The 57,671-nt window shown below is 71.2% G+C and carries 48 protein-coding genes, 1 tRNA gene and 1 pseudogene; 31 read left to right on the forward strand and 19 right to left on the reverse strand.

Annotation, left to right across the window (positions count from 1 at the left end; all coding sequences use genetic code 11):
* Positions 1-171: 171 nt before the first annotated feature.
* A complete protein-coding gene (locus tag IE153_RS29150) occupies positions 172-834 on the forward strand; it encodes a DegT/DnrJ/EryC1/StrS family aminotransferase (RefSeq protein WP_189592908.1) in 663 nt (220 codons plus the stop codon).
* Between the two features lie 74 nt (positions 835-908).
* Positions 909-981 (forward strand) — tRNA-Thr (locus IE153_RS29155).
* 48 nt (positions 982-1,029) lie between these two features.
* Here the strand turns inward: IE153_RS29155 and IE153_RS29160 are convergent.
* Positions 1,030-3,783 (reverse strand): SpoIIE family protein phosphatase, encoded by a 2,754-nt coding sequence (locus IE153_RS29160; protein ID WP_189592780.1) that lies wholly within the window; start codon positions 3,781-3,783, stop codon positions 1,030-1,032.
* A gap of 378 nt (positions 3,784-4,161) precedes the next feature.
* On the opposite strand from IE153_RS29160, the gene IE153_RS29165 reads away from it, so the two are divergent.
* The 10 genes from IE153_RS29165 (at position 4,162) to IE153_RS41925 (ending at position 19,226) form a co-directional block, all read left to right on the forward strand.
* Positions 4,162-9,633 (forward strand): HAMP domain-containing protein, encoded by a 5,472-nt coding sequence (locus tag IE153_RS29165; RefSeq protein ID WP_189592781.1) that lies wholly within the window; start codon positions 4,162-4,164, stop codon positions 9,631-9,633.
* A 307-nt stretch (positions 9,634-9,940) separates the two neighbouring features.
* Positions 9,941-10,621, forward strand: coding sequence for a response regulator (locus IE153_RS29170; RefSeq protein WP_097221262.1), 681 nt, complete (start codon positions 9,941-9,943; stop codon positions 10,619-10,621).
* A gap of 127 nt (positions 10,622-10,748) precedes the next feature.
* The gene (locus tag IE153_RS29175) at positions 10,749-13,517 is read left to right on the forward strand and encodes a DNA translocase FtsK (RefSeq protein WP_189592782.1); all 2,769 of its coding nucleotides are present in this window, start codon (positions 10,749-10,751) and stop codon (positions 13,515-13,517) included.
* Between the two features lie 263 nt (positions 13,518-13,780).
* Positions 13,781-14,626 carry a helix-turn-helix domain-containing protein gene (locus tag IE153_RS29180; protein ID WP_189592783.1) on the forward strand — a complete coding sequence of 282 codons (846 nt, stop codon included), beginning with the start codon at positions 13,781-13,783 and terminating at the stop codon, positions 14,624-14,626.
* Positions 14,627-14,719: 93 nt separating this feature from the next.
* Complete coding sequence (rimO, locus tag IE153_RS29185; RefSeq protein ID WP_189592784.1) at positions 14,720-16,219, forward strand: 30S ribosomal protein S12 methylthiotransferase RimO; 1,500 nt, start codon at positions 14,720-14,722, stop codon at positions 16,217-16,219.
* Positions 16,216-17,103 (forward strand): CDP-diacylglycerol--glycerol-3-phosphate 3-phosphatidyltransferase, encoded by an 888-nt coding sequence (gene pgsA, locus IE153_RS29190; protein ID WP_189592785.1) that lies wholly within the window; start codon positions 16,216-16,218, stop codon positions 17,101-17,103. The genes rimO and pgsA overlap by 4 nt, the downstream gene beginning before the upstream one ends.
* Positions 17,100-17,645 carry a CinA family protein gene (locus tag IE153_RS29195; RefSeq protein ID WP_189592786.1) on the forward strand — a complete coding sequence of 182 codons (546 nt, stop codon included), beginning with the start codon at positions 17,100-17,102 and terminating at the stop codon, positions 17,643-17,645. Before pgsA ends, IE153_RS29195 begins: the two co-directional genes overlap by 4 nt.
* A gap of 109 nt (positions 17,646-17,754) precedes the next feature.
* A complete protein-coding gene (locus IE153_RS29200) occupies positions 17,755-18,135 on the forward strand; it encodes a helix-turn-helix domain-containing protein (protein WP_030853394.1) in 381 nt (126 codons plus the stop codon).
* Positions 18,136-18,349: 214 nt separating this feature from the next.
* Positions 18,350-18,820 carry a Dps family protein gene (locus IE153_RS29205; protein WP_189592787.1) on the forward strand — a complete coding sequence of 157 codons (471 nt, stop codon included), beginning with the start codon at positions 18,350-18,352 and terminating at the stop codon, positions 18,818-18,820.
* A gap of 124 nt (positions 18,821-18,944) precedes the next feature.
* Positions 18,945-19,226 carry a hypothetical protein gene (locus IE153_RS41925; protein ID WP_229829244.1) on the forward strand — a complete coding sequence of 94 codons (282 nt, stop codon included), beginning with the start codon at positions 18,945-18,947 and terminating at the stop codon, positions 19,224-19,226.
* Here the strand turns inward: IE153_RS41925 and IE153_RS29210 are convergent.
* Genes IE153_RS29210 through IE153_RS29220 form a run of 3 tightly spaced genes read right to left on the reverse strand, consistent with a single transcriptional unit; the run spans position 19,189 to position 25,780 of the window.
* Positions 19,189-19,953 (reverse strand): SDR family NAD(P)-dependent oxidoreductase, encoded by a 765-nt coding sequence (locus IE153_RS29210; RefSeq protein ID WP_189592788.1) that lies wholly within the window; start codon positions 19,951-19,953, stop codon positions 19,189-19,191. The genes IE153_RS41925 and IE153_RS29210 overlap by 38 nt on opposite strands.
* Positions 19,954-19,985: 32 nt before the next feature.
* A complete protein-coding gene (locus IE153_RS29215) occupies positions 19,986-20,807 on the reverse strand; it encodes an Fpg/Nei family DNA glycosylase (protein ID WP_189592789.1) in 822 nt (273 codons plus the stop codon).
* 59 nt (positions 20,808-20,866) lie between these two features.
* Positions 20,867-25,780 (reverse strand): ATP-dependent helicase, encoded by a 4,914-nt coding sequence (locus tag IE153_RS29220; RefSeq protein WP_189592790.1) that lies wholly within the window; start codon positions 25,778-25,780, stop codon positions 20,867-20,869.
* A gap of 225 nt (positions 25,781-26,005) precedes the next feature.
* Between IE153_RS29220 and IE153_RS29225 the strand changes: the two are divergent.
* From IE153_RS29225 to IE153_RS29235, 3 genes and pseudogenes are all read left to right on the forward strand, one after another.
* Positions 26,006-26,935, forward strand: a pseudogene (locus IE153_RS29225) (AraC family transcriptional regulator).
* Positions 26,860-27,585, forward strand: coding sequence for an AzlC family ABC transporter permease (locus IE153_RS29230; RefSeq protein ID WP_189592792.1), 726 nt, complete (start codon positions 26,860-26,862; stop codon positions 27,583-27,585). Before IE153_RS29225 ends, IE153_RS29230 begins: the two are co-directional and overlap by 76 nt.
* Positions 27,582-27,893 (forward strand): AzlD domain-containing protein, encoded by a 312-nt coding sequence (locus tag IE153_RS29235; protein WP_031103517.1) that lies wholly within the window; start codon positions 27,582-27,584, stop codon positions 27,891-27,893. Before IE153_RS29230 ends, IE153_RS29235 begins: the two co-directional genes overlap by 4 nt.
* A 33-nt stretch (positions 27,894-27,926) precedes the next feature.
* On the opposite strand, the gene IE153_RS29240 is transcribed toward IE153_RS29235, so the two are convergent.
* Positions 27,927-28,871 (reverse strand): hypothetical protein, encoded by a 945-nt coding sequence (locus IE153_RS29240; RefSeq protein ID WP_189592793.1) that lies wholly within the window; start codon positions 28,869-28,871, stop codon positions 27,927-27,929.
* Positions 28,872-28,951: 80 nt separating this feature from the next.
* Between IE153_RS29240 and IE153_RS29245 the strand changes: the two genes are divergently transcribed.
* Both IE153_RS29245 and IE153_RS29250 read left to right on the forward strand, forming a co-directional pair.
* Positions 28,952-29,146, forward strand: a complete 195-nt coding sequence (locus IE153_RS29245) for a DUF3046 domain-containing protein (protein ID WP_189592794.1) — start codon at positions 28,952-28,954, stop codon at positions 29,144-29,146.
* A gap of 294 nt (positions 29,147-29,440) precedes the next feature.
* The gene (locus IE153_RS29250) at positions 29,441-30,712 is read left to right on the forward strand and encodes an AI-2E family transporter (protein ID WP_189592795.1); all 1,272 of its coding nucleotides are present in this window, start codon (positions 29,441-29,443) and stop codon (positions 30,710-30,712) included.
* A 34-nt stretch (positions 30,713-30,746) separates the two neighbouring features.
* Here IE153_RS29250 and IE153_RS29255 read toward each other — a convergent pair whose 3' ends face one another.
* Positions 30,747-31,301: a hypothetical protein gene (locus tag IE153_RS29255; protein ID WP_189592796.1), complete on the reverse strand. Its 555-nt coding sequence runs from the start codon at positions 31,299-31,301 to the stop codon at positions 30,747-30,749.
* Positions 31,302-31,552: 251 nt separating this feature from the next.
* Between IE153_RS29255 and recA the strand changes: the two genes are divergently transcribed.
* Positions 31,553-32,677: a recombinase RecA gene (recA, locus tag IE153_RS29260; RefSeq protein WP_031103513.1), complete on the forward strand. Its 1,125-nt coding sequence runs from the start codon at positions 31,553-31,555 to the stop codon at positions 32,675-32,677.
* 3 nt (positions 32,678-32,680) lie between these two features.
* Positions 32,681-33,499, forward strand: coding sequence for a recombination regulator RecX (gene recX / locus IE153_RS29265; protein ID WP_189592797.1), 819 nt, complete (start codon positions 32,681-32,683; stop codon positions 33,497-33,499).
* 22 nt (positions 33,500-33,521) lie between these two features.
* Here recX and IE153_RS29270 read toward each other — a convergent pair whose 3' ends face one another.
* From IE153_RS29270 to IE153_RS29300, 8 genes are all read right to left on the reverse strand, one after another.
* A complete protein-coding gene (locus IE153_RS29270; RefSeq protein WP_229829245.1) occupies positions 33,522-33,941 on the reverse strand; it encodes a rhodanese-like domain-containing protein in 420 nt (139 codons plus the stop codon).
* Entirely contained in the window at positions 33,938-34,474 is a 537-nt protein-coding gene (locus IE153_RS29275; protein WP_189592798.1) for a cupin domain-containing protein, read from the reverse strand. Before IE153_RS29275 ends, IE153_RS29270 begins: the two co-directional genes overlap by 4 nt.
* A gap of 97 nt (positions 34,475-34,571) precedes the next feature.
* Positions 34,572-34,619, reverse strand: a complete 48-nt coding sequence (locus IE153_RS42920; protein WP_309506048.1) for a hypothetical protein — start codon at positions 34,617-34,619, stop codon at positions 34,572-34,574.
* Between the two features lie 132 nt (positions 34,620-34,751).
* The gene (locus IE153_RS29280) at positions 34,752-36,359 is read right to left on the reverse strand and encodes an FAD-dependent monooxygenase (protein ID WP_189592799.1); all 1,608 of its coding nucleotides are present in this window, start codon (positions 36,357-36,359) and stop codon (positions 34,752-34,754) included.
* Positions 36,360-36,535: 176 nt separating this feature from the next.
* On the reverse strand, positions 36,536-37,429 hold the full coding sequence (locus IE153_RS29285; protein WP_189592800.1) for an amino acid ABC transporter permease: 894 nt from the start codon (positions 37,427-37,429) through the stop codon (positions 36,536-36,538).
* Positions 37,426-38,091: an amino acid ABC transporter permease gene (locus IE153_RS29290; RefSeq protein WP_189592801.1), complete on the reverse strand. Its 666-nt coding sequence runs from the start codon at positions 38,089-38,091 to the stop codon at positions 37,426-37,428. Before IE153_RS29290 ends, IE153_RS29285 begins: the two co-directional genes overlap by 4 nt.
* A gap of 84 nt (positions 38,092-38,175) precedes the next feature.
* Entirely contained in the window at positions 38,176-39,018 is an 843-nt protein-coding gene (locus IE153_RS29295) for a glutamate ABC transporter substrate-binding protein (RefSeq protein ID WP_189592802.1), read from the reverse strand.
* A gap of 79 nt (positions 39,019-39,097) precedes the next feature.
* Positions 39,098-39,874, reverse strand: a complete 777-nt coding sequence (locus IE153_RS29300; protein ID WP_097221293.1) for an amino acid ABC transporter ATP-binding protein — start codon at positions 39,872-39,874, stop codon at positions 39,098-39,100.
* 288 nt (positions 39,875-40,162) lie between these two features.
* On the opposite strand from IE153_RS29300, the gene IE153_RS29305 reads away from it, so the two are divergent.
* Positions 40,163-40,849: a response regulator transcription factor gene (locus IE153_RS29305; protein ID WP_031103505.1), complete on the forward strand. Its 687-nt coding sequence runs from the start codon at positions 40,163-40,165 to the stop codon at positions 40,847-40,849.
* A 9-nt stretch (positions 40,850-40,858) separates the two neighbouring features.
* On the forward strand, positions 40,859-42,265 hold the full coding sequence (locus IE153_RS29310; protein WP_189592803.1) for a sensor histidine kinase: 1,407 nt from the start codon (positions 40,859-40,861) through the stop codon (positions 42,263-42,265).
* 29 nt (positions 42,266-42,294) lie between these two features.
* Here IE153_RS29310 and IE153_RS29315 read toward each other — a convergent pair whose 3' ends face one another.
* Positions 42,295-43,296, reverse strand: coding sequence for a TAXI family TRAP transporter solute-binding subunit (locus IE153_RS29315; protein ID WP_189592804.1), 1,002 nt, complete (start codon positions 43,294-43,296; stop codon positions 42,295-42,297).
* A gap of 96 nt (positions 43,297-43,392) precedes the next feature.
* On the opposite strand from IE153_RS29315, the gene IE153_RS29320 reads away from it, so the two are divergent.
* Positions 43,393-43,800: a pyrophosphohydrolase domain-containing protein gene (locus tag IE153_RS29320; RefSeq protein WP_189592805.1), complete on the forward strand. Its 408-nt coding sequence runs from the start codon at positions 43,393-43,395 to the stop codon at positions 43,798-43,800.
* A 76-nt stretch (positions 43,801-43,876) separates the two neighbouring features.
* On the opposite strand, the gene IE153_RS29325 is transcribed toward IE153_RS29320, so the two are convergent.
* Positions 43,877-45,094, reverse strand: a complete 1,218-nt coding sequence (locus tag IE153_RS29325; RefSeq protein ID WP_189592806.1) for a cation:proton antiporter — start codon at positions 45,092-45,094, stop codon at positions 43,877-43,879.
* A 4-nt stretch (positions 45,095-45,098) separates the two neighbouring features.
* Entirely contained in the window at positions 45,099-45,584 is a 486-nt protein-coding gene (locus tag IE153_RS29330) for a cation:proton antiporter regulatory subunit (protein WP_031103500.1), read from the reverse strand.
* 223 nt (positions 45,585-45,807) lie between these two features.
* Here IE153_RS29330 and IE153_RS29335 point away from each other — a divergent pair, with 223 nt between their 5' ends.
* The 4 genes from IE153_RS29335 (at position 45,808) to IE153_RS29350 (ending at position 49,783) form a co-directional block, all read left to right on the forward strand.
* Entirely contained in the window at positions 45,808-46,773 is a 966-nt protein-coding gene (locus tag IE153_RS29335) for a sensor histidine kinase (protein ID WP_189592910.1), read from the forward strand.
* Complete coding sequence (locus IE153_RS29340) at positions 46,773-47,426, forward strand: response regulator (RefSeq protein WP_097221299.1); 654 nt, start codon at positions 46,773-46,775, stop codon at positions 47,424-47,426. Before IE153_RS29335 ends, IE153_RS29340 begins: the two co-directional genes overlap by 1 nt.
* Positions 47,427-47,490: 64 nt before the next feature.
* Entirely contained in the window at positions 47,491-49,005 is a 1,515-nt protein-coding gene (gene miaB / locus IE153_RS29345) for a tRNA (N6-isopentenyl adenosine(37)-C2)-methylthiotransferase MiaB (RefSeq protein ID WP_189592807.1), read from the forward strand.
* A 64-nt stretch (positions 49,006-49,069) separates the two neighbouring features.
* Complete coding sequence (locus IE153_RS29350) at positions 49,070-49,783, forward strand: class III extradiol dioxygenase subunit B-like domain-containing protein (RefSeq protein ID WP_189592808.1); 714 nt, start codon at positions 49,070-49,072, stop codon at positions 49,781-49,783.
* Between the two features lie 142 nt (positions 49,784-49,925).
* Here the strand turns inward: IE153_RS29350 and IE153_RS29355 are convergent, their stop codons facing one another.
* Both IE153_RS29355 and IE153_RS29360 read right to left on the reverse strand, forming a co-directional pair.
* Positions 49,926-50,276 carry an antitoxin gene (locus IE153_RS29355; protein WP_189592809.1) on the reverse strand — a complete coding sequence of 117 codons (351 nt, stop codon included), beginning with the start codon at positions 50,274-50,276 and terminating at the stop codon, positions 49,926-49,928.
* A 26-nt stretch (positions 50,277-50,302) separates the two neighbouring features.
* The gene (locus IE153_RS29360) at positions 50,303-50,581 is read right to left on the reverse strand and encodes a hypothetical protein (protein ID WP_189592810.1); all 279 of its coding nucleotides are present in this window, start codon (positions 50,579-50,581) and stop codon (positions 50,303-50,305) included.
* Between the two features lie 182 nt (positions 50,582-50,763).
* Here IE153_RS29360 and miaA point away from each other — a divergent pair, with 182 nt between their 5' ends.
* The 5 genes from miaA to IE153_RS29385 all read left to right on the forward strand — a co-directional run bounded on the left by miaA (position 50,764) and on the right by IE153_RS29385 (position 57,551).
* Complete coding sequence (miaA, locus tag IE153_RS29365) at positions 50,764-51,702, forward strand: tRNA (adenosine(37)-N6)-dimethylallyltransferase MiaA (protein WP_189592811.1); 939 nt, start codon at positions 50,764-50,766, stop codon at positions 51,700-51,702.
* 108 nt (positions 51,703-51,810) lie between these two features.
* Positions 51,811-52,323: a hypothetical protein gene (locus IE153_RS29370; RefSeq protein WP_189592911.1), complete on the forward strand. Its 513-nt coding sequence runs from the start codon at positions 51,811-51,813 to the stop codon at positions 52,321-52,323.
* Between the two features lie 28 nt (positions 52,324-52,351).
* Positions 52,352-53,224: a diaminopimelate epimerase gene (dapF, locus tag IE153_RS29375; RefSeq protein ID WP_189592812.1), complete on the forward strand. Its 873-nt coding sequence runs from the start codon at positions 52,352-52,354 to the stop codon at positions 53,222-53,224.
* A 297-nt stretch (positions 53,225-53,521) separates the two neighbouring features.
* Positions 53,522-55,699: a RelA/SpoT family protein gene (locus IE153_RS29380; RefSeq protein WP_189592813.1), complete on the forward strand. Its 2,178-nt coding sequence runs from the start codon at positions 53,522-53,524 to the stop codon at positions 55,697-55,699.
* A gap of 235 nt (positions 55,700-55,934) precedes the next feature.
* The gene (locus IE153_RS29385) at positions 55,935-57,551 is read left to right on the forward strand and encodes a M1 family metallopeptidase (RefSeq protein ID WP_229829246.1); all 1,617 of its coding nucleotides are present in this window, start codon (positions 55,935-55,937) and stop codon (positions 57,549-57,551) included.
* Positions 57,552-57,671 lie beyond the last annotated feature (120 nt).

Genomic DNA, 57,671 nt, shown 5'->3' on the forward strand with positions numbered 1-57,671 from the left:
TACAGCGCCGATGGTACTGCAGGGGGGACCCTGTGGGAGAGTAGGACGCCGCCGAACAATCATTGAAAGGGTTGGACCCGAAACTTCGGTTTCGGGTCCAACCCTTTTTTGTTGTGCGTCACTTGAAGTTCACGTTGCGCAACGAGCATCGACAGCATGGGTACTGCTGCAATGCTCAGGGCCGCCGGTGTCGGACTCGGTGACGAGGTCGTCGTGCCGGCCTTCGGGAACGTCGAGGTCGCGGAGGCCGTGGCCATGGCCGGGGCTCTGCCGGTGTTCGCCGACATAGACCCCGCCACCTACTGCCTCGACGCCGCTGCCGTGGAAGCGGCGGTCACCTCGCGGACCGCGGCCGTGGTGGTCGTACACCGCTTCGGCCGGCTCGCCGACATCGCGCGGCTGCACGCCGTGGGTCAGCGGCACGGACTGCTGGTGCTGGAACAGGGAGAGTCCGAGGCGCCGTACGACGAGATAGCCCAGCGCCGGGAGCGCGCGGCCTATCTTGATATGAAACTGAGGGGTGTGCGGACGCCGGACGACGGTGACGGACACACCTATCAGCAGTACGTCGTGCGGGTTCCGGGCAATGGGCGACCCGATCGGGATGCCTTCGCGCGGGCCGTGCGTGCCAAGGGGGTTGGGTGTCGGGTGCCGGTGAAGACGCCTGTGCACCGGCTGCCCGAATTCCGGCGGTGTGTTTCGCTTCCGGAGACCGAGCGGGCTTCGGACGAGACGCTCGCGCTGCCCGTGGACGCGTCCCTGACCAAGCGGGACATGCAGCGGATCGTGTCCGCCTGTAACGCCCTCGGAGGGCTTCTCCAGCCCGCCTTCTGACGTGGTTGGGAGCACGGGTCTGTTCGGGGTATGATCTATTCCGTTGCCGCGGGGGAGACCTCGCAAAGCAACAGGCCCCTATAGCTCAGTCGGTAGAGCGTCTCCATGGTAAGGAGAAGGTCAGCGGTTCGATTCCGCTTGGGGGCTCAAACCGAAAAGGCCCCACCCTCACGGGTGGGGCCTTTTCGCGTTCTCCTAGTCCTTGTGGAGACCCGGGACGCGCATCGCCAGGATGGCCATGTCGTCCGAAGGGGCGTCCGACGCGAAGCGTTCCACCGCGCGCATGATGCGGGCCGCGACCGCCCCGGCCGTGAGGCCCGTGCAGGACGTGAGGACGTCGGCGAGGCCGTCGTCACCGAGCATGCGGGCGCCCTCCCGGCGTTCGGTGACGCCGTCCGTGACGCACAGCAGGACATCGCCGGGGTCGAGGGTGACGGTCTGCTCGTAGAGCTCCAGGTCCTCGATGACGCCGAGGAGCGGCTGAGGCTCCGCGGCCGGTTCGACCGAGCCGTCCTGGCGCAGGCGCAGCGGGAGCGGGTGGCCGGCGCAGACCACCTTCAGTTCGGCGCTGCCGTCCTCCTGAGGGCGCAGTTCGCCGTAGAGGAGGGTGAGGAAGCGGCTGCGGGCTCCCTCGTCGAGGATCGCGGAGTTCAGGCGCTCCAGGACGGCCGGCCCGCTGAGGCCCTCGCGGGCCAGGAGGCGCAGGGCGTGGCGGGCCAGGCCGGTGACCGCTGCCGCGTTCGGGCCCGTGCCGCAGACGTCGCCGATGGCGAAGCCGTACGCGCCGTCGCGGATCGGGAAGACGTCGTAGAAGTCGCCGCCGACCTCGTTGCCCTCGCCGGCCGCGCGGTAGATGACGTCGACCTCCACGCCGTCGATCTCGGGGAGCCCCGGAGGCAGGAGGCTGCGCTGGAGGGACTGGCTGATGGCCGTGCGCTCCGAGTAGAGGCGGGCGTTGTCCAGGGCCAGGGCCGCTCGGCGGGAGAGGTCCTCGGCGAGTTCCAGAATCTCCTGGCGGAAGTGCTCGTCGGTGGGCTTGCCGAGGGTGAGCATGCCGATGACACGGTTGCGGGCGACCAGGGGGAGGACGACCGTCTCGCCCCCGACGGCGGAAGCGGTGGCGAGGGTGGGGCCGATGCCGGGGGTGACCTGGCGGGTCGGGCTGCCGCTGAGGCCGAGGCTGCGCATGGAGCTGCGCAGGGCCGCCTGGTGGGCCACCTCGCCGGGGGCCGTCCAGACGCGGGCGCCGGGGGTGGGGACCGGGTCGGGCGGGGGGACCTTCGACAGGAGGGACTTGATGCCGTCGATGAGTTCCTCGTCCTCGTGCAGGACGTAGGAGAGGTAAGGCTCGGAGGCCTGGTCGGCGATCGTGTAGACGGCGCACCAGGTGGCGAGGGTCGGGACCGTCATCTGGGCCATCAGGGCCAGGGTCTGGTCGCGGTCCAGGGTGCCGGCCAGCAGGTCGGAGGCTTCGACGAGGAAGCTGAGGGAGCCGCGGCGCAGGCGTTCCAGTTCGCCCAGGCGGGCCGATTCGACGGCGAGGGCGATGCGGTCGGCGGCGAACTGCAGGCGCAGGGCCTCTTCGTTGGAGTATCTGGCGGGGGCTTCGGCGGCGACGCCGAGGGAGCCGGTGAGGCGGCCTTCGACCTTCAGGGGGACCGTGACGACCGAGCGCATGCCCGTGCCGTTGAGGAGCGGGACCGCGCCGGGGACCGCGGTGAGGTCGTCGTGGACGGCGGGCATGCGGGCCGAGCCGTAGCGGCCGGGGCCGGCCTCGACGGGGACGCGGGCGAAGCGTTGGCGGGCGGAGGGGAGGCCGGTCGAGGCGCGGACCTCCAGTTCCGTCTCGTCGTCGGTGGCCAGCAGGAGGAACGCGGAGTCGCCGTCGAGCATGTCGCGTGCGCGTTCGACGGTGCGCTGCAGGAGGCCGTCCAGGTCGTCCGGGGCGGGGGAGCCGATGAAGACCTCGAAGGGGTCGGTGCTCTGGCCCTCGGAGCCGGTCGAGGTGTCGGAGGCGGGGACGCGCAGGGGTGTCTGCAGAACGGCCCGTTCGTGGTCCCGTACGAGGAGGCAGACGGTTGACGGTTCGCCGCCGGTGTCGCGGACGCGCAGGTGGGAGGCGTAGACAGGGGTGACTCGGCCGGTGGCGGTGCGGATGCCGTAGCTGCCCTCCCAGCGGGAGAGGCGGAGGGCCTCGGCGATGCCGGTGCTGGTGCCGGGGGTGTGCGGCCAGGCGGCGAGGTCGGTGAGGGGCTTGCCGGTGACCTGCTCGGCCGGGTAGCCGAAGAGCTCCTCGGCGTCCTCGTTCCAGGCGGTGATGTGGCCGGTGCGGTCGATCTGGATGACGGCCACGCGGACCCGGCCGTCGGCGAGGGGGAGAAGCTCGGAGGGGAGGGCCGGTCCGGCCGCGCGGGTGCCCACCGCGCGTGCGGGCAGGTCCAGTTGGAACCAGACGGTCTTGTGGGTGGGGGTGTACTCGACGCCCCAGCGGCCGGCGAGGGCCGCGCACAGCTGGAGGCCTCGGCCGCCCTCGCGGTCGGGGCTGCCCATGTTGATGGAGGTGGCCTGGAGGGGGATCTCGCGTTCGGGGTAGCGGTCGGCCACCTCGATGCGCGCGCCCTCGTCGCTGCGCAGGCACAGCACGTCGGCGGAGGTGCCGGCGTGGACGACGGCGTTGGTCACGAGTTCGCTGGTGAGAACGACGGCGTCGTCGACGATGTCGGCGAAGCCCCATCCCTGGAGGGTGTCTCGAACGAAGGAGCGGGCGCTCGCGACCGATCGGCCGACGGGCTCGAAACTGGCGGCCGCGCGCGCGGTGATCACAGAACTCCTCGACCGGTTCTCGACGTGCTGGGCTGCGTGGCCGACCGGCTCGCGCCGCTGTTGCGGCAGGGCGCCCGTCGGCCGGGGGTCCGGGGGCTGTCCCCCCGGGATCAGTCCGGTGGTCATGTGTGCGGCCGCCCCTCCGATGCCCGCTCGTCTTCGTGCCACCGCCCAGGCCGGACGGACCGGCGCGGCTGGACAGCCGGATGCAAGGTTACTTACCTTCGCGGGCCGTGCGGATGCCGGTCTGCAGTGTTTCCGTCCGGAGGGTGTGCGGACGATGTGCGAAGCTGCCGAACTGTTATGGCCTGGTTCGGCCAGGGTGAAACACTGGGCAAGCTTCCTGTGAAGGTCCGGGCAGGCTGTGTGCCCGACGCCGACCTTGGGCAGCAGCCCCCTGGAGACGGCCTGGTATGCAGGGCAGAGAATACGCAGTAGTAACTGGTACGCCGAGCGTGGTACCGGAGCACAGCAGTGACGGTCGACCCCTGCGGGAGGGACACAGTGGAGTCTGGCGCAGCGACGCGTGGCAAGAAGGCGCGCGCGAAAGGCGGACAGTCCCCGATCAACCAGGGCAAGGTGCGTAGTGGCACGACCGAGGTGGACACGGCGGCCCTGAACCGGCTGATGGCGGCCCTGGTGTCGATGCGGGACGGAAACTTCCGCAAGCGGCTCACGGTGTCCGGTGACGGCGTGATGGCCGAGATCGCGGCGGTCTTCAACGAGGTGGCCGACCGCAATCTGCATCTGACGGGTGAGCTGTCGCGGGTGCGGCGGATGGTGGGCCGCGAGGGCAAGCTCACCGAGCGGCTGGAGACAGGTGCCTGTGAGGGCTCCTGGGCGACGGCGATCGACAACTCGAACGCACTGGTGGACGACCTGGTACGGCCGGTTTCCGAGGTCGGCCGGGTGCTGTCCGCGGTGGCGGAGGGTGATCTGTCGCCGCGGATGGAGCTGCGGACGCAGGTGCCGGACGGCAACAGCCAGCCGCTGCGGGGCGAGTTCCTGAAGGTCGGGCGGACCGTCAACAACCTGGTCGACCAGCTGTCGACGTTCACCGACGAGGTCACGCGTGTGGCCAGTGAGGTGGGCACCGAGGGCAAGCTGGGCGGGCAGGCCCGTGTGCGGGGCATGTCGGGTTCGTGGCGGGACCTGACGGACTCCGTCAACACGATGGCATACCGGCTGACCGCCCAGGTGAGGGATATCGCGCTGGTGACGACGGCCGTCGCCAAGGGTGATCTGTCCCGGAAGGTCACCGTTCAGGTGGCCGGCGAGATGCTGGAGCTGAAGAACACCGTCAACACGATGGTGGACCAGCTGTCGGCGTTCTCCTCCGAGGTGACCCGGGTGGCCCGTGAGGTGGGCACCGAGGGCGCGCTGGGCGGCCAGGCGCAGGTGCCCGGGGTCGACGGTGTGTGGAAAGAACTCACCGATTCGGTGAACACCATGGCCGGGAACCTCACGGCCCAGGTGCGCGGGATCGCGGAGGTGACGACCGCGGTCGCCAACGGTGATCTGTCGCGGAAGGTGACCGTGCCGGCGCGGGGCGAGGTCGCCCAGCTCGCCGAGACGATCAACCAGATGACCGAGACGCTGCGGATCTTCGCGGACGAGGTCACGCGGGTGGCCAACGAGGTCGGGGCCGAGGGACGTCTCGGCGGTCAGGCGAACGTGCCGGGCGCCGCGGGGACGTGGAAAGATCTCACCGATTCGGTGAACACGGTTTTCCGGAATCTGACCACTCAGGTGCGCGACATCGCCGCGGTGACGACGGCGGTGGCCAACGGCGACCTCTCGCAGAAGGTCACGGTCGACGTGGCCGGCGAGATGCTGGAGCTGAAGAACACCGTCAACACGATGGTGGACCAGCTGTCCGCTTTCGGTGCCGAAGTGACGCGTGTGGCGCGGGAGATCGGTGTCGAGGGTGAGCTGGGCGGCCAGGCGCAGGTGCCCGGCGCGGCGGGCACGTGGAAGGACCTGACGGACTCCGTCAACACGGCGTTCCGGAACCTCACCGGTCAGGTGAGGAACATCGCCCAGGTGACGACGGCGGTGGCCAACGGCGACCTCTCGCAGAAGGTCACGGTCGACGTGTCCGGCGAGATGCTCAAGCTGAAGAACACCGTGAACACGATGGTGGATCAGCTGTCGAGCTTCGCCGACCAGGTGACGCGGATGGCCCGGGACGTGGGCACGGAGGGCCGCCTGGGCGGGCAGGCCCGGGTGGACGGTGTCTCGGGCACCTGGAAGGAGCTCACCGACTCCGTCAACTCGATGGCCGGGAACCTCACTTCCCAGGTGCGCAACATCGCGCAGGTGACGACGGCCGTGGCCCGGGGTGACCTGTCGCAGAAGATCGACGTCGACGCGCGCGGCGAGATCCTGGAGCTGAAGAACACCATCAACACGATGGTCGACCAGCTCTCGGCCTTCGCCGACCAGGTGACCCGGGTCGCGCGCGAGGTGGGTACGGACGGCCGGCTGGGCGGTCAGGCGCAGGTGCCGGGTGTGGCCGGTGTGTGGCGTGACCTGACGGACTCCGTGAACGGCATGGCGTCCAACCTGACCGGTCAGGTGCGCAACATCGCCCAGGTGGCGACGGCGGTGGCCCGGGGTGACCTGTCCCAGAAGATCACCGTGGACGCGCGCGGGGAGATCCTGGAGCTGAAGAACACCCTGAACACGATGGTGGACCAGCTGTCGTCGTTCGCGGAAGAGGTCACGCGTGTGGCCCGTGAGGTGGGTACGGAAGGCATCCTGGGCGGTCAGGCCGAGGTGCAGGGTGTCTCCGGCACCTGGAAGGACCTCACCCAGTCGGTGAACGGCATGGCGAACAACCTGACCATTCAGGTGCGCAACATCGCCGAGGTCACGACCGCGGTGGCCCGGGGCGATCTGTCGAAGAAGATCACCGTCGACGCCAAGGGCGAGATCCTCGAGCTGGTCACGACGGTCAACACGATGGTGGATCAGCTGTCCTCCTTCGCCGAGCAGGTGACCCGGGTGGCCCGTGAGGTGGGTACCGAGGGCATCCTGGGCGGCCAGGCGCACGTGCCCGGTGTCACGGGCATCTGGAAGGACCTGAGCGACAACGTCAACCTGATGGCGAAGAACCTCACCACTCAGGTGCGGAACATCTCCCAGGTCTCGGCGGCGGTCGCCAACGGTGACCTGACGCGGCAGGTCACCATCGAGGCGCGCGGCGAGGTCGCGCAGCTCGCCGACACCATCAACACGATGGTGAAGACGCTGAGTTCGTTCGCCGAGCAGGTCACCAAGGTGGCCCGTGAGGTGGGCACGGACGGCATCCTCGGCGGTCAGGCGCACGTGCCCGGTGTGGCCGGCACGTGGAAGGACCTCACCGAGTCCGTGAACCAGATGGCGTCCAACCTGACCGGTCAGGTGCGCAACATCGCCATGGTGACCACGGCCATCGCCAAGGGTGACCTGACGAAGAAGATCGACATCGATGCGCGCGGCGAGATCCTGGAGCTGAAGACGACCATCAACACGATGGTCGACCAGCTGTCGTCCTTCGCGGAGGAGGTCACCCGGGTCGCCCGCGAGGTGGGCACGGAGGGGCAGCTCGGCGGCCAGGCACGCGTGCGTGACGTGGACGGCACCTGGCGGGACCTGACCGAGTCGGTGAACGAGATGGCCGGGAACCTGACCCGGCAGGTGCGTGCCATCGCGCGCGTGGCGACCGCGGTGACCCGTGGCGATCTGAACCTGAAGATCGACGTGGACGCGTCCGGGGAGATCCAGGAACTCCAGGACTACATCAACAAGATGATCGCCAACCTGCGCGACACCACCATCGCCAACAAGGAGCAGGACTGGCTCAAGGGCAACCTGGCCCGGATCTCGGCGCTGATGCAGGGCCGCCGCGACCTGGAGGACGTGGCCTCGTTGATCATGAGCGAGCTGACGCCGGTGGTCTCCGCGCAGCACGGCGCGTTCTTCCTGGCGATGCCGCTCGTCGACGGCGAGGACATGAACGCCTCGGACGACGACCAGTACGAGCTGCGGATGCTCGGCAGCTACGGCTACTCGATGGGCTCCATGCCGACGTCGTTCCAGCCGGGTGAGGCGCTGGTCGGGACGGCTGCCGAGGAGAAGCGCACGATCCTGGTGGAGAACGCGCCGAGCGGCTACCTGAGGATCTCCTCGGGGCTCGGTGAGGCGCCGCCCGCGCAGGTGATCGTGCTGCCGGTGCTGTTCGAGGGCAGCGTGCTCGGCGTCATCGAGCTGGCGTCCTTCACGCCGTTCACGCAGATCCAGAAGGACTTCCTCAACCAGATCGCCGAGATGATCGCGACGAGCGTCAACACCATCTCCGTCAACACCAAGACCGAGCTGCTGCTGGCGCAGTCGCAGGAGCTGACCGAGCAACTGCGGGAGCGCTCGGCCGAGTTGGAGCAGCGGCAGAAGGCCCTCCAGGCGTCCAACGCCGAACTGGAGGAGAAGGCCGAGCTGCTGGCCCAGCAGAACCGCGACATCGAGGTGAAGAACACCGAGATCGAGGAGGCGCGGCAGGTCCTGGAGGAGCGCGCCGAGCAGCTCGCGGTGTCGATGCGCTACAAGAGCGAGTTCCTCGCGAACATGTCGCACGAGCTGCGTACGCCGCTCAACTCGCTGCTGATCCTGGCCAAGCTGCTCGCCGACAACGCCGAGGGGAACCTCTCCCCGAAGCAGGTCGAATTCGCCGAGACGATCCACGGGGCCGGGTCGGACCTGCTCCAGCTCATCAACGACATCCTCGACCTCTCGAAGGTCGAGGCGGGCAAGATGGACGTCTCCCCGACGCGGATCGCGCTCGTCCAGCTCGTGGACTACGTGGAGGCCACCTTCCGGCCGCTGACCGCGGAGAAGGGCCTGGACCTGTCGGTGCGGGTCTCGCCGGAGCTGCCCGCGACGCTGCACACCGACGAGCAGCGGCTGCTGCAGGTGCTGCGCAACCTGCTGTCGAACGCGGTGAAGTTCACCGACTCGGGGTCGGTGGAGCTGGTCATCAGGCCGGCGCGGGACGACGTGCCGCAGAAGATCCGGGAGCAGTTGCTGGAGACCGGGTCGCTGACCGATCCGGACGCCGAGCTGATCGCGTTCTCCGTGACCGACACCGGGATCGGCATCGCGTCCAGCAAGATGCGCGTGATCTTCGAGGCGTTCAAGCAGGCCGACGGCACCACCAGCCGCAAGTACGGCGGTACGGGCCTCGGGCTGTCCATCTCGCGGGAGATCGCGCAGCTCCTCGGCGGTGAGATCTTCGCGCAGAGCGAGCCCAGCCGTGGCTCGACGTTCACGCTGTACCTGCCGCTGCACCCGAGCGAACTGCCGCCGCAGGGCTACCAGCAGCAGCTGCCCAGCCTGGAGGCCGGCGACCTGGTCGCGTCGACGTCCGACCCGGCCGCGCTGCCGGACGCGGAGGTCGAGACGCCGGCCGAGGTGACGTCGTACCGTGAGACGCAGAACGGGCCCGCCGCCCTGTTCCGGCGGCGCCGCAGGATGCCCGAGCTGCCGCCGCGCCCCGCGCAGCTGGAGCAGTGGACCCCGACCGAGCAGCAGCCGGCGCCGCGGCCGACCCGCGGCATCCGGTTCGGCGGCCAGAAGGTCCTGATCGTGGACGACGACATCCGCAACGTCTTCGCCCTGACCAGCGTCCTGGAGCAGCACGGCTTGTCCGTGCTGTACGCCGAGAACGGCCGTGAGGGGATCGAGGTCCTGGAGCAGCACGACGACGTGGCGGTCGTGCTGATGGACATCATGATGCCCGAGATGGACGGGTACGCGACGACCACGGCGATTCGCAGGATGCCGCAGTTCGCCGGCCTGCCGATCATCGCGCTGACCGCGAAGGCGATGAAGGGCGACCGTGAGAAGGCGATCGAATCGGGTGCTTCCGATTACGTGACCAAGCCGGTCGACCCCGATCACCTGCTGGCGGTGATGGATCAGTGGATGCGAGGGGAATGAGGGGAACGTCGGTCAGTTGCGCGACCATGACGGGAAGGTTCGGTGTTCACGCGGAGTTGCCGACTCGGTGTGCGCATAGTCGTGTAGAAGTACAAGATCTGGGGAACCTTCTGGTCTCCTGCTGCGTTTCTGCTACGTGCACCGTGACATCGCGGTGACAGGGTGTGGCGACGGGCGGGGTGCGGCTACGATGACCGGCACAAGGACGGGCGACGCAAGGGAGTCGTCCCCTGGGGCGGCACCCACCGGTGCTTCCCCAGGTCCTGCGGACAGGGGAGGCCCCACGCCGGGGCGAGGAGGGCGGGCCATGGTGCAGAAGGCCAAGATCCTCCTGGTCGATGACCGGCCGGAGAATCTGCTGGCGCTGGAGGCGATCCTCTCTGCGCTCGATCAGACGCTGGTGCGGGCATCGTCCGGGGAGGAAGCGCTCAAAGCGCTGCTCACGGACGACTTCGCGGTCATCCTGCTGGACGTTCAGATGCCAGGCATGGACGGCTTCGAGACGGCCGCGCACATCAAGCGCCGCGAGCGGACCCGGGACATCCCGATCATCTTCCTCACGGCGATCAACCACGGCCCGCACCACACCTTCCGGGGTTACGCGGCGGGCGCGGTGGACTACATCTCCAAGCCGTTCGACCCGTGGGTGCTGCGCGCGAAGGTCTCCGTCTTCGTCGAGCTGTACATGAAGAACTGCCAGCTCCGGGAGCAGGCGTCGCTGCTGCGGCTCCAGTTGGAGGGCAACGGCAAGGACGCGGGCGGCGAGGCCAAGGAGTCGGCCGGGCTGCTCGCCGAGCTCTCCGCGCGGCTCGCGGCCGTCGAGGAGCAGGCCGAAGCGCTGACCAAGCAGCTCAACGACGAGTCGACGGACGCCGCCGCGGTGGCCACGGCGGCTCATCTGGAGCGCAAGCTCACGGGGTTGCGGCGGGCGCTGGACGCGCTGGAGCCGGGCACCGGGAGCGCGTCCTCGGTGTCCTCGCAGAACTGACCCACGCACAGGCGGGATTGCCCGTCCGTGAGCGCGCGTCAGTTTCGTGCCTCTCCCGAAGCGACACGAACGGGTGAAGCCGTGGACACGCGTGTCCCCTGTCGTCTCCACCGGTAACCTCACACTCATGGCCTCACGTCCCTCCGCAGCCAAGAAGCCGCCGCCCCCCAAGAAGGCGGCCGTGAAGGCTCCGGCGAAGAAGGCCGCCGCCAAGAAGGCTCCCGCGAAGAAGGCGCCCGCCAGGAAGGCCGCGGCCAAGAAGGTCGCGCCCAGACCGGCACCCAGCCCCACCGGTGGCATCTACCGGCTGGTGCGCGCGGTGTGGCTCGGCGTGGCGCACGCGGTCGGCGCCGTGTTCCGCGGCATAGGGCAGGGCGCCAAGAATCTCGACCCGGCCCACCGCAAGGACGGTGTCGCCCTGCTGCTGCTCGGCATCGGACTGATCGTCGCCGCGGGCACCTGGGCCGACCTCAAGGGCCCCGTGGGCGACCTCGTCGAGATCCTGGTGACCGGTGCCTTCGGCCGGCTCGACCTGCTCGTGCCGATACTGCTCGCCGTCATCGCCGTGCGGTTCATCCGCCACCCGGAGAAGCCCGAGGCCAACGGACGCATCGTCATCGGCCTGTCCGCGCTCGTCATCGGCGTGCTCGGCCAGGTCCACATCGCGTGCGGCTCACCCGCGCGTGGCGACGGCATGCAGGCCATAAGGGACGCCGGCGGCCTCATCGGCTGGGGCATGGCGACGCCGCTGTCGTACGCCATGGGCGACGTGCTCGCCGTGCCGCTGCTGGTGCTGCTGACGGTCTTCGGGCTGCTCGTCGTCACGGCCACGCCGGTCAACGCCATCCCGCAGCGGCTGCGGCTGCTCGGGGTGCGTCTCGGGATCCTGCGCGACCCGGCCGAGGACGAGTTCGATTTCGCCGAGGACGACGAGCGCTACGAGGAGCAGTGGCGCGAGGCGCTGCCCGCGCGCCCGCGCGGCAGGCGTGCGCCGGCGCCCGAGGCGTACGACCCGGACAGTGCCGAGGAGGAGGCCCTCACCCGGCGCCGTGGCCGCCCTCGCCGCTCGGCGGTGCCGCAGCCCGACATGGACCGGCGCAGGGACGCCGTGGACGTCGCGGCGGCGGCAGCGGCGGCCCTCGACGGTGCCGTGCTGCACGGCATGCCGCCCTCCCCGATCGTCGCCGACCTCACCCAGGGCGTACGGGTGGGGGACCAGGAGGCGACCACACCCACGCCCGTCCCGTCCGCCCGCCCGCAGCAGGAGAAGCTCAAGCAGGACAAGCTCAAGCAGGACAGGCCCGAGCAGGACGCGCCCGAATCGCCCAAGCCGAAGCCGGGTGTCCGCGACCTCACCAAGTCCCCGCCCGCCGAGCCCCGCGACCTGCCCCCGCGCGCGGAGCAGCTCCAGCTGTCCGGCGACATCACGTACTCCCTTCCGTCGCTCGACCTGCTGGAGCGCGGCGGCCCGGGCAAGTCCCGCAGCGCCGCCAACGACCTCATCGTCGAGTCGCTGACGACGGTCTTCACCGAGTTCAAGGTGGACGCCAGTGTCACCGGCTTCACCCGCGGGCCGACGGTCACGCGCTACGAGGTCGAGCTCGGCCCCGCCGTGAAGGTCGAGCGGATCACCGCGCTGACCAAGAACATCGCCTACGCGGTCGCCAGCCCGGACGTGCGGATCATCAGCCCGATCCCGGGCAAGTCCGCGGTCGGCATCGAGATCCCCAACACCGACCGGGAGATGGTCAACCTCGGCGACGTCCTGCGTCTCGCGGAGTCCGCCGAGGACGACGACCCGATGCTGGTCGCCTTCGGCAAGGACGTCGAGGGCGGCTACGTCATGCACTCGCTGGCGAAGATGCCGCACATGCTGGTCGCCGGCGCCACCGGCTCCGGCAAGTCGTCCTGCATCAACTGCCTGATCACCTCGGTCATGATGCGGGCGACCCCCGAGGACGTGCGGATGATCCTGGTCGACCCCAAGCGGGTCGAGCTGACCGCGTACGAGGGCATTCCGCACCTGATCACGCCGATCATCACCAACCCCAAGCGGGCCGCCGAGGCACTCCAGTGGGTCGTCCGCGAGATGGACCTGCGCTACGACGACCTGGCGGCCTACGGCTACCGGCACATCGACGACTTCAACCGGGCCGTGCGCGAGGGCAAGGTCAAGCCGCCCGAGGGCAGCGAGCGCGAGCTCCAGCCGTACCCCTACCTGCTGGTCATCGTCGACGAGCTCGCCGACCTGATGATGGTCGCGCCGCGGGACGTCGAGGACGCGATCGTGCGCATCACGCAGCTCGCGCGCGCGGCCGGCATCCACCTGGTGCTCGCCACGCAGCGGCCGTCGGTGGACGTCGTCACCGGTCTGATCAAGGCGAACGTCCCGTCGCGGCTGGCGTTCGCCACGTCCTCGCTGGCCGACTCGCGGGTCATCCTCGACCAGCCGGGCGCCGAGAAGCTCATCGGCAAGGGCGACGGGCTGTTCCTGCCCATGGGCGCCAACAAGCCCACCCGTATGCAGGGCGCCTTCGTCACCGAGGAGGAGATCGCGGGCGTCGTCCGGCACTGCAAGGACCAGATGACGCCGGTCTTCCGGGAGGACGTCGTCGTGGGCACCAAGCAGAAGAAGGAGATCGACGAGGACATCGGCGACGACCTCGACCTGCTGTGCCAGGCGGCCGAGCTGGTCGTCTCCACGCAGTTCGGGTCGACGTCCATGCTCCAGCGCAAGCTGCGCGTCGGCTTCGCCAAGGCCGGCCGGCTGATGGACCTGATGGAGTCCCGGAACATCGTCGGACCGAGCGAGGGTTCGAAGGCTCGTGACGTTCTTGTGAAGCCTGATGAGCTGGATGGCGTGCTCGCCGTGATCCGGGGGGAGTCTGAAGGGTAGGGAAGCGGGACACGGTGATCGTCTCGCGGCGCGTTACGGCAATCGGGTGTCCGGATCGTGACTCACCCGTAAGGGATCATCGAGCAACCGTTTCCCTTCGGCGTACGTCAAGTTGAGGGAAGCAACAACCAGCGACCCCACCATCGGAATGTCGGGCCATTCCGATGGCGTACAAAGTGACACCGCCCGGTTGCCCCACCCTTTTGGTACCCCCCTAGACTGAACTTCCAGCACAGGCGGCTACACGCTCGAAAGGCGCCCCCGTGTCCATCGGCAACTCCCCTGAAGACGAGCGTCCGTTCGAAAACGAGCACGTCGAAGCAGACCGCGAGGAAGCCCGCCCCTCCATCGGCCGTGCCCTGCAGCAGGCTCGTATCGCCGCCGGGCTGACCGTCGACGACGTCAGTAGCGCCACCCGGGTCCGCATGAACATCGTGCACGCCATCGAGGCGGACGACTTCTCCGCCTGCGGCGGGGACGTCTACGCCCGCGGGCACATCCGGACCCTGGCCAAGGCCGTCCACCTCGACCCCGAGCCGCTGCTCGCCCAGTACGGCGACGAGCACGGCGGGCGTCCGGCACCGACCCCGGCAGCTCCCCTCTTCGAGGCGGAACGCATCCGTCCGGAGCGGCGCGGCCCCAACTGGACCGCGGCCATGGTCGCCGCGATCGTCGCCGTGATCGGTTTCGTCGGCTTCACGATGTTCCAGGGCGACGACAGCGGCAACGAGGCGAACGTGGCGGAGGGCTCCACGCCCAGTAACTCCGCCTCCCCGACCACCAAGACCAAGAAGCCCGCCGACCCCAAGCCCGAGCCGTCCGACAGTGCCATCGCGGCCGCGCCGCAGGACAAGGTGACGGTCCGGGTGGCCGCCGCCGACGGCCGCAGCTGGATCGCCGCCAAGGACCACAACGGCCGGATGATCTTCGACGGTGTCCTCAAGCAGGGCGACACCAAGACCTTCCAGGACAGCTCGAAGGTCCACCTCGTCCTCGGCGACGCCGGCGCGATCGACCTCTTCGTCAACGGCAAGAAGATCGAGGAGAACTTCCAGCCGGGGGCCGTCGAACGCCTGACGTACACGAAGGGCGATCCCGAGGCCGGGTGATCAGCCCGAAACGTCCAGTTGATACGGGGTTGGCCGGGAAACGGCCAACCCCGTCGACGTGGGGTGTCAGCGGGACGAAGTAGTCTTGAGCCCATGCCTGAACGCCGTACCGTCGCACTCGTCACCCTTGGCTGCGCCCGTAACGAGGTGGACTCGGAGGAGCTCGCAGGCCGTTTGGAGGCGGACGGCTGGCAGCTCGTGGAGGACGCCGAGAACGCGGACGTCGCCGTCGTGAACACCTGCGGCTTCGTCGAAGCCGCCAAGAAGGACTCCGTCGACGCCCTCCTCGAAGCCAACGACCTCAAGGGGCATGGCAGAACCCAGGCCGTCGTGGCGGTGGGCTGCATGGCCGAGCGGTACGGCAAGGACCTCGCCGAGGCCCTCCCCGAGGCCGACGGTGTGCTCGGCTTCGACGACTACTCGGACATCTCGGACCGCCTCCAGACCATCCTCAACGGCGGTATCCACGCCTCGCACACCCCGCGCGACCGGCGCAAGCTGCTGCCCATCAGCCCGGCGGAGCGCCAGGGGTCGGCGGCCGAGGTCGCGCTGCCCGGACACGGCCCGGCCGAGCCCGCCGTCGCGCCGACGGACCTTCCGGAGGGCCTCGCTCCGGCCTCCGGCCCGCGGGCACCCCTGCGCCGCCGCCTCGACGGCTCCCCGGTCGCCTCCGTGAAGCTCGCCTCCGGCTGCGACCGCCGCTGCTCCTTCTGCGCCATCCCCTCCTTCCGCGGCTCCTTCATCTCCCGCCGCCCGAGCGACGTGCTGAACGAGACGCGCTGGCTGGCCGAGCAGGGCGTGAAGGAGATCATGCTGGTCTCCGAGAACAACACCTCCTACGGCAAGGACCTCGGCGACATCCGCCTGCTGGAGTCGCTGCTGCCCGAGCTCGCCGAGGTCGACGGCATCGAGCGTGTGCGCGTCAGCTACCTCCAGCCGGCCGAGATGCGGCCCGGCCTCATCGACGTGCTCACCTCGACCCCGAAGATCGCGCCCTACTTCGACCTGTCCTTCCAGCACTCCGCGCCCGGCGTGCTGCGCGCCATGCGTCGCTTCGGCGACACCGACCGGTTCCTGGAGCTGCTCGACACCATCCGCAGCAAGGCACCCGAGGCCGGTGTGCGCTCCAACTTCATCGTCGGCTTCCCCGGCGAGAGCGAGGCCGACCTCGCCGAGCTGGAGCGGTTCCTGAACGGCGCGCGGCTGGACGCCATCGGCGTCTTCGGCTACTCCGACGAGGAGGGCACCGAGGCGGCGACCTACGACGACAAGCTCGACGAGGACGTCGTCGCCGAGCGGCTGGCACACATCTCGCGGCTGGCCGAGGAACTCGTCTCGCAGCGGGCCGAGGACCGCGTCGGCCAGAGTGTGCGGGTCCTCGTCGAGTCCGTCGACGAGGAGGGCGTGTACGGCCGTGCCGAGCACCAGGCGCCCGAGACGGACGGCCAGGTGCTGCTCACGAGCGGCGCGGGCCTGCGGGTCGGCCGTATGGTCGAGGCGAAGGTGGTCGGCACGGAAGGTGTCGACCTCGTGGCCGAGCCGCTGCAGGGCTCGCTCGCGTCGCCTGCGTGGAGTGAGGAGGCGGGCAGATGACCGGTGTCCCGGCATCCGCGGCGGGAGGCGCCTCCGGCGCGAGGAGGGCGGCGGCGGGTGCGGCCGCTGCCGCGTCCCCCGCGGCTCCAGGCAAGGTTGCGGGAACGGCGGCCGCGCGGTCGGCCGACGGCGGAGCGCCCGGAGCGGAACCCGGCGCCTCGTCCGGCGGGCGGCATGCCGGGACTACCGGGGCGGCTGCCGCCGATGAGACCGTCCCCGGCGAGGACGCCGGACTGGACGCGCAGGACGACGGGAAGACCCCGCGGGGCGCGAAGATCGCTGCCGCCGCCGTCAACCAGGCCAGTGTCTGGAACATCGCCAACCTCCTGACCATGCTCCGGCTGGTCCTCGTACCGGCCTTCGTCGCACTGATGCTCGCCGACGGCGGCTATGACCCGGCATGGCGCTCCCTGGCCTGGGCGGCCTTCGCCATCGCCATGATCACCGACCTGTTCGACGGTCACCTGGCGCGCACGTACAACCTGGTCACGGACTTCGGGAAGATCGCCGACCCCATCGCCGACAAGGCGATCATGGGGGCGGCGCTGATCTGTCTGTCCGCGCTCGGCGATCTGCCCTGGTGGGTGACCGGCATCATCCTCGGCCGGGAACTCGGCGTCACCCTGCTGCGTTTCTGGGTCATCCGGTACGGCGTCATCCCCGCCAGCCGGGGAGGCAAGCTGAAGACCCTCACCCAGGGCGTGGCCGTGGGCATGTACGTGCTGGCGCTGACGGGGTGGCTGGCCACCCTGAGGTGGTGGGTGATGGCCGCGGCGGTCGTGCTGACCGTGGTGACCGGTCTCGACTATGTGAAACAGGCCATTGTGCTGCGCAGGCAGGGAATCGCCGAGCGCAAGGCCGCGTTGGAGGAGAAGGAAGCGTGAGTTTCACGGCCACCGACGTGGTGCGACTACTCACGGTGAAGGGCGAGACGCTCGCCGTCGCGGAGTCGCTGACCGGTGGCCTCGTTGCGGCGGAGATCACATCCGTCCCCGGGGCGTCCAAGGTCTTCCGGGGCTCCGTGACCGCCTACGCCACCGATCTGAAGCACGACCTGCTCGGTGTCGACGCCACTCTGCTGGCGGCGCGCGGAGCGGTGGATCCGCAGGTCGCGGCCGAGATGGCCGTGGGCGTACGCAAGGCGCTCGGCACCGACTGGGGCATCGCGACCACCGGTGTCGCCGGCCCCGATCCGCAGGACGGACAGGCCGTCGGCACGGTCTTCGTCGCCGTGGACGGGCCCGTCGGAGCCGATTCCGGTTCTGCCGGCGGCGGAAAAGTGGAGGCTCTGCGGTTGAACGGCGACCGCGCGGAAATTCGTAGAGAGAGTGTACGGAGCGTACTCGCACTCCTCCTGAAGGAGCTTGCGGGCGAACAGACCGGGAATGAGCGGGCACAGGATACGGAACGGAACGGGGGGTTTTGATGTTTGCAGCCCTGAGTGAACACGACATCGCTCCCCGCACGGCCGCGGCGCAAGGCGGTACGGTGGGGCGTAATGGATGCGGCTACGCGGTCCGAGGAGGGAGCCACCGATGATTCTGCTCCGTCGCCTGCTGGGTGACGTGCTGCGTCGGCAGCGCCAGCGCCAGGGCCGTACTCTGCGCGAAGTCTCCTCGTCCGCCCGAGTCTCACTCGGCTATCTCTCCGAGGTGGAGCGGGGGCAGAAGGAGGCTTCCTCCGAGCTGCTCTCCGCCATCTGCGACGCGTTGGACGTACGGATGTCCGAGCTCATGCGGGAAGTGAGCGACGAGCTCGCCCTCGCCGAGCTGGCCCAGTCTGCTGCGGCCACCCCCAGCGAGCCTGTACCCACGGCGGTTCGCCCGATGCTGGGCTCCGTCTCGGTGACCGGCGTGCCACCGGAACGGGTGACCATCAAGGCGCCTGCCGAAGCAGTGGACGTCGTCGCCGCGTGAGGCTCTGCGCTCACACGGCATGACAGAGGCCCCGGCCGGGCCTTTCCGGGAGATCCGGAGGGGTGCCGCCCGGGGTTTTCGCTTGTTCGAGGGCCGGCTGGTGCCGTCCTGTCTCCCCGCTTGCTCGTGCGGTGTCTGATTTCTGTGCGTTTGCCGGTGTGGCGTGCGGCGGTCATCGTTGAGGGGATGGCGGGGGCAGTCCTCGGAGGTGCGGATGTACGTCGTGAAGAGCCCGTTGTCGGACGCGAACCTGAAGACCGTGTCCGAGGCGCTGCAAGGTGCCCTCGTCGATCTGGTGGATCTCGCCCTCGTGGCAAAGCAGATCCACTGGAACGTGGTGGGGCCGCGCTTCCGTTCCGTGCATCTTCAGCTCGACGAGGTCGTCGACACCGCGCGGAAGTACTCCGACACCGTGGCCGAGCGCTCCGCGGCTCTCGGGATCTCCCCTGACGGGCGGGCCGCCACCGTGGCCGTCGGCAGCGGGATCGGGGTGACCCCCGAAGGGTGGGTCGACGACACCACCGCCGTGGGCACGCTCGTCGAAGCACTCGGTGCGGTGATCGCACGGATGCGGGAGCGGGTCGAGTCGACCGGTGAGCCGGATCCGGTGAGCCAGGACATCTTCATCGGGATCACAGCGGACCTGGAGAAGCACCACTGGATGTTCCAGGCCGAGAACGGGTGACGGAAGAGGGCGCCGGCCCTTTCCCGGTCCAGGACCCCGGAGCGTGTGACGGGCCGGGCGGAGATATACCCGCCGCTCGGCGCGCACGGCTGCGCCGCGTGGGCGTCGGCTGGAGGAGGCGGTCATGGCGGGGATAGCGCGCTGGGGGGTGCGTGGGGCCGCGCTCGGGATGGGAGCGCTGTGGTGGTGGGCCGCGCTGCGGCTCGTGACCGTACCCGGGGCGGGGGCCCTGGAGGCCGCGGTCGCGGCCGGGGGCTGGGGGTTGAGCGTGCTACCCGTGCACTGCGTGCCCAAGGGGCAGGCGCGGGGAGTCGTGAGGGCGGGGCGGTGGCGGCGGATCTGGGCGGCCGGGGTACGGAGGGGCGGTGTCACCACGGCATCGCCACGCCCCCGTTCGGGCGGATGATCTGGCCCGTGGTGAAGGCCGAGGCGTCGGATGCCAGGTGGAGCACGGCGTGCGCGATGTCCTCGGGCTCGCCCACACGGCCCAGGGGCGACATGCGGGCCATGACGGACTCCGTGTGCGCCTGGGCCTCACTGTCGTGCCGGTCGGTCATGGGCGTGCGGATCCAGCCCGGGGCTACCGCGTTGACGCGGATGCCGTACCGGCCGACCTCCGTCGCGAGGGTTTTCGTCAGCTGGACCACGGCCGCCTTGGCCGCGCCGTAGCAGAGCAGCCCGGGGCCGCCCGTGTCGACGGCGCCCGAGGCCATGGTGACGATGCTGCCCCGGGTGCCGCGGGCGATCATCAGGCGGGCCGCCTCCTGGCAGGCGTACAGGACTCCCTTGAAATTGACGTTCAGCACCCGGTCGAGGTCCTCGTCCCGGGTCTCCAGCACAGGGCTGCTGTGCATGATCCCGGCGACCGCGGCCAGGGCGTCCAGATGCGCGCACGAGCCGAGGGCCTGCCTCAGCCCGGCCCGGTCGGTGACGTCGAGGGTGTGGGTGCGGGCGGTGCCGCCACCGTCCTTGATCAGGGTCTCCGTCTCGTGCAGGCCCTCGGCGTCACGGTCCGCGCAGTGCACGGTCGCGCCCGCCTCGGCGAGCAGAAGCGCCGAGGCGCGGCCGATGCCGCTCGCGGCGCCGGTGACGAACGCGGTGCGGCCGCTGAGGTCGTACGCCGTGACGGGCATACAAGGACCGTACGAGCGTTTCTGACGGGTCGTCAATTGGTGTGCCCGCGCCGGGTCGGGGCGGGGGCGGGGCCGGGCTGGCAGGTGGGGCACCAGTAGGTCGGACGTTCGCGGGAGCCGTCGCCCTGGTCGGCGACGCGGATCGAGGTGCGGCAGCGCAGACAGGGGCGCGGGGCGCGGCCGTAGACGAAGAGGTCCTGGCCGCGGCGGCCCGTGGTGCTGCGGATGGGGCGGTCGCGGTTGGCCTCCAGCAGCTTCTTGGCGAGCGCCGGCAGCTTCGCGGCCCGGTCGGGGGGCAGGTCGCCGGCCGGGAGCCAGGGGGTGACGCCGAGCAGGAAGCAGATCTCGCTCTTGTAGACATTGCCGACGCCGGCGAGGTTGCGCTGGTCGAGCAGGGCCTCGCCGAGTTCGCGGGCGGGGTCCTGGAGGACGTTGGCGAGGGCGCGGCCGGGGTCCCAGTCCGGGCCGAGGAGGTCGGGGCCCAGGTGGCCGACCGCGCGGTGCTCGTCGCTCGTGCGCAGGAGTTCCAGGACGGGGAGGCGGTAGCCGACGGCCGTGCGGTCGGGGTTGCCGAGGATCGCGCGGATCTGGTGGCCGGGGCCGCCGCTCCAGCGCTGGCCGTTTCCGTACACCTTCCAGGAGCCGTCCATCCGCAGGTGGGAGTGGAGGGTCAGACCGCCCTCGATGCGGGTGAGGAGGTGCTTGCCGCGCGGGGTGACGTCCAGGACCGTGCGTCCCGTGAGATCGGCCGTGGCGAAGCGGGGCACCCTGAGGTCGCTGTGGGTCAGGACCTTGCCCGCGAGGGCGTCGTGCAACCGCCTCGCGGCCTGCCAGACCGTGTCACCTTCGGGCATGGGTCAAGGGTGGCACGGTCGACGCGCGCTCGGTCGGGGTGGCCGTGGGTGGGTGGTCGTCATGCGCGCAGGCGGAGTCCTCGGGGCGTCGCGATGAAGCCCGCTCCTTCCAGAAGGGTGCCGATGGGGGAGGTCAGGGCTTGTGCGCCGTTGACGCGCTCCACCGTGACCGTGCCGAGCGAGCCCGCACGGGCGGACGCGGCGAGGGCTTCGGCGGCGCTGCCCAGGCGGGGGTCGGCGGACGGGTCGCCGTCCGGGTCGGCGGGCCAGGCCAGCAGGGTCTTGCCACCCCGCTCCATGTAGAGCGTCAGCTCACCGTCGACGAGCACCACCAGGGAGCCCGCTTTGCGGCCCGGCTTGTGCCCGGCGCCGGTCGGCGGCTCGGGCCAGGCCAGGGCGGCGCCGTAGGCGTTCGCCGGGTCGGCTGCGGCGAGCACCACGGCCCGGGAGGCGCCGTCGGGGCGGGTACGGCGGCCTAGGGACCCCTGGTCGTACCCTGCGCGCCCCCCGTTCTGCCAGGGCGGGGCGGCCTGGGGGTAGTCGCGGGGCGAGACCCACTCGCCCGGGGACGGGTCGGGGGTGGCGAAGGAGGCGTCCAGGTCGGGGAAGCCGTCGGGGCCGGGGTCGCCGGTGTGGTCGTGGGAGGGGGCGGAGTCGTCCGGTCCGGCGAAGTCATGGGCCGGGAACGGGTCGGGTTCGATGCCGGGCGGCGGGCCGGGCAGGTCCTGGCCGCGGTCGCGGGCGTTGGACACCGCGCGCAGACGGTCCACCGCGCCGTCCATCGCGAACTGCGCGGCGCCGAGCCCCTCCACCACATAGCCGCGGCGGGCCTGACCGCTCTCCTCGAAGACCGACAGGACGCGGTACGTCGCCGAGAAGCCGCCCTCGACACCCTCCGCCGAGACCGCGCCCCTGGTGACGACGCCGTGCCGGTCGAGCAGGGTGCGGGCGAGAGCGTGGGCCCTGACGGTGGGATCCGGTTCGTGGGCCGGGAGCAGGGACCAGCGGCCCGCGACCGTCGGAGGGCCGGAGCGGGACGCCGTGCGGGCTGCGGCCGTCAGGGAGCCGTAGCGGCCGCGCGGCATCGAGCGCTTGGCACGGTGGGCCGTGGAGCCCGCGGTGCGGCCCGAGCCGAGCAGGGAGCGCATGGGGGTGAGCGTGTCGTTCGTCAGGCGGCCGGACCAGGCCAGGTCCCAGAGGGCGTCGGCCAGTTGGGGATCGCCGGCCTCGGGGTGGGTGGTGGCGCGGACCTGGTCGGCGATCTGCCGGAAGAACAGGCCGTAGCCGCCGGAGAGGGTGTCCAGGACGGACTGGTGCAGGGCGGTCAGCTCCAGCGGATGCGGGGGTGGCAGGAGCAGGGGTGCCGCGTCCGCCAGGTAGAGGGAGACCCAGCCGTCCTTGCCGGGGAGCGAGCCCGCCCCGGCCCAGACCACCTCTCCGGCGGCGGTGAGCTCGTCCAGCATCGCCGGGGTGTAGTTCGCGACCCGGGAGGGCAGCACCAGCTTCTCCAGGGCGGACGCCGGCACGGACGCGCCCTGCACCTGCTCGATGGCGCGGACCAGACCGTCGATGCCGCGCAGGGAGTGCCCCTTGCCGATGTGCTGCCACTGGGGGAGGAACTGGGCGAGCGCGGCCGGGGGGACCGGCTCCAGTTCGTGGCGCAGGGCTGCCAGGGAGCGGCGGCGCAGCCGGCGCAGTACAGCGGCGTCGCACCACTCCTGGCCGATCCCGGCCGGGTGGAACTCGCCCTGGACGACCCGGCCCGCCGCCGAGAGCCGCTGGAGGGCGCCCTCGGTGACGGCCACGCCCAGACCGAAACGGGCCGCTGCCGTGGCCGAGGTGAACGGGCCGTGGGTGCGGGCATAGCGCGCGAGGAGGTCACCGAGCGGGTCCTTGACGGGTTCCGTGAAGGCTTCCGGGACTCCGACCGGCAGGGCGGTGCCCAGGGCGTCGCGCAGGCGGCCCGCGTCCTCGATCGCCGCCCAGTGGTCCCTGCCCGCGATCCGGACCCGGATGGCCCGGCGGGTGCCCGCCAGGTCCTGGGCCCACTGCGGTTCGGCGCCCCGCTCGGCCAGTTCCGCGTCCGTGAGCGGGCCGAGGAGGCGGAGGAGGTCCGCGACCCCCTCGGCGTCCTTGACGCGGCGGTCCTCGGTGCGCCACTGGAGCTCCTGCTCCAGCTCGGTCAGCACCTCCGTGTCGAGCAGCTCGCGCAGCTCCGCCTGGCCCAGCAGCTCGGCCAGCAGCCGCGAGTCCAGCGACAGGGCGGCGGCGCGGCGCTCGGCCAGCGGGGAGTCGCCCTCGTACAGGAACTGGGCGACGTAGCCGAAGAGGAGGGAGCGCGCGAAGGGGGAGGGCTCGGGAGTGGTGACCTCGACGAGGCGGACCTTGCGGGACTCCAGGTCGCCCATCAGCTCGACGAGCCCCGGCACGTCGAAGACGTCCTGAAGGCACTCGCGGACCGCCTCCAGGACGATGGGGAACGAGCCGAACTCACTGGCCACCTGCAGCAGCTGCGAGGCGCGCTGCCGCTGCTGCCACAGGGGGGTGCGCCGGCCAGGATTGCGGCGCGGCAGCAGCAGCGCGCGGGCGGCGCACTCGCGGAACCGGGAGGCGAACAGGGCGGAACCGCCCACCTGGTCGGTGACGACCTGATCGACCTCGCCCTTGTCGAAGACGACGTCCGCCGCGCCCACGGGCGCCTGTTCGGCGTCGTACTCCCGGCCCATCTTCACCGGCTCCTGGTCCAGCAGGTCCAGGCTCATGAGATCGGCGTCCGGCAGGCGCAGCACGATGCCGTCGTCGGCATGCATGACCTGCGCGTCCATGCCGTACCGCTCGGAGAGCTTGGCGCCGAGCGCGAGCGCCCAGGGGGCGTGCACCTGGGCGCCGAAGGGGGAGTGCACCACCACGCGCCAGTCGCCGAGCTCGTCGCGGAAGCGCTCCACGACGATCGTCCGGTCGTCCGGGATGTGGCCGCAGGCCTCGCGCTGCTCGTCCAGGTAGGAGAGCACGTTGTCCGCGGCCCACGCGTCCAGGCCGGCGGCGAGGAGCCGGAGGCGGGCGTCGTCCTTGGGCAGCGAGCCGACCTCGCGCAGGAACGCGCCCACCGCCCGGCCCAGTTCCAGCGGGCGGCCCAGCTGGTCGCCCTTCCAGAAGGGCAGCCGGCCCGGCACGCCGGGGGCCGGGGAGACCAGGACGCGGTCGCGGGTGATGTCCTCGATGCGCCAGGAGCTGGTGCCGAGCGTGAAGACGTCGCCGACGCGGGACTCGTAGACCATCTCCTCGTCGAGCTCGCCGACCCGGCCGCCACCCTTCTTGGGGTCGGCGCCCGCGAGGAAGACGCCGAAGAGACCGCGGTCGGGGATCGTGCCGCCGGAGGTGACGGCGAGGCGCTGCGCGCCGGGGCGGCCGGTGATCTCGCCGGTGACCCGGTCCCACACCACGCGCGGGCGCAGCTCCGCGAACGCGTCGGACGGGTAGCGGCCGGCCAGCATGTCGAGGACCGCCGTGAAGGCCGACTCGGGCAGCGAGGCGAAGGGGGCCGCCCGGCGGACGGCGGCGAGGAGGTCGTCGAACTGCCACGAGTCCAGGGCCGTCATGGCGACCACCTGCTGGGCCAGGACGTCCAGCGGGTTCGCGGGGACCCTGAGCGACTCGATGGAACCGGTGCGCATGCGCTCGGTGACCACCGCCGCCTGCACCAGGTCGCCGCGGTACTTCGGGAAGACCACACCGGTGGAGACCGCGCCCACCTGGTGCCCCGCCCGGCCCACCCGCTGCAGGCCGGAGGCGACGGAGGGCGGCGACTCGACCTGGACCACCAGATCCACCGCGCCCATGTCGATGCCCAGTTCGAGGCTGGACGTGGCCACGACCGCGGGCAGGCGCCCCGCCTTGAGGTCCTCCTCGACCAGGGCCCGCTGCTCCTTGGACACCGACCCGTGGTGGGCACGGGCGATGACCTGGGGGGCGCCCTGGGCCGCTCCCGAGCCGCCCATGAGCTCGGCGGGGGAGTGGTGCTCGTCGAGGGGCTCGCCCGTGGCCCGTTCGTACGCGATCTCGTTCAGGCGGTTGCAGAGGCGCTCCGCGAGGCGGCGGGAGTTCGCGAAGACGATCGTGGAGCGGTGAGACTGGACGAGGTCGGCGATCCGCTCCTCCACGTGCGGCCAGATGGACGGACGCTCCGCGCCCTCCTGGCCGTCCGCCACCGGGGAGCCGCCCAGCTCGCCCAGGTCCTCGACCGGGACGACCACGGACAGGTCGAACTCCTTGCCCGACTCCGGCTGGACGATCTCCACCTTGCGGCGCGGCGAGAGGAACCGGGCCACCTCGTCCACCGGGCGGACCGTCGCGGAGAGGCCGATGCGGCGGGCCGGCTTCGGCAGAAGGTCGTCCAGCCGCTCCAGGGAGAGCGCGAGATGGGCGCCGCGCTTGGTGCCGGCGACCGCGTGCACCTCGTCGAGGATCACCGTGTCGATGCCGGTCAGGGCGTCGCGGGTGGCCGAGGTCAGCATCAGGAACAGCGACTCGGGCGTCGTGATCAGGATGTCCGGCGGGCGGGTGGACAGCGCGCGGCGCTCGGCGGCCGGGGTGTCGCCGGAGCGGATGCCCACCTTGACCTCGGGCTCGGGCAGGCCGAGCCGTACGGACTCCTGGCGGATGCCGGTCAGCGGGCTGCGCAGGTTGCGCTCGACGTCCACCGCCAGGGCTTTCAGCGGGGAGACGTACAGGACGCGGCAGCGCTTCTTGGGGTCGGCCGGGGGAGGTGTGGAGGCAAGCTGGTCCAGGGCGGCCAGGAAGGCCGCCAGGGTCTTTCCGGAGCCGGTGGGGGCGACGACCAGCACGTCCGAACCCTCGTGGATGGCCTGCCACGCACCGGCCTGGGCCGAGGTGGGCGCGGAGAAGGCACCCGTGAACCAGGCGCGGGTCGCGGGTGAGAAGCCGTCCAGGGCTCGGTGCGCATTGCTGGGCATGCGTCCATCGTGCACCTCGGCACTGACAACGGGGCTTCGCCGCCTTGTCCCCCCGGGGGTGCGCGCCGGGATGGGGCGGGGGTGGGCCTGGCCTTCGGGGACGCGCGCCGGGGATGAGGCGGGGGTCGCTCCGGCCCTCGGGGGTGTGCGCGAGGGACGAGGCCGGGGCGGCCCCCGGCCCATGGGGGTGTGCTCCGTCGTCCGCCGACCGCGGACAATGGTCGTATGAACGAGCTCGCACGGCACTGGCAGTACGACGAGCTGCCCGGGGTCGATCTGCTGCGGGCCCGGTACGTGCGCAAGACGTTCGTGCGGCACACGCACGAGAACTTCGTGATCGCCGCCATCGCCGACGGGGTGGAGGTCTTCCACCACGGAGGGGGCGACCAGTACGCGGGGGCAGGGGCCCTCGCACTGGTGAATCCCGATACGCCGCACACCGGGCGGGCCGGGGTGCCCGAAGGGTGGCGGTACGGAGCCGTATACCCGCCGGTCGACGTGGTGGCGGAGATCGCGGCCGAGACGACGACGCTGCGCGGGACGCCGGGGTTCGTCAGCCCGGTGATGGACGATCCGTACGCCGTGGGGCTCGTACACCAGGTGCTGCGGGCAGCGGACGAGGGCAACGCGCTGGCCGCGGACACCCTGCTGCGGGTGGCGGTGACCAGGCTGCTGCGGCTGAACGGCGGACCCATGCCTCGGCGGGAGGTGCGCACCGCGGGAGCCCGGATCGCGGCACGCGCGCGTGGCGTGCTGGAGGAGCGCATGGCACGGCCGCCGACCCTGGACCGGCTGGCGACCGATCTCGGAACCAGCCCGTTCGCCCTGCTGCGGGCCTTCCGGGACACCTATGGCATGCCACCGCACGCCTGGCTCACGGACGCGCGCGTACGCCGGGCGCGGCGGCTGCTGGACACCGGGACGAGCCCCTCCGAAGCCGCCGTGACCGTCGGATTCACCGACCAGCCCCACCTCAACCGGCACTTCAGCCGGATGGTCGGTGTGCCTCCGGGGGCGTACCAGCGGGAGCGCAAGAACGTACAAGACCTGGGGTAGCCGGGGTCCGTAGCGTGCGGGGTGTGGCAGATCGGACAGCTCTCGAAGACGCAGACATCGGTGCGAAGACGGACCGGGCCGTCGTACGCGACGCCCTAGGAGTCGGGGTGGCCGTCGGGCTGTCCGGGTTCGCCTTCGGGGTGACCTCGGCCGGCGGCGGACTCACGCTGCTGCAGACGTGCGCGCTCAGTCTCCTGGTGTTCACCGGCGCCTCCCAGTTCGCCCTCGTGGGGGCCCTCGCCGCCGGGGGCAGCCCGTTCACCGCCGCCGCCGGGGCCTTCTTCCTGGGCGTGCGGAACGCCTTTTACGGCTTGCGACTGTCGCAGCTGCTCGCACTCCCGCGCGCGGTGCGGCCGTTCGCCGCACAGTGGGTGATCGACGAGACCGCAGCCGTCGCGCTCGCCCAGCCCACGCGCCGCACCGCACGCCTCGGGTTCGTCGTGACCGGCCTGAGCCTGTACCTCTTGTGGAACCTCACCACGCTGCTCGGCGCCCTGGGCGCCGAGGCCATCGGGGACACGGACGCATGGGGCCTGGACGCCGCCGGGCCCGCGGTGTTTCTGGCGCTGCTCGCGCCGATGCTGAAGACCGGCACCGAGCGGGCCGTCGCCGGGCTCGCCGTGCTGCTGGGGCTCGGGCTGCTGCCCGTGCTGCCCGCCGGGGTGCCGGTGCTGCTGGCCGCCCTGGCGGCGCCGGCCGTGCTGTGGGCGGACGGCCGGCGCCGCGGGGGACAGGGGGACGCGCGGTGAACGTCTGGATCGCGATCGGGGCGACCGTCCTCGGCTGCTACGCCGTCAAGCTGGCCGGGCTCCTGGTGCCCGCCGGGGCCCTGGAGCGGCCCGTCGTCAAGCGCCTCGCCGCGCTGCTGCCCGTCGCGCTGCTCGCGGCCCTCACGGCCCAGCAGACCTTCGCCGACGGCCAGACGCTGGTGCTGGACGCGCGGGCCGCCGGGCTGGCCGCCGCGGCCGTGGCGCTGCTGCTGCGCGCCCCGTTCCTGCTCGTCGTCGCCGCGGCCGTCGTGGTGACCGCGGGGGTGCGGGCCATGGGGGCGGGATGATCAGTCGACGGCGGGCGGGATCGGACGGGATGATCAGTCGACCGCGCGGCCGTACGCGCTGAGCACGCGCAGGGCCTCGATCGTCACGAGCGGACGCGCCTCCAGGGCGGGGGCCGGGGCCCAGTGGCGCCACCCGACGGGCCAGCCGCCGTCCTCCTGCTGCTGGGCCGCGAGGTGGTCCAGGGAGCGGGCCATCTCGTCGTCCGTGAACCACGCGCGCGCGAGTGAGCGCGGCGTCCGCGCGTAGTCGTACGGGAAGTGGTGCTCCCCCGGGGCGTAGCCGGGGGACACCGGATACGCGTCGAGGCCGTCGGGGTCCAGGGCCGCGAGGCGGTGTTCGCGGACCAGGCGGCCGAGACGGTCGGCGGCCGCCTCCGCGCGCGGGCGATCGGGGGCGGAGTCCAGGAAGGTCACGGCGGCCTCGATCTCGTACGGATGCGACGTCTCCAAGGACTCGACCGCCCGCCAGCAGAAGTCCGTGGCCCGGAAGAGCCACGCGTGCCACACCTCGTTGCGGTGCAGCAGCCCCACCACCGGCCCGGTGGCCAGGAGGTCGCTGGGCGGATCGTCCACCACCGGCACGAAGGGGGCCGTGGGGTAGTCGCGCTGGCTGGGGTGGATCGCCGGGAGGGCGCCGTCCGCGGTGGAGACGGACGTCAGGTAGCGGCAGATGCGTTCCACGCGCTGGCCGGCGCAGCGTCCGACCGCGTCCAGGACGCGCAACGCGTGCGCGGTGTGCAACGGCTGGCTGACCGGACCGCGCAGATCCGGCTCCAGCGCGTGGCCGTACCCGCCGTCCTCGTTGCGGTAGGCGTCCAGGGCGGTCTCCACCGGGTCGGCGGCGGCGCCCCGGAAGTGGTGGGCGAAGCGGCGCTGCTCGAGCACGCGCGCGGTGAGCCAGACGAAACGCTCCGCGCGCGAGACGGGGCTGTGCGGCGGGGGCGTCGGGGGGAATTCGGTAGCTCCTGTTTCGGCCATGGGTCAGACCGTAGGGCGCGAAGCGGCGCCGGCAGGCGGTCCCGGCCCAGGCCCACCCCCAGGGGCGGGATACTGGGGTCATGCGGTTGACGGTCTTCTGGCAGCGGATGGCGGAGCACTTCGGTGCTGGTTACGCCGAAATGTTCGCGCGCGACCACGTGATGTCCGAGCTGGGTGGGCGCACGGTGCACGAGGCCCTGGCGGCCGGCTGGGACGCCAAGGAGGTCTGGCAGGTGGTCTGCTCGGTGATGGACGTGCCCCGGGAGAGGCGCTGACCGGCTGTCGGTCGCCGATGAGCCGCGGTGACCGCCGGGCGGTGGGGCGGGCTGCGTGGGCGACGGTCGGGCGATGGGGCGGGCGGCTTCGGCGGCCACCGGCCGTTGGCGCGGACGGCTTGGGTGGCCTTGGCCTGATCGGCCGACGGCAGCCCTGGTGACCGGTGACTGACCGGGCCGTATGGCCTTGGGCACCACCGGCCTGACCAGCCGACCGGCCTCGGACATCGCCGCCCGGTCACGAAGATCGCAGCCGGGCAGACGCCTGTCGGTGGCGTGGGCGAGACTTGGACCGTGGCACCCACTGACGAGACCGGGCAGGCAGCCCAGCAGTCCTCCGCTTCCGGCACGACGCCGCCCGTCCGGCCCCCGGTCGGCGCGGTCGGGACGAACGGCCGCATGCCGCGCTGGCTGCCGCGCGCCATGGTGCTCGCGCTCGCTCTCGTCGCCGCGTTCCAGCTGGGCAGCTGGGCCTTCCACCAGCTCACCGGCCTGCTGATCAACATCCTCATCGCGTTCTTCCTGGCACTCGCCATAGAACCCGCGGTGAGCTGGATGGCCTCACGCGGCATGCGCAGGGGGCTGGCCGCGTTCATCGTCTTCATCGGCGTGATGGTCGTGTCGGCCGGCTTCGTCACCCTGCTCGGTTCCGTCCTCGCGGACCAGATCATCAAGCTGATCGAGGGTTTCCCCGAGTACCTCGACTCCGTCATCAACTGGATCAACACGCACTTCAAGACCGACCTGAAACGCGTCGACATCCAGGAGGGCCTGCTCCGCTCCGATTGGCTGCGCAACTACGTCCAGAACAGCGCCACCGGCGTCCTGGACGTGTCAGCCCAGGTCATCGGGGGCCTCTTCCAACTGCTCACGATCGCCCTGTTCTCGTTCTACTTCGCCGCGGACGGCCCCCGACTGCGCCGCGCGATCTGCTCGGTCCTGCCGCCCGCCCGCCAGGCCGAGGTGCTGCGCGCGTGGGAGATCGCCGTGAACAAGACCGGCGGCTACATCTACTCCCGCGGCCTGATGGCACTGATCTCCGGTGTGGCGCACTTCGTCCTGTTGCAGGCCCTGGACGTGCCCTACGCGCCCGTGCTCGCCGTGTGGGTGGGCCTGGTGTCGCAGTTCATCCCCACCATCGGCACGTATCTCGCGGGCGCCCTGCCCATGCTGATCGCGTTCACGGTCGATCCCTGGTACGCACTGTGGGTCCTGATCTTCGTCGTGATCTACCAGCAGTTCGAGAACTACGTGCTGCAGCCCAAGCTGACCTCCAAGACCGTCGACATCCACCCCGCCGTCGCCTTCGGCTCGGTCATCGCCGGCACCGCCCTCCTCGGCGCCGTCGGCGCGCTGATCGCCATCCCCGCCATCGCCACGCTCCAGGCGTTCCTGGGGGCGTACGTGAAGCGCTACGACGTCACGGACGACCCCCGGGTGCACGGCCACCGCCGACGAGGAGAGGGACCGGGCCTGCTCACGCGTGCGAGGACCTTGTGGGCGCGGCGACCGGGGGCGGAACGACCCGGGGACGGGGGCTCCGGGTCCGGGGAGAACTCCTCCTGAGAGGTGCGAGCTGAGAGGGCGAGCCATCGGGCTCCTACGGCGTCGCCACCGTCAGAAGACTCCGCCGCTCGTCGGGCGGGATGAGCCCGTCCGGCAGCGTCCGGTCGTCGAGCAGACCGCGCACCAGGTCGGCGTGCTCGGCGAAGACGGCCCGGCAGAGTGCGCGTTCCGGGTGGTCGCGGTCGCTGCCCAGGAACCGGATCGCCTGCTCACTGCCTCCGTCGACGGGATGCGAGAGCTCAGCGACGACCAGCAGGACCTCGACCAGCTCGGCCCGCACCGGCACGGCCGGATCGGCGGCGAGACGGAGCAGGAACGGCAGGGCCGCCGGCATGGCCGGCCCCATGCTGAAGGGGCTGTCCATCAGGACGACGCAGAGCACCCGCTCGGCCTCCCGAGCCGCGACCGGATCGAGCAGGCCGCGCAGGAGGGCCGGGACCCCGGCGGGGCACTCGGGGAAGTCGGCCCAGGCGATGTCGTCGCAGCCGCGCAGCTCGGGGTGATCCGATTCCGCCCGCGATGCCGACGGAAACTCCTGGAGGAACCGTGCGACGGCGGCTTCCTTGCCCGCCGCGGTGATCCGACACATCCGTCTCTCCCCCTGAGTGCGCGGCGTCGCGATCAGGGTAGGCGGTGCCGCGTGGTGCGCTTGACACTAAAATCGAACATCCATTCTCATGGAGGCACCGGCGAAGCTCAACGAAGGGCATTTCGACGTACTTTGGGTAGAGAAATGCCCGAGTTATCCACAGGCCGGACGTGCGTCGGGGCGCATTGTCAGTGGCAGGCGTTAGCGTCTTTGACGTGAAGCGATCGACTCAAGCAAATCGGGTGGAACCCATGGCAGGAACCGACCGCGAGAAGGCCCTGGATGCCGCGCTCGCACAGATTGAACGGCAATTCGGCAAGGGCGCGGTCATGCGCATGGGCGACCGGGTCAACGAGCCCATCGAGGTCATCCCGACCGGGTCCACCGCCCTCGACGTGGCCCTCGGCGTGGGCGGCCTGCCGCGCGGCCGCGTCGTCGAGGTCTACGGACCGGAGTCCTCCGGTAAGACCACCCTGACCCTGCACGCGGTGGCGAACGCGCAGAAGGCCGGAGGCCAGGTCGCCTTCGTCGACGCGGAGCACGCCCTCGACCCCGAGTACGCGAAGAAGCTCGGCGTCGACATCGACAACCTCATCCTCTCCCAGCCGGACAACGGCGAGCAGGCCCTGGAGATCGTGGACATGCTGGTCCGCTCCGGTGCCCTCGACCTCATCGTCATCGACTCCGTCGCCGCGCTCGTCCCGCGTGCGGAGATCGAGGGCGAGATGGGTGACAGCCACGTCGGTCTGCAGGCCCGTCTGATGAGCCAGGCCCTGCGGAAGATCACCAGCGCGCTCAACCAGTCCAAGACCACCGCGATCTTCATCAACCAGCTCCGCGAGAAGATCGGCGTGATGTTCGGCTCCCCGGAGACCACGACCGGTGGCCGGGCGCTGAAGTTCTACGCCTCGGTGCGCATCGACATCCGCCGCATCGAGACCCTGAAGGACGGCACGGAGGCGGTCGGTAACCGCACCCGCTGCAAGGTCGTCAAGAACAAGGTCGCGCCGCCCTTCAAGCAGGCCGAGTTCGACATCCTCTACGGCCAGGGCATCAGCCGCGAGGGCGGCCTGATCGACATGGGTGTGGAGCACGGCTTCGTCCGCAAGGCCGGCGCCTGGTACACGTACGAGGGCGACCAGCTCGGTCAGGGCAAGGAGAACGCGCGCAACTTCCTGAAGGACAACCCCGACCTGGCCAACGAGATCGAGAAGAAGATCAAGGAGAAGCTCGGCGTCGGTGTGCGTCCCGAGGAGCCGGCCGCCGAGCCGGGCACGGACGCCGCGGTCTCCGCCCCGGCCGACGCGGCCCCGGCCGTCCCCGCCCCGGCAGCGGCCAAGACCGCCAAGTCCAAGGCCGCCGCAGCCAAGAGCTGATCCGTGACACGGCGAACCGACTGGGCGGAGTACGAGTACGTCGCCTCCGGTGCCCCACGGGGAAGGGGCACCGGAGGCGACACGGGCTCAGCCGTGGACGGGGTGGAAGGCCCAGGGGGCATGGCAAACGAGGGCGACGGACTGTACGAGGACGGCGACCATCGCGGGCCGCACGGGGGCGGCCCATCCAGAGGCGGCTCGCGTGACGGCGGGCCGCGTGGCAGGCGCGGTCGTCGTCGGCGTGGCTTCGGCGAGGCGGCGGCTGACACCGAGGACGGAGGTGCCCCCTCCTCGTCGAGGGCCGAGCAGGAGGCACCTCCAGGGGACCCGGTCGAGCAGGCTCGGGCGATCTGCCTGCGCCTGCTCACCGGGACCCCGCGGACCCGCAAGCAACTCGCCGACGCCCTGCGCAAGCGGCAGATCCCGGACGACGCCGCCGAGGAGGTGCTGTCGCGGTTCGAAGAGGTCGGCCTCATCAACGACGGTGCTTTCGCGGACGCCTGGGTGGAATCCCGCCACCACGGCAGAGGACTGGCCCGGCGCGCGCTCGCCCGGGAGCTGCGCACCAAGGGCGTCGACTCCACGCTGATCGACGAGGCCGTCTCCCAGCTCGACTCCGAGCAGGAAGAGGAGACCGCGCGTGAGCTCGTCGCACGCAAGCTCCGCTCCACCCGCGGACTGGACCGCGACAAACGCCTCCGGCGCCTCGCGGGCATGCTCGCCCGCAAGGGCTACCCCGAGGGCATGGCCCTGAGGGTGGTGCGGCAAGCGCTGGAGGAGGAAGGGGAGGACACGGAGTTTCTCGGGGAGGAGGGGTTCTGAAGGGTGCGTAGGCACCCGGAGCTCACTCCACCGGCAATCCCGCGCCGCGCCAAGCCTGGAATCCCCCGATCAGGTCCGTGGCCCGGTGCAGGCCCAGCTGGTGCAGGGACTGGGCCGCCAGGCTGGACGCGTAGCCCTCGTTGCAGATCACGACGATACGCAGGGCGTGGCTCGTGGCCTCGGGGAGGCGGTGGCTGCCCTTCGGGTCGAGGCGCCATTCCAGTTCGTTGCGCTCGACGACGTGGGCGCCGGGGATGAGGCCGTCCCGTTCACGCAGGGCGGCGTAGCGGATGTCGACCAGGAGCGCGTCGCCGGCCTGGGCAGCCTCGTACGCCTCCCGCGCTTCGATCCGCTCATAGCCCGCCCGGACGCGCTCCAACAACTCGTCGATGCCGACGGGGGGTTGAGGGGCGCTGCCTGCCGGTCCGGATGTGGTGCTCACTGCCAGTCCTCCGGTCGTTCGACCTGCTCGAGCCGCAGGATCGGACCGCTGCGGCTGTAGCGGCGGATCCGCGGCAGGGGTGGGTAGTAGGCGTGGACGGAGATCGCGTGCCGGTCGGGCGACTCGTTGAGCACCTCGTGGACGTGGTGCCGGCCGAAGGCGCGGCCCTGGCCGACCCGGAGCCGGCGCTCCCGGTCCACATCCCCGGCGAGTTCCAGGGTCTTCCAGCCGTCGGTGGGCAGCCGCGCGGCGAGGGAGTTCTCCTTGAGCTCGCCCGACGCGGTCAGGAAGGCGCCGACCGAGTCGGCGTGGTCGTGCCAGCCGGTGCCCGTGCCGGGCGGCCAGCCGATCAGCCAGGCCTCGCTGCCGCCGGGCCCGTCCAGCCGCACCCACGTGCGGCCCTCCGGGTCGAGTGGCAGGGAGTCGATCAGCTCGGTGTCGGCGGCGGTGCGCCGGACGAAGTCGTAGAGGTCGGCCTGGGTGGGAGCCGGACCGGCCGAGACCGAAGGGGTCGCAGAAGGGGATACAGACACGGGTGCCGTCCTGAAGGTCCTGGTGAGGGTTCGCGAGCAAGGCGCGGCAGCCGGCAGACAGAGCGCGGCGCGCGCAGAGGGCGAGGGGAATGCGAAGTCAGCAGGACGGGCGACACACGCAGCCCGCATAGCGGACGAGGTCCATATGGACCCTCCGCCACAGGCGCACACAGGTGTCGGTCACGCACCGGAGTACACCATGGCCGCCCGGGCGGGTCAACTCACTGTCACCATGCGGACGCACCGTGACAGTGAGCACATCGTTGCGGCGCCGGCCTCAGCGTGAACCGGCCGACGCACCGGCCTCCGCCTGCGCTTTCACCGGCCCGCCGACCGTGGCCTCCGCCGCCGCGTACAGATCGGCCGGGCGCACCCCGCTCAGCGCGGTCACGAGGTGCCCGTCGGGGCGCACCAGAAGCACCGTGTGCGCGGCCGCCCCCGGGTACCTTTCGGCGACGAGCAACTCGGCCGGGTGCGGAAGCGCCGTGACCGCCGCCGCGAGCTGCGGCATGATGCCCGCGCTGACCCAGTGCTTGCGCTCCCAGACACCCGTGCCCGGCGCGATCAGCACCACGAGCAGCGCTCCGCGGCCGAGCCGGTCCCGCAGCCGTACGAAGGTGCCGTCCTCCGCGGTGACCCGTACATCGGTGACCGGTGCGCCGAGCGGCGTGTCGACCGGCACCTCCCCCTCGAGGCGTTGTGGCGCGAGCGGCGAGTCGGCGTACGCCCCCGGCGCGCCGAGCTGGCCCTGCCCCAAGTGACCCTCCGTGAGGAGAGTGTCGTGGCCCCGGGACGAGCCGGGGACGACGGAACGCAGCCCTCCGCCGCCGCGCAGCAGCGGCAGCGCCTGGTCGGCCGCACGGAGCCGGGCGGCGACGACCGCACGCCGTTCCGTCTGGTAACTGTCGAGGAGAGCCTCGTGCGGCCCGTGGTGCCAGGCCGCGGCCAGTTTCCAGGCGAGGTTGTCGGCGTCCCGCAGGCCCTCGTCCAGACCGTGCGTGCCCAGCGCGCCGAGCAGATGGGCCGCGTCCCCGGCGAGGAACACGCGGTCGGCTCGCCAGCGGCGCGCCAGCCGGTGGTGGACGGTGTGGACACCGGTGTCCAGCAGCTCGTACGGCGGGACCGTGCCGCCCGCCCAGCCGGCCAGGGTCTCCCGGATGCGGGTGAGCAGCAGCTCGGGGGTGACCAGATCCTTGCCGGGCGGCAGCAGCCAGTCCAGGCGCCAGACGCCGTCCGGCAGCGGGCGCGCGGTGACCTCGCCGGCCGAGGGTCCGGACATGCGCCAGGGCGGCAGGCGGTGCAGCAACGCCTCGTCGTGCCAGGGCAGTTCCGTACGGAGCGCGGCGACGGCGTGACGTTCCACCGCCGTACGGCCCGGGAAGCGGATGTCCTGGATCTTGCGCACGGTCGAGCGGGGGCCGTCGCAGCCCACCAGGTAACTGCCTCGCCACCACGTGCCCTTGGGGCCGCGGGTGTGGGCCGTGACGCCGGAGGACTCCTGTTCGAGGCCGTCGAGACGGCTCTCCACCGCGACCTTGACGAGCCGCTCGTCCGCGAGGGCCGCGCGCAGGGCGCCGGTCAGCACGTGCTGGGCGATGTGCACAGGGGCGGGTTCGGTGCCGTCGAAGACGATCTCGCGCATCACCTGCTTGCGCCGCATCGACCGCCATCCGGCCCAGTGCGCACCGGCCCGGGCGAGGGGCATGCCGGTCAGCCGTTCTACCAGGGCGGCGGTGTCCTCGCGCAGGACGACGGTGCGCGCCGCGCGGGGTTCGTCCTTGCCCGGGCCCTCGTCGAGGACGACGCACGGCACCTCCTGACGCGCCAGCGCCAGGGCGAGCGTGAGCCCGACGGGCCCCGCTCCGACGATGATCACCGGGTCCACGGCGAGGCGCCCCCTGCCCGCGGTGGTGTCCTGAGAGACGTAGGTGAACAGGAAGTTGGAGCAGGGTGCACGATCACAGAACGTATGCAACCCATTGCCGGTGCTTGCGTCAAGTGACCAGGGGCAGTGGCGATCATGCCACTGCCCCTGAGTGTGTCATGCGGGTTGACCGAGGGTCAGATGGTGCCTCCGCCGCCGGTCCCGGTCGTACCGGCGATCTGCGCGTCGTTCGCGGCCACGACCGCACCCGTCGACTTCTTCGCCCGCCGCAGCCGGCGCTCCAGCCAGCTCGCGAACGAGGTGAGGGCGAAGTTGAGCGCGATGAAGATGAGGGCCACGACCGTGAAGCTGGCGATGACGTTGGCGCCGTAGTAGCCGCTCATGGTGTTCGCCGCGGAGAGCAGCTCGGAGTAGGTGAGGACGGCGCCGCCGAGCGCGGTGTCCTTCACGATCACGACGAGCTGGCTGACGATGGCCGGGAGCATCGCGGTGACGGCCTGGGGGAGCAGGATCAGGCGCATCAGCTGGCCCTTGCGCAGGCCGATCGCCATCGCCGCTTCGGACTGGCCCTTGGGCAGGGCCAGGATGCCCGCCCGGACGATCTCGGCGAGGACGGAGGCGTTGTAGAGCACCAGGCCGGTCACGACCGCGTACAGCGGACGGTCGTCGGAGCTGACGTTGGTGTATTCGGCGAACAGCGCGAGGCCGAAGATCATCAGCACCAGCACGGGGATGGAGCGGAAGAACTCCACCACGACCGCGGCCGGCACTCTGACCCATGCGTGGTCCGACAGACGGGCGATGCCGAGAACCGCGCCCAGCGGCATCGCGATGATCACCGCCAGGGCGGCGGCCTTCAAGGTGTTCTGCAGACCCGGCCAGATGTACGTGGACCAGGCCTCGGTGTGGAAGAACGGCTCCCACAGAGCCCACTCCAACTGGCCCTTGTCCTTGAGGGTCCCGAACACCCACCACAGCAGAGCGGCGACGGCGACCAGGAAGACCACCGTGAGGACGACGTTGCGGCGCTTGGCGCGAGGCCCCTGCGCGTCGTACAGAACGGAGCTCATCGCTTCACCGCCACCTTCTTGCCCACCCAGCCGAGGAACAGGCCGGTCGGCAGCGTCAGGATCACGAAACCGAACGCGATGATCGCCGAGATCAGCAGCAGCTGCGCCTCGTTCTCGATCATCTCCTTCATCAGTACCGCCGCTTCGGCGACACCGATGGCGGCGGCCACCGTGGTGTTCTTGATGAGGGCGATCAGCACGTTCGCCAGCGGCACGACGGACGACCGGAACGCCTGTGGCAGCACGACCAGGCCCAGCACCTGGTTGAAGTTGAGCCCGATCGCGCGGGCCGCCTCCGCCTGCCCGACCGGCACCGTATTGATGCCGGAGCGCAGCGCCTCGCACACGAAGGACGAGGTGTAGAGAATCAGGCCCAGCACAGCGAGCCGGAAGTTGATCGTCTCGACGTCGTTCGCGCCGAGGGAAACCCCCAACGTCTGGTTCAGGCCCAGCGACGTGAACAGGATGATGACGGTCAACGGGATGTTGCGCACGATGTTCACGTACGCGGTCCCGAAGCCGCGCATCAGCGGCACCGGGCCGACGCGCATGGCGGCCAGCAAAGTGCCCCAGATCAGGGAGCCGACGGCGGAGAGCACAGCGAGCTGCACTGTCGTCCAGAAGGCTCCCAGCAGGTCGTAATCCTCAAGAAAGTCGAACACGATCTCCCGTGCTTCCGCGTGTAGGGATGCCCACGCCGGTGCGCCGCCCCTTCCGGTGGGCGGCGCACCCTGTCAGGCGCTGCTTCAGCTCTTGATCTCGCCGATCTTCGGCGCCGGCTCGTTCTTGTAGTTGGCCGGGCCGAGGTTCTTGTCCACGGCCTTCTGCCACGCCTTGTCGGCGACCATGGCCTCAAGGGCCTTGTTGATCTTGGCCTTGAGCTCGCTGCCCTTCTTGACGCCAATGCCGTAGTTCTCGTTGGTCAGCTTGAAGCCACCGAGCTTGAACTTGCCCTTGAACTGCGACTGGGCGGCGTAACCGGCGAGGATCGAGTCGTCGGTGGTCAGCGCGTCGACAGCACCGTTCTGCAGACCGGGCAGGCAGGCGGAGTACGTCGGGTACGGCTGCAGCTGCGCCTTGGGGGCCAGCTTGTCCTTGACGTTCTGCGCCGAGGTGGAGCCGGTGACCGAGCACAGCTTGGCGTTGTTCAGGTCCTTCGGCGACTTGATCTTGTTGTCGTCCGCACGAACCAGAACATCCTGGTGGGCCAGCAGGTAAGGACCGGCGAAGTCGACCTTCTCCTGGCGCTCGGGGGTGATCGAGTAGGTCGCAGCGATGAAGTCGACGTCACCACGCTGGAGCATGGTCTCGCGGTCGGCGCTCTTCGCTTCCTTCCACTCGATCTGGTCCGCGTTGTAACCGAGCTTCTTCGCGACGTACGTGGCGACGTCGACGTCGAAGCCGGCGTAACCCTGCGGCGTCTTCTGACCGAGACCGGGCTGGTCGAACTTGATGCCGACCGTGATCGTCTTGCCGCCGCCGTCGGAGCCGGAGTCGCCGCCCGAGCTGTTGTCGCCGCCGCACGCGGTGGCGGTGAGGGCGAGAGCGAAGACGGTGGCCGAGGCGGCGGTGACCTTGCGGAGCTTCATGATGAACATCCTTTGGCTGGTGAAGAGATGCGGGCCCTCAAGGGGGCGACACAGGGCGCGTCGGGCGCGACCCGCGCCGTCAGTGGTGCAGGATCTTCGACAGGAAGTCCTTGGCGCGGTCGCTGCGCGGATTGCTGAAGAACTGGTCGGGCGCAGCCTCCTCGACGATTCGGCCGTCTGCCATGAACACCACGCGGTTTGCGGCCGATCGTGCGAAACCCATCTCATGGGTGACGACGATCATGGTCATGCCGTCGCGGGCGAGCTGCTGCATGACCTCCAGCACCTCGTTGATCATCTCGGGGTCGAGCGCGGAGGTCGGCTCGTCGAAGAGCATCACCTTCGGCTCCATGGCCAGCGCCCGGGCGATCGCGACACGCTGCTGCTGGCCGCCGGAGAGCTGCGCCGGGTACTTCTCGGCCTGCGCGCCCACACCGACCCGGTCGAGCAGGGCGCGGGCCCGCTCCTCGGCCGCCTTCTTGTCCTTCTTGCGGACCTTGATCTGGCCGAGCATCACGTTCTCGAGCACGGTCTTGTGCGCGAAGAGGTTGAAGGACTGGAAGACCATGCCGACATCGGCGCGGAGCTTGGCCAGCTCCTTGCCCTCGGCGGGCAGGGGCTTGCCGTCGATCGTGATCGTGCCGGAGTCGGTCGTCTCCAGGCGGTTGATGGTGCGGCACAGGGTGGACTTGCCGGACCCGGAGGGCCCGATGACCACGACGACTTCACCGCGGGCGATCGTCAGGTCGATGTCCTGGAGTACGTGCAACGCGCCGAAGTGCTTGTTGACGCTCTTCAGGACGACCAGTTCTCCGGTCGCGGCCACATCTTCCTTGGCCACCGATACTTCGGTCATCGCTCTCAGGCTCCGTCCTCCTCGGTTTCGGAGGACAGTAGTAACCCTCTACGACCTGCGTCATTACATCTGAGGGGAATCTGAGCATCACGATCCGATAGCAATCGGACACGTGTCGTAGCACTTATGAGCAGCGCTCATATCGGCCGGGTAACGGAAGCGCTCCGCAACCGGAACCCTCTTGACGCCGTCCTCATCCATCAGCGTGACTGCACAAGGTGCACGCGCGCGCGTGCACGCTTTTGTACACACCTAGATCGTACGGCCAGTGAACCGAGGGGAGCCCGGGTGAGACTGCTGCTCGTCGAGGACGACAACCACGTCGCCGCCGCCCTGTCGGCGGTTCTGGCGCGGCACGGGTTCGACGTCACGCACGCGCGCAGCGGTGAGGAGGCCCTCCAGGCCCTCGTTCCCGAGAGCGACTGCTTCGGCGTCGTCCTCCTTGACCTGGGCCTGCCCGACCAGGACGGATACGAGGTCTGCGGCAAGATCCGCAAGCGGACCAGCACCCCGGTGATCATGGTGACCGCCCGCTCCGACGTGCGCTCCCGCATCCACGGACTCAACCTCGGCGCCGACGACTACGTGGTGAAGCCCTACGACACCGGGGAGCTGCTCGCCCGTATCCACGCCGTGAGCCGGCGCACCTCCCACGAGGACACCTCCAGCGGCATCGAGACCGAGCTGCGGCTCGGCCCGGTGCACATCGAGCTGCCCAACCGCCGGGTCAGCGTGGACGGGTCGGTGATCCAGCTGACCCGCAAGGAGTTCGACCTGCTGGCCCTGCTCGCGCAGCGGCCCGGGGTGGTCTTCCGCCGGGAGCAGATCATCAGTGAGGTGTGGCAGACCAGCTGGGAGGGGACCGGGCGGACCCTTGAGGTGCATGTGGCGTCCCTGCGCGCCAAGCTGCGCATGCCGGCCCTCATCGAGACCGTACGCGGAGTCGGATACCGGCTCGTCGCGCCTGCCGGGTAGCGGGGCCGGGTGCGCACTCGTCTGCTCCCGCTGCTCATCATCCTGATGGCGGCCGTGCTGCTCGCGCTCGGCGTCCCGCTCGCCGTGAGCCTCGCCGGGGCGCAGCAGCAGAAGGTCGTCGTCGACCGGATCGACGACACGGCGCGCTTCGCCGCCCTCGCCCAGTTCGTCACCGACTCGCCCGACGGGACCGAGGGCGCGTTCGAGAACGAGCGCCTCGCCACCCTCAGCAGTGAGCTGACCAGCTACTACGACGTCTACGGCATCCGGTCCGGGGTCTTCTACCGCAACGGCAGTGCCATGGCCCACGCCCCGGCCAAGTGGTCGCTGCCGAAGGAGGGCGAGGTACGGGACGCGTTCGACGAGGCGCTGCTCAGCCGCCGCAGCCACGACCCGCAGCAGGTGTGGCCCTGGCAGCGCCGCAACCTCGTGGTCGCCTCGCCGGTCATCCGGGACGGGGACGTCGTCGCGGTCGTCGTCACCGACTCGCCCACCGGGCAGCTGCGCTCCCGCACCCTGCACGGCTGGCTGGTCATCGGCGCGGGTGAGTTCGCCGCGATGCTGCTGGCCGTCGGTGCCGCCCTGCGGCTGACCGGCTGGGTGCTCAAGCCCGTACGGGTGCTGGACACCACCACCCACGACATCGCCACCGGGCGGCTCAAGTCACGGGTGGCCGCCGCCGGCGGGCCGCCGGAACTCCAGCGTCTGGCCCGGTCGTTCAACGAGATGGCGGACAACGTCGAGGACGTGCTGGAGCAGCAGCGCGCCTTCGTCGCCGACGCCTCGCACCAGCTGCGCAACCCCCTCGCGGCGTTGCTGCTGCGCATCGAGCTGCTCTCCTTCGAGCTGCCCGAGGGCAACAAGGAGATCGCCTCGGTCCAGGCCGAGGGCAAGCGCCTCGCGCAGGTCCTGGACGACCTGCTCGACCTGGCGCTGGCCGAGCACACCGAGGCGGACCTGAAGATCACCGACATCGGCGAGCTCGCCGCGGAGCGCCTCGCGGCCTGGGCCCCGACCGCCGAGGCCAAGGGCGTGCGCCTGGTGGGGGACTGCCCGCCGACGACCGCGTGGGCCGACCCGGTCGCGCTGTCCAGCGCGCTGGACGCGGTCATCGACAACGCGGTGAAGTTCACGCCCGAGGACCGGACCGTCGAGGTGACCGTCGCCTCCCACGGCGACACCTCCACCGTCGTCGTCACCGACCAGGGCCCGGGTCTGACCGACGAGGAGCTGGCCCGCGTCGGCGACCGCTTCTGGCGCAGCGGCCGGCATCAGAACATCAAGGGCTCGGGCCTCGGGCTGTCCATCTCGCGGGCGCTGCTCGCGGCGGGCGGCGGTTCGATCGCCTACGACCGTCACGAGCCGCACGGGCTGAAGGTCACGGTGGCGGTGCCGAGGTCGGCGCCGACGGCTTGACGACAGCCGACCGCAAGACGGCCGGGCCGCTACGGCTTGACCGACTGGTAGTAGCGCTGGGCGCCTGCGTGCAGCTGCAGCGGGTCGGTGTAGATCGCCGTTCGGACGTCGACCAGCTGGGCGGAGTGGACGGTCGCGCCGATGAGGTCCCGGCTGTCGAGCACCGTGCGAGTCAGCCACTCGGTGAGCCGCGGGTCCATGTCGCTGCGGGTGAGCAGCACGTTGGACACCGCCAGGGTCGGCACCGCGTGACCGCGCTGGATGGTGGGGTAGGCCGACTCCGGCATCTTGGTGGCACGGTAGTAGCGCGTGGCGCCGCCCTGCTCGTGCAGCTTGGCCACGAGACTGGCGTCGATGGGCACGAACCGGAAGGCCGATGCCGACTTCTTGGCCGGCCGGCTCAGCCCGTCCGTGGGCAGCCCGCCCGACCAGAAGAACGCGTCGAGGCCGTGCCCCAGCCGCTTGGGCCCGGTGTCGATGCCGTCCGAGGACGGCTGGATGTCCTTCTCCGGGTCGATGCCGGCGGCCCTGAGCACACCGTTGGCGATCAGCCGTACGCCGGAGTTGGGCAGCCCTATGGCCACGCGCTTGCCCCGCAGGTCGGAGACGGAGCGGATGTCCGAGTCCGGTGGCACGACGAGCTGGACGTAGTCGTCGTAGAGGCGGGCGAGGCCCCGCAGCCGGTCGGCACCCGGGGCGTTGTCGAGTTTGTACGTGGCGATCGCGTCGGCCGCGGCGATGGCGAAGTCCGCCTCGCCGGTCGCCACGTCGGCGACGTTCTCCTGTGAGCCGGCGCTGGTCAGCAGCCGCACCTTGAGGTCGGGCATGTCCTTGTCGATCTCGGTGCGCAGGAGTTCCCCGTATTCGTGGTAGACCCCGGCGCGGGTGCCCGTGCTGAACGTGATGGTGCCGCTCGGCGGCTCATCGGCCCAGGGGCGCAGCCACCACAGCAGCAGGCCGAGGACCACGAGGGCGACGGTGCCGCCCTGCAGGGCCCCGCGCCTGCCGATACGGGGGAGCGTTCTGGACATGCGGGCGATCCTGCCAGCCGGGGTGCCCCTCTGACCAGGGCAGGGGTCACAGGGCGAGGGCGGGGGAGTGTCAGTGGCCGCCACTACGCTCGCCCCATGAGCTCTTCGCCCGCCGACCTGGTCCGTGAATTCCACCGCGCCTTCGGCCTGGACGCCCGCACGACGCCGACGGAGGTCTCCCCGGAACTCGCCGCTCACCGGGGCGAGCTTCTCGCGGAGGAGGCCGCCGAGGTGGCGGAGGTGTCGGTGCGGGGCCCGCTCGACCGGCTCGCCCACGAGCTGGCGGACGTGGTCTACGTCGCCTACGGCACCGCCCTGGTGCACGGCATCGACCTGGACGCGGTGCTCGCCGAGGTCCACCGCTCCAACATGACGAAGATCGGCCCCGACGGCTCGGTCTCCCGCCGCGAGGACGGCAAGGTCCTCAAGGGGGAGCACTACGAGGCGCCGGACGTGCCGGGGGTGCTGCGCAGACAGGGGTGGGCGCCGGGCGGGGGCGCCTGACCCGGGCACCGTCCCGGCCCCGGTCTCGCGCCGCCCGGCCCACCCTCCTCGGCCGGCGATCGGTGCCTCGGCCTCCTCAGTCGGCGACCGGCGCCTCGGCCTCGGTCGCCCGGGGCGCCGGCTCCGGGCGGCGGGGCTCGCGGCGTCGTCCCCACCACGTAGCCACCGGCTCGGTGTAGCGCGCGGTGAGCGGGCCCAGCACCACCAGGATCAGGACATAGGCCGTGGCCAGGGGGCCGAGGGACGGTTCGATGCCTGCCGAGACCGCCAGACCGGCGATGACGATCGAGAACTCGCCGCGCGCCACGAGCGCGCCACCCGCCCGCCAGCGGCCCTTGACGGAGATCCCGGCGCGCCGGGCCGCCCAGTACCCGGTGGCGATCTTCGTCAGCGCGGTGAGGACGGCCAGTCCGAGGGCGGGCAACAGGACGGGCGGGATGCTCGACGGGTCGGTGTGCAGCCCGAAGAAGACGAAGAAGACCGCCGCGAACAGGTCGCGCAAGGGACTCAGCAGGGTGTGCGCGCCCTCCGCGACCTCCCCCGACAGCGCGATGCCCACCAGGAAGGCCCCGACCGCCGCCGACACCTGGAGCTGCTGCGCGACGCCCGCGACCAGGATCGTCAGACCCAGCACGACCAGCAGCAGCTTCTCCGGGTCGTCGCTGGAGACGAACCGTGAGATGAGCCTGCCGTAGCGCACGGCGAGGAACAGCACGAGACCGGCCGCGCCCAGCGCGATCGCCAGGGTCACGCTCCCGGCCATCAGGCCGACTCCCGCCACCAGCGCGGTGACGATGGGCAGGTACACCGCCATCGCCAGGTCCTCCAGCACCAGCACGCTGAGGATCACCGGCGTCTCCCGGTTGCCGACCCGGCCCAGATCGCCCAGCACCTTCGCGATCACGCCGGACGACGAGATCCAGGTGACACCGGCCAGCACGACGGCGGCCACCGGACCCCAGCCGAGCAGCAGCGCCATGGCCGCCCCGGGCAGCGCGTTGAGGGCGCAGTCGACCAGACCGGACGGATAGTGGGTCTTGAGGTTGGAGACCAGATCGCTCGCCGTGTATTCCAGGCCCAGCATCAACAGCAGCAGGATGACGCCGATCTCCGCGCCCGTGGCGACGAACTCCTCGCTCGCGCCCAGCGGCAGCAGACCGCCCTCACCGAAGGCCAGACCGGCCAGGAGGTACAGGGGGATCGGGGAGAGCCGGAACCGGGCGGCGAACCGGCCGAGCAGGCCGAGGCCGAGAATGATGGAACCGAACTCGATGAGCAGAACCGCGGAGTGCAACGGCTCACTCCCGCCCGAGTATGGTCGCGGCCGCGTCGACGCCCTCACGGGTCCCGACGACGATCAGCGTGTCACCGCCCGCCAGCCGGAAGTCCGGCGCGGGCGACGGGATGGCCTCGGCCCGGCGCAGCACGGCCACCACCGACGCGCCCGTCTCCGTCCGCATCCGCATGTCGCCCAGCACCCGCCCGTTCCAGCGCGAGGTCGCGGCCACCTCGATCCGCTCGGCGACCAGCCCCAGGTCCGTGGTGTACAGCAGGCTCGGGCTGTGGTGGGACGGCTTCAGCGCGTCGATCAGCGATCCCGCCTCCGAGCTGGTCAGCTTCAGGGACTGGGCGCAGGAGTCGGGATCGTCGGACCGGTACACGTTCACCGTGCGCGTGCCGTCGCGGTGCGCCACCACCGACAGATGGCGGTGCTCCCGGGTCTCCAGGTCGTACTGGACCCCGATACCCGGTAGTGGCGTCGCCCTCAGGCGCGGAGCTGACACGTTGCTTCCCCTTGTTCGTCTGGTCCGTTGTTCGTCGCGTGTTGTCGCGCTTTGCCGGTCTGATGAGTGGTGTCGACCATCGGACGGGTCAAGTCCGCATGGTCCCATCCGGCCGTACGGTGACGACATGGGTGTCGTGACGGATATACGCAACGGCCGGTCGCCGGAGAGAGTGGACGGGGCGGTGCACTGCGCGAAGGCGGGAAGGAGCGGATCCAGGAGCGTGTCGTTGTTCTGGCGGATCTTCTCGCTCAACGCCGCCGGCCTGGTCGTGGCCACGGCGCTGCTGCTCGGCCCGGTCACCGTGTCCACTCCCGTCCTCGCGGGCGAGGCCCTCGTCCTGCTCGGCGGCCTGGTGCTGCTGCTCGCCGGCAACGCGCTCGTGCTGCGCTTCGGCCTGGTGCCCCTGCAACGGCTGGACCGGGCCATGGCCACCGCGGATCTGCTGCGTCCGGGCTCCCGGCCCGTGGTCGCAGGACCGGCGGAGACGGCCGGGCTGATCACGACGTACAACACGATGCTCGACCGCCTCGAGGCCGAGCGGGCCGCGGGCGCCGCCCGGGCGCTGTCCGCGCAGGAGAGCGAACGGCACCGGATCGCCCGGGAGCTCCACGACGAGGTCGGCCAGACCCTGACCGCCGTCCTCCTCCAGCTCAAACGCGTCGCGGATCTGGCGCCGGAGGACCTGCGCGAGGAGGTGGGCCAGGCGCAGGAGGCGACCCGGGCCGGCCTGGACGAGATCCGCCGGATCGCGCGCCGGCTGCGCCCCGGCGTACTGGAGGAACTCGGGCTGGCCAGCGCCCTGCGCTCGCTCACCGGCGAGTTCACGACCCACGGGCTGACCGCGCGCCACCACGTCACCGGCGAGCTCCCCGCCCTGACCCCCGAAGCGGAACTCGTCGTCTACCGGGTCGCCCAGGAGGGCCTGACCAACACCGCCCGGCACGCCGCCGCCGACCGTGCCGAACTCCGCCTCCAGCCGGTCCCCGGCGGCGTCGAACTCCTCGTCCGCGACAACGGCAGGGGCCTCGGCGACGCCCCCGAGGGCGCCGGTCTCACGGGCATGCGCGAGCGCGCGCTGCTCATCGGTGCCGCCCTGACCCTGGAGACAGCGCCGGGCGGGGGCACCGACGTACGGCTGCGCGTACCGGTGGCCGAGCGCGAACCAGTGACCGAAGGACCCCGCTGATGCCCACACCGATCCGCGTGCTGCTCGCCGACGACCACACCCTCGTGCGCCGGGGCGTGCGCCTCATCCTGGACGGGGAGCCCGACCTCACGGTCGTGGCCGAGGCCGGGGACGGCGCCGAGGCCGTCGCACGCGCGCGTGAGACCCCCGTCGACCTCGCCGTCCTGGACGTGGCCATGCCCCGCATGACCGGCCTCCAGGCGGCCCGGGAGCTCTCCCGCCGCCTGCCCGACCTGCACATCCTGATCCTGACCATGTACGACAACGAGGAGTACTTCTTCGAGGCGCTCAGGGCCGGGGCCAGCGGCTACGTCCTCAAGTCCGTCGCCGACCGCGACCTGGTCGAGGCCTGCCGGGCGGCCGTGCGCGACGAACCGTTCATCTACCCGGGCGCCGAACGTGCCCTCGTCCGCTCCTACCTCGAGCGGCTGCACCGCGGCGACGGCCTGCCGGAGAGGGCCATCACCGAACGCGAGGAGGAGATCCTCAAGCTGGTCGCCGAGGGCCACACCTCGAAGGAGATCGGCGAACTCCTCTTCATCAGCGCCAAGACGGTCGAGCGCCACCGCGCCAACCTCCTCCAGAAGCTCGGCATGCGCGACCGCCTGGAGCTGACCCGGTATGCGATCAGGGCCGGACTCATCGAACCCTGAGCCCGGGGCGGAGGTTGTCCACAGGCGGCCGAGCCACGTTCGCCGACCGCCTACCCTTGTCCCCATGAGCAGCATCGACCGGAGCCAGTCAGTGGGCGGCACGCGCACATACGAGGTACGCACCTACGGGTGCCAGATGAACGTCCACGACTCCGAGCGATTGTCCGGACTGCTGGAGGACGCGGGTTACGTCCGTGCCCCCGAGGACGCCGACGGGGCGGACGTCGTCGTCTTCAACACCTGCGCCGTGCGGGAGAACGCCGACAACAAGCTGTACGGCAACCTCGGCCACCTCGCCCCGAAGAAGGCGAGCCGCCCCGGCATGCAGATCGCGGTCGGCGGCTGCCTCGCGCAGAAGGACCGCGACACCATCGTGAAGAGGGCGCCCTGGGTGGACGTCGTCTTCGGCACGCACAACATCGGCAAGCTGCCGGTCCTGCTGGAGCGCGCCCGCGTGCAGGAGGAGGCGCAGGTCGAGATCGCCGAGTCGCTGGAGGCGTTCCCCTCGACGCTGCCCACGCGTCGCGAGAGCGCCTACGCGGCCTGGGTCTCCATCTCCGTCGGCTGCAACAACACCTGCACCTTCTGCATCGTCCCGGCCCTGCGCGGCAAGGAGAAGGACCGTCGCCCCGGCGACATCCTCGCCGAGATCGAGGCCCTGGTCGCCGAGGGCGTCTCCGAGATCACGCTGCTCGGGCAGAACGTCAACGCCTACGGCTCCGACATCGGCGACCGCGAGGCCTTCAGCAAGCTGCTGCGCGCCTGCGGGAAGATCGACGGCCTGGAGCGCGTCCGCTTCACCTCGCCGCACCCGCGGGACTTCACCGACGACGTCATCGCCGCCATGGCCGAGACGCCGAACGTGATGCCGCAGCTGCACATGCCGCTCCAGTCCGGCTCGGACCCGGTCCTGAAGGCGATGCGCCGCTCCTACCGCCAGGAGCGCTTCCTCGGCATCATCGAGAAGGTCCGCGCCGCCATCCCGCACGCCGCGATCAGCACGGACATCATCGTGGGCTTCCCCGGCGAGACCGAGGAGGACTTCGAGCAGACGCTGCACGTGGTGCGCGAGGCCCGCTTCGCCCAGGCCTTCACGTTCCAGTACTCGAAGCGGCCCGGCACCCCGGCCGCCGAGATGGACGGCCAGATCCCCAAGAAGGTCGTCCAGGAGCGCTACGAGCGGCTCGTCGCCCTCCAGGAGGAGATCTCCTGGGAGGAGAACAAGAAGCAGGTCGGCCGCACGCTGGAGCTGATGGTCGCCGAGGGAGAGGGCCGCAAGGACGACACCACCCACCGCCTCTCCGGCCGCGCCCCCGACAGCCGCCTCGTCCACTTCACCAAGCCGGACGAGGAGGTCCGTCCCGGCGACGTGGTCACGGTCGAGATCACCTACGCCGCCCCGCACCACCTCCTCGCCGAGGGCCCCGTGCTGGACGTGCGCCGCACGCGCGCGGGCGACGCCTGGGAGAAGCGCAACGCGGCCGAGAAGGCCAAGCCCGTCGGCGTGATGCTGGGCCTGCCGAAGATCGGCGCCCCCGAGCCCCTGCCCGCCGTGGCGAGCGGGTGCGGCTGCGACTGACCCGGGCTGCCGCCGCCCAGAGCGGTGGCAGCGGCTCCCGCTCCTGAGAGTTACCCTGCCGATCATGCTTGTCGCCGCCGCTGTCTGCCCTTGCCCGCCCCTGCTGGTCCCCGAGGTCGCCGCCGGCGCCGCCCCGGAACTGGACGCCGCGCGGGCCGCCTGCACGGACGCGCTGGGGGTGCTCGCCGCCGCCCGGCCCGGCCGGCTCGTGGTCGTCGGACCGGTGGACGGTGCCGGGCCCGAGGCGTACCCGGAGGGAACGGCGGGGTCCTTCCGGGGCTTCGGCGTCGACCGCGACGTACGGCTGGGAGCGGCCGAGGGCGCGGACACGGAACAGCGGCTGCCGTACGCGCTGGCGGTCGCGGCCTGGCTGCTGGAGCGGACCGGGTGGTCCGACGCTCCGGTCGAGGGCCTCGGCCTGGGGGAGTCGTACCCGCCCGGGCTGTGCGCGCGGACCGGGAGGGACATCGCCGCCCGGGACGAGCGGGTCGCCCTGCTGGTGATGGGCGACGCGAGCGCGTGCCGGACGCTCAAGGCCCCGGGCTATCTGGACGAACGGGCGGCGCCCTTCGACGCGGAGGTCGCACGCGCGCTCGGCGCGGCGGACGTGGCGGCTCTCAACGCACTGGACACGGGGCTGGCACACGAGCTGAAGGTGTCCGGCCGGGCCCCCTGGCAGGTCCTGGCGGGCGCGGCCGACGGCTCGGACCTTGGCGGCTCACTGCTGTACGAGGACGCGCCGTACGGCGTGGGATACGTCGTCGCCGCCTGGTCGTAGACCGGGCGGCGAGGCACGGGCGCGGGAAACGGCGGACGGCCGGGAGCCCTCGTGCTCCGCGGCCGTCCGCCGATGTGCCCTTGAGTGTGCCGATGTGCGCATGGAACCTTGTGCGCACGGAACCTGCTGCGCCGATGTGCGCTCAGGAGGTGGGCGGTGGTGCCTCCGGATGCGGAGCGCCGCCCGGGTCCCGCGGCGGAGCCGTCCGGCGGGCGGTGCCGGGCGGCGTCGTCGTGCCGCCCGTGCCGGCGGTCGTCGTGCCGCCCGCGTCCGGTGCGGTGTCGCCATGGTGCGTGAGTCGGACCATGGCGCCCTTGGCCCGGCCCGTGCCCGACTGGATCCTGTGGCTGTACTTGCCCTTGGTCGTCTTGTCGACGGCCTGCGCGGCCTTGTCGAGACCGTGGTGGATCTTGCCCTCGTGCCGCTGTGCGAGGTCCGAGACCTTGCCCTTGGCCGGGCCCAGCTTGGCTTTCACGTTGTCCATGAGACCCATGGCTCACCTTCCCTCGCGCAGGGCGGTCAGGTACGGGCGCCCTCGCCGGCGTCGTTGTCTGCCGCCTTCTCGGTGGATTGCTGCTTGGGGATGTCGACACCCTCGGACTCGGTGGACGTCGACGCCTCCGTGGTGGCCTCGGCAGTCGGCTCCGCCGCTTCCTCCGCTCCGGCGGTGCCCTTCGTCTCCGCGGCGTCGGCCGCCTCCGTCTCGGGCCCGGCCTTCGCCGTGTCGGTCTGAGCCTCGGCCGCAGGCGTCTCCGCCGTGGCCTTCGACCGCCGGAGAAGTCGTGCAAAAACGCCCATATCCACTCCATACGTTACTCGTGCGGGCGAAATCCCGCGTTGCCCGGTGCGTCAAATTGCGCGGCCCGGGCCACCGCCTCTGCGATCCGGCGGCAGGAACCTCGCAACGGGCAACGACCCCGCGGCCGTCGCGTCACGTAACTCGTTCGAGACCGGGTGTCGAGGTTTGCGAGACTGGGGCGGTGAGCAGTGCACCCCCCGCCCCCCGCGTCATCGCCGTCGTCGGACCAACTGCGGCCGGAAAGTCCGATCTGGGCGTATTCCTGGCCCAGCGTCTCGGCGGTGAAGTCGTCAACGCCGACTCCATGCAGCTCTACCGAGGGATGGACATCGGCACCGCCAAGCTGACGCCCGAAGAGCGCGATGGCGTCCCCCACCACCTGCTGGACATCTGGGACGTGACCGTCACGGCGTCCGTCGCCGAGTACCAGCGCCTGGCCCGGGAGCACATCGAGGCGCTGCTCGCCGAGGGCCGCTGGCCGATCCTGGTCGGCGGCTCGGGACTGTACGTGCGCGGGGCCGTCGACAACCTGGAGTTCCCCGGCACCGACCCCGAGGTCCGCGCCCGCCTGGAGGAGGAACTCACGCTGCGCGGCTCCGGAGCGCTGCACGCCCGCCTGGCCGCCGCCGACCCCGAGGCTGCCCGCGCGATCCTGCCGAGCAACGGCCGGCGGGTCGTCCGCGCCCTTGAGGTGATCGAGATCACCGGCAGGCCCTTCACGGCCAACCTCCCCGGCCACGACTCGGTGTACGACACCCTCCAGATCGGCGTCGACGTGGCCCGCCCCGAGCTCGACGAGCGCATCGCGCGCCGGGTCGACCGGATGTGGGACGCCGGCCTCGTGGACGAGGTGAGCGCACTTCAGGCGCAGGGGTTGCGTGAAGGGCGTACGGCCTCGCGCGCGCTCGGCTACCAGCAGGTGCTCGCGGCGCTCGCGGGGGAGTGCACCCTTGAGGAAGCGCGGACCGAGACCGTGCGTGCCACCAAGCGCTTCGCGCGCCGCCAGGATTCATGGTTCAGGCGCGACCCGCGGGTGCACTGGTTGAGTGGGGCGGCGGCCGATCGCACGGAACTTCCGCAGCTCGCGCTGTCCTTGGTCGAACGACCGGTTACAGCCTGATCACGTCATGGCATCGGGACGCCCAGGCCGTCATCCGGTCCTTCGGCGGCGTGCCATCATCGAGCTTCGATCGACCGAGTTGAGTCCTAGTTGGGAGGGCGCGTGGCGATGGAGGCCGGCCCTCGCGACACCGCACGAAGCACCGATCACATCACCGCCGAGCGGGATGAGACGGGGCGTGGGGACGCACCGGAGCAGGATGCGGACCACCTCAGCTCCGACGGGCCCGACGAGACACAGGGCGTGACGGACGACGGCCCCGAGCCCGGCGAGATGTTCGCCGACGAGGTCGAGGTCGAGCTGCGCCCGCAGGGCCGGCTCCGCATCTGGCAGCTGGCTCCCATCGTGAGCCTCGCGGCACTCGGCTCCCTGATGTTCGCCTTCCCGCTCGCCTTCGACTTCGGCGACAGCGGCGCCGTCATCGCCATGCTGGGCCTGCTGATCTGCTCCTGCGCGGCCGGCTGGGGCATGATGGCCGCCCGCCGCGTCGGCTACACCTGGCCGGGCCTGCCGGCCCGCGGCTCCGGCCGCAGACCTGACTGGCGGGTCGTCCTCGCGTACGCCCTCGTCGTGGCCGTCGTGGTGGTCCTCGCCGTATGGCGGGTGGCACGACTCCGGTAGCGGATGCGTGCCCCGTTACGATCGAGGCATGAGCACGCGGATCGCCTTCCTCAAGGGGCACGGCACCGAGAACGACTTCGTGATCGTCCCGGACCCCGAGAACGCCATCGACCTGCCCCCGGCCGCCGTCGCCGTCCTGTGCGACCGCCGCGCCGGCATCGGCGGTGACGGACTGCTGCACGTGGTGCGGTCCGCCGCCCACCCGGAGGCCGAGGGCGTGGCGGCCGAGGCGGAGTGGTTCATGGACTACCGCAACGGCGACGGCTCGGTCGCGGAGATGTGCGGCAACGGCGTGCGGGTGTTCGCGCGCTACCTTCAGCGCGCCGGTCACGTGACCGAGGGAGACCTCGCGGTCGCCACGCGCGGGGGCGTGAAGACCGTGCACATCGCCAAGGACGGTGACGTGACCGTGGGCATGGGCCGGGCGGTGCTCCCCGAGGGCGACGTCACGGTGAGTGTCGGCGAGCGCAGCTGGACCGCGCGGAACGTCAACATGGGCAACCCGCACGCGGTGGCCTTCGTGGATGATCTCTCGCACGCCGGTGAGCTGCTCTCCCCGCCGCCCTTCAGTCCGGCCGCCGCGTACCCGGACGGTGTGAACGTGGAGTTCGTGGTCGACCGCGGCCCCGGACACGTCGCGCTGCGCGTGCACGAGCGTGGCTCCGGCGAGACCCGCTCGTGCGGCACGGGCGCGTGCGCGGTCGCTGTGGCCGCCGCCCGCCGCGACGGCGCCGACCCGACGGCCACGGGCGCCCCCGCGACGTACACCGTCGACGTCCCGGGCGGCACCCTGGTGATCACCGAGCGGCCCGACGGCGAGATCGAGATGACCGGCCCGGCCGTGATCGTGGCAGAGGGCGAGATCGACGCGGACTGGCTGGAAACCGTCACGTCCGCGTGAGCGGCAGCGGGTCGTCCTGAAACATCCGTGCGGCTTCGGACACCCGACCCGAAACCACCGTTGATATCCGGCCACTTGGCGGGAATCGCGTCGTAAGAGTGGTGGCGTAGGGGGGTACAAACCTCACATTCATCCCTCGAACGGGTGATCAGTTTCACGCTCGGCGAGAGGCGGTCAGTCGAGCGTGGTGGGCTCGGTAGCATCAAGCACCGGCCCGGACGGGGGACCGAAGCCGCTCCCCGAGCCGTGTCCGCTCTGGGGCGCCCCGTCCGCCGGTTGACGCAGCCGGAGGTGCCCATGAGTGCGGAGGCCACGAATTCCGTGACCCCAGGCCCGATGCCGGGCGCGGTGTCAGGACAGGTGACGCCGACAGCCCCCCACAGAAAGGCCCGCCCCCGGATCGACCTGCGCCGCCTCGGCCGCGCGGCCCTGCTCGGCCCCGCCGCCCGCGGCCGGCTGCCCGACGCCATCAGCCATGTCGTCGAGGCCCACCGCGCCCACCACCCCGACGCGGACCTCGAACCCCTGCGCCACGCCTACGTCCTGGCCGAGTCCTCGCACCGCGGCCAGATGCGCAAGAGCGGCGAGCCGTACATCACGCACCCGCTCGCGGTGACCCTGATCCTCGCCGAACTCGGCGCCGAGACCACGACGTTGACCGCGTCCCTGCTGCACGACACCGTCGAGGACACGGACGTGACGCTCGACCAGGTACGCGACCAGTTCGGCGAGGAGGTCCGCTACCTCGTCGACGGCGTCACCAAACTGGAGAAGGTCGACTACGGCGCCGCCGCCGAGTCCGAGACCTTCCGCAAGATGCTCGTCGCCACCGGCAACGACGTCCGTGTCATGTCGATCAAACTCGCCGACCGGCTGCACAACATGCGCACCCTCGGCGTCATGCGCCCCGAGAAGCAGGAGCGCATCGCCAAGGTGACACGTGACGTGCTCATCCCGCTCGCCGAACGGCTCGGCGTCCAGGCGCTCAAGACCGAACTGGAAGACCTGGTCTTCGCGATCCTGCATCCCGAGGAGTACGCGCACACCAGGGAGCTGATCGTCCGCAACGCGGCCCGCGCGGACGACCCGCTCGCCGAGGTCGCCGACGAGGTGCGCGGGGTGCTGCGCGAGGCGGACATCACGGCCGAAGTCCTCATCCGGCCCCGCCACTTCGTCTCGGTGCACCGCGTCTCCCGCAAACGCGGCCGGCTGCGCGGCTCCGATTTCGGCCGCGTCCTGGTGCTGGTGAACGAGGACGCCGACTGCTACGGCGTCCTGGGTGAACTGCACACCTGTATGAAGCCGGTGGTCTCGGAGTTCAAGGACTTCATCGCCGTACCGAAGTTCAACCTGTACCAGTCGCTGCACACGGCCGTGGCACGCGAGGACGGTCAGGTCGTCGAGGTCCTGATCCGCACGCACCAGATGCACAAGGTCGCCGAGGCCGGCGTCATCGCCCTCGGCAACCCGTACGCACCGGCCCCCGAGGACCCGGCCGACGGCGAACGCGTCGACCCCACCCGACCCGGCTGGCTCTCCCGGCTCCTCGACTGGCAGGAGGCGGCACCCGACCCCGACCACTTCTGGTCGACCCTGCGCGAGGACCTCGCCCAGGACCGCGAGATCACCGTGTTCCGGCCCGACGGCGGCACCCTCGGCCTGCCCGAGGGCGCGACCTGCGTGGACGCCGCGTACGCGCAGTACGGCGAGGACGCGCACGCCTGCATCGGGGCCCGGGTGAACGGCCGCCTGGCGACGCTGAGCACCGTGCTGAGGGACGGCGACACCGTTCAGCTCCTCATGGGCCAGGACCCGGCGTCGGAGCCCTCCCGGGAGTGGCTGGAGCACGCCCACACCCCCGCGGCCCGGATCGCCATCCAGCGGTGGCTGACCGCCCATCCGGCGCAGGCGGAATCCCAGCAGCAGGGCGAGGCGCGGATCGCCGGGGACCGGTCGGCCCTGCGGCCCGTCGACGTACCCGACCCGGACGCGCCCTCGGAGCAGCCCGCCGACCGCCCCGGCACCGGCCATGTCCTCGCCGACCTGCCCGACGCGACCGTCCGGCTCGCCCGTTGCTGCACGCCCGTACCGCCCGACGAGATCACCGGCTTCGCGGTACGCGGAGGAGCGGTCACCGTGCACCGCGTGGAGTGCGCCGCGGTGGCGCGCATGAAGGACGGGGGGCGTGCGGAGGTCGGCGTGCGCTGGGGGGAGACCGCCGAGTGCCGGGTCACGCTGGTCGCCGAATCGTTCGTCCGTCCCCATCTGCTGGCCGACCTCACCGAGGCCATGGCCTCCGAGGGCGCCGAGATCGTCTCGGCGACCGTCGAGCCTCCGACCCAGCAGCAGGTGCGGCACACCTACACCGTGCAACTCCCGGACGCCGGCCACCTGCCCGCCCTGATGCGCGCGATGCGCAATGTGGCCGGGGTGTACGACGTCAGCCGGGCCCAGCCGCAGCCACAGGGCGGCTGACCGGTCAGGGCCTGCGCACAGCCCTGTCAAGCTGCCCGGGCTCGCCCCGCACAGCCCCGTCAAGTCGCCGGGCTCGCCGGGACTCGCGGGGACGCCCCAGGGCGGTGCAGGCCCCGGCCCCGGCGGCCTCACCTCGCGGCCGGGACGGCACCCGGCGCAGACTCCGGTCCCCGGTTCGGGTGGGACGAGAGCGCGCCGTCCCCGCGGCTCACCCGCGCGCTGATAGCCGTGGGGCATGCTCCTGATCCCCCACAGCCAGGCCACCACCTCCATCCGGCGGCGTCGCACCGCCGCCGCTCTGCTCACCTCGGCGATCTCCGTCTGCCTCGTGGCAGCGAGCGCCCCCGTCGTCCCGCTCGGCGTCGGCGACCGGCTCTTCCCGTACCTCGGCAACCCGGGCTACGACGTGGCCTCGTACGACCTCTCGTTCACCTATCCGGGCAACAACAGCGAACCGCTGCGGGCCGTCACCACCATCGACGCCTGGACGACCGCCGACCTGGACCACGTCAACCTGGACTTCGCCCACGGCACCGTCGAGTCGGTCGAGGTCGACGGCGACCCCGCCGAGTTCCGCACCGCCGGCGAGGACCTGGTGATCACGCCCGAGGACTCCGTGTCGGACGGAAACTGGATGCGGATCACTGTGCGGCACACCAGTGATCCCGTGCCCGTCAAGGACCGCGAGGGCGGCTGGGTGCGCACCGCGGACGGCCTGGCCATGGCCAACCAGGCCGACGCCGCGCACCTGGTCTTCCCGTGCAACGACCACCCCTCCGACAAGGCGATGTTCACCATCCGGGTCACCGCACCCGACGGTCACACGGCCGTCGCCAACGGCCTGCCCGCCGGAGTAAAGAAGTCCGGCGGGTCCACGACCTGGACCTACCGCAGCCAGCACCCCATGGCCACCGAACTCACCCAGGTCTCCATCGGCCGCTCCACGGTGCTGCACCGCACCGGCCCGCACGGCCTGCCCGTACGGGACGTCGTCCCGACCGAGCACCGCAAGGCGCTCGAACCCTGGCTGGAGAAGACCCCCGGCCACATCGCCTGGATGGAGAGCAAGGTCGGCCGCTACCCCTTCGAGACGTACGGCCTGCTCATGGCCGACGCCTCCACCGGCTTCGAACTGGAGACCCAGACGCTCTCCCTCTTCGAGCGGGAACTCTTCACCGACCCCGTCTACCCCGCGTGGTACGTCGAGTCGATCATGGTCCACGAGCTGGCCCACCAGTGGTTCGGCAACAGCGTCGGCCCCCGCACCTGGTCCGACCTGTGGCTCAACGAGGGGCACGCCACCTGGTACGAGGCGCTGTACGCCGAGGAGCGGGCCGACAAGCCGATGCGGGACCGGATGAAGGCCGCCTACGCCTCCTCCGACCGCTGGCGCGCCGCCGGCGGACCGCCCGCCGCCCCCAAGGCGCCCGACCCCGGCCGCAAGACCAGCATCTTCCGGCCCAACGTCTACGACGGCGCCGCGCTCGTCCTGTACGCCCTGCGCCAGGAGATCGGCGGCCCGGCCTTCGAACGCCTGGAACGCGCATGGGTCGACCGCCACCAGGACGACACGGCCACGACGGAGGACTTCGTCCGGCTCGCCACCGAGATCGCCGGGCGCGACCTGGACGGCTTCTTCCAGGGCTGGCTGTACGGCGAGAAGACCCCGCCGATGCCGGGGCACCCGGACTGGAAGCCGAAGGCTCCTGCCGCGAACCCGAAGGCTCCTGCGGGGAGACCGAAGGTCCCGGCGGAGAAGCCCGAGGCTCATGCGGAGAAGCCGGAGGCTCATGCGGAGAAGCCGGAGGCTCCCGAGAAGCAGGCCCGGCCGGCGATGACGCCCGCCCGATAACACGGTGACGAGACGCCCCGTGCCGTGCGACCATCTTCTGGTCGTCGCGGCACGGAACGCCGGGAATCTCCCGGACCGCCCGTGCGTTGCAGACAGTGAACGGTTTCCGACCTACGTAAG

This window comes from Streptomyces massasporeus (genome assembly GCF_014648995.1).
Lineage (GTDB): Bacteria > Actinomycetota > Actinomycetes > Streptomycetales > Streptomycetaceae > Streptomyces > Streptomyces massasporeus.

Coding starts and splice junctions, on each gene's coding strand:
- IE153_RS29255 (WP_189592796.1), bottom strand. CDS start 31,301: ATGTGTCGGATCACCGCGGCGGGCAAGGAAGCCGCCGTCGCACGGTTC.
- IE153_RS29175 (WP_189592782.1), top strand. CDS start 10,749: ATGGCCTCACGTCCCTCCGCAGCCAAGAAGCCGCCGCCCCCCAAGAAG.
- IE153_RS29245 (WP_189592794.1), top strand. CDS start 28,952: ATGCGGTTGACGGTCTTCTGGCAGCGGATGGCGGAGCACTTCGGTGCT.
- IE153_RS29315 (WP_189592804.1), bottom strand. CDS start 43,296: ATGTCCAGAACGCTCCCCCGTATCGGCAGGCGCGGGGCCCTGCAGGGC.
- IE153_RS29150 (WP_189592908.1), top strand. CDS start 172: ATGCTCAGGGCCGCCGGTGTCGGACTCGGTGACGAGGTCGTCGTGCCG.
- dapF (WP_189592812.1), top strand. CDS start 52,352: ATGAGCACGCGGATCGCCTTCCTCAAGGGGCACGGCACCGAGAACGAC.
- IE153_RS29240 (WP_189592793.1), bottom strand. CDS start 28,871: ATGGCCGAAACAGGAGCTACCGAATTCCCCCCGACGCCCCCGCCGCAC.
- rimO (WP_189592784.1), top strand. CDS start 14,720: ATGCCTGAACGCCGTACCGTCGCACTCGTCACCCTTGGCTGCGCCCGT.
- IE153_RS29320 (WP_189592805.1), top strand. CDS start 43,393: ATGAGCTCTTCGCCCGCCGACCTGGTCCGTGAATTCCACCGCGCCTTC.
- IE153_RS41925 (WP_229829244.1), top strand. CDS start 18,945: ATGGCGGGGATAGCGCGCTGGGGGGTGCGTGGGGCCGCGCTCGGGATG.
- pgsA (WP_189592785.1), top strand. CDS start 16,216: ATGACCGGTGTCCCGGCATCCGCGGCGGGAGGCGCCTCCGGCGCGAGG.
- IE153_RS29285 (WP_189592800.1), bottom strand. CDS start 37,429: ATGAGCTCCGTTCTGTACGACGCGCAGGGGCCTCGCGCCAAGCGCCGC.
- IE153_RS29210 (WP_189592788.1), bottom strand. CDS start 19,953: ATGCCCGTCACGGCGTACGACCTCAGCGGCCGCACCGCGTTCGTCACC.
- IE153_RS29360 (WP_189592810.1), bottom strand. CDS start 50,581: ATGGGCGTTTTTGCACGACTTCTCCGGCGGTCGAAGGCCACGGCGGAG.
- IE153_RS29355 (WP_189592809.1), bottom strand. CDS start 50,276: ATGGGTCTCATGGACAACGTGAAAGCCAAGCTGGGCCCGGCCAAGGGC.
- IE153_RS29350 (WP_189592808.1), top strand. CDS start 49,070: ATGCTTGTCGCCGCCGCTGTCTGCCCTTGCCCGCCCCTGCTGGTCCCC.
- IE153_RS29215 (WP_189592789.1), bottom strand. CDS start 20,807: ATGCCCGAAGGTGACACGGTCTGGCAGGCCGCGAGGCGGTTGCACGAC.
- IE153_RS29200 (WP_030853394.1), top strand. CDS start 17,755: ATGATTCTGCTCCGTCGCCTGCTGGGTGACGTGCTGCGTCGGCAGCGC.
- IE153_RS29340 (WP_097221299.1), top strand. CDS start 46,773: ATGCCCACACCGATCCGCGTGCTGCTCGCCGACGACCACACCCTCGTG.
- IE153_RS29220 (WP_189592790.1), bottom strand. CDS start 25,780: ATGCCCAGCAATGCGCACCGAGCCCTGGACGGCTTCTCACCCGCGACC.
- IE153_RS29170 (WP_097221262.1), top strand. CDS start 9,941: ATGGTGCAGAAGGCCAAGATCCTCCTGGTCGATGACCGGCCGGAGAAT.
- IE153_RS29380 (WP_189592813.1), top strand. CDS start 53,522: ATGAGTGCGGAGGCCACGAATTCCGTGACCCCAGGCCCGATGCCGGGC.
- IE153_RS29160 (WP_189592780.1), bottom strand. CDS start 3,783: ATGACCACCGGACTGATCCCGGGGGGACAGCCCCCGGACCCCCGGCCG.
- IE153_RS29295 (WP_189592802.1), bottom strand. CDS start 39,018: ATGAAGCTCCGCAAGGTCACCGCCGCCTCGGCCACCGTCTTCGCTCTC.
- IE153_RS29300 (WP_097221293.1), bottom strand. CDS start 39,874: ATGACCGAAGTATCGGTGGCCAAGGAAGATGTGGCCGCGACCGGAGAA.
- recA (WP_031103513.1), top strand. CDS start 31,553: ATGGCAGGAACCGACCGCGAGAAGGCCCTGGATGCCGCGCTCGCACAG.
- IE153_RS29385 (WP_229829246.1), top strand. CDS start 55,935: ATGCTCCTGATCCCCCACAGCCAGGCCACCACCTCCATCCGGCGGCGT.
- IE153_RS29205 (WP_189592787.1), top strand. CDS start 18,350: ATGTACGTCGTGAAGAGCCCGTTGTCGGACGCGAACCTGAAGACCGTG.
- miaB (WP_189592807.1), top strand. CDS start 47,491: ATGAGCAGCATCGACCGGAGCCAGTCAGTGGGCGGCACGCGCACATAC.
- IE153_RS29370 (WP_189592911.1), top strand. CDS start 51,811: ATGGAGGCCGGCCCTCGCGACACCGCACGAAGCACCGATCACATCACC.